This is a genomic window from Rhizobium aethiopicum (genome assembly GCF_014197535.1).
Taxonomy (GTDB): Bacteria; Pseudomonadota; Alphaproteobacteria; order Rhizobiales; family Rhizobiaceae; genus Rhizobium; species Rhizobium aethiopicum_A.
Genome location: NZ_JACIFV010000007.1, coordinates 1 through 56,518 on the forward strand (window position 1 = coordinate 1; position 56,518 = coordinate 56,518).

At 61.6% G+C, this 56,518-nt stretch carries 53 protein-coding genes and 1 pseudogene (1 of these 54 cut by a window edge); 19 read left to right on the forward strand and 35 right to left on the reverse strand.

All coding sequences use genetic code 11. The features are described from left to right. The 5 genes from GGD53_RS12040 to GGD53_RS12060 all read right to left on the reverse strand — a co-directional run. A partial coding sequence (locus tag GGD53_RS12040; protein ID WP_184456179.1) for an aldehyde dehydrogenase family protein occupies nucleotides 1–1,005 on the reverse strand: 1,005 nt, incomplete at its 3' end. Next, nucleotides 1,002–2,522: an NAD(P)/FAD-dependent oxidoreductase gene (locus tag GGD53_RS12045; RefSeq protein ID WP_184456182.1), complete on the reverse strand. Its 1,521-nt coding sequence runs from the start codon at nucleotides 2,520–2,522 to the stop codon at nucleotides 1,002–1,004. The genes GGD53_RS12040 and GGD53_RS12045, both read right to left, overlap by 4 nt. Further along, nucleotides 2,519–2,821, reverse strand: a complete 303-nt coding sequence (locus tag GGD53_RS12050; protein ID WP_184456185.1) for a (2Fe-2S)-binding protein — start codon at nucleotides 2,819–2,821, stop codon at nucleotides 2,519–2,521. Before GGD53_RS12050 ends, GGD53_RS12045 begins: the two co-directional genes overlap by 4 nt. Further along, nucleotides 2,802–3,929, reverse strand: a complete 1,128-nt coding sequence (locus tag GGD53_RS12055; RefSeq protein WP_184456187.1) for an NAD(P)/FAD-dependent oxidoreductase — start codon at nucleotides 3,927–3,929, stop codon at nucleotides 2,802–2,804. The genes GGD53_RS12050 and GGD53_RS12055 overlap by 20 nt, the downstream gene beginning before the upstream one ends. Nucleotides 3,930–3,982: 53 nt before the next feature. Then, nucleotides 3,983–5,305 (reverse strand): NAD(P)/FAD-dependent oxidoreductase, encoded by a 1,323-nt coding sequence (locus tag GGD53_RS12060; protein ID WP_184456189.1) that lies wholly within the window; start codon nucleotides 5,303–5,305, stop codon nucleotides 3,983–3,985. A gap of 449 nt (nucleotides 5,306–5,754) precedes the next feature. Between GGD53_RS12060 and GGD53_RS12065 the strand changes: the two genes are divergently transcribed. Continuing rightward, a complete protein-coding gene (locus GGD53_RS12065; protein WP_184456191.1) occupies nucleotides 5,755–6,459 on the forward strand; it encodes an aspartate/glutamate racemase family protein in 705 nt (234 codons plus the stop codon). A 442-nt stretch (nucleotides 6,460–6,901) separates the two neighbouring features. On the opposite strand, the gene GGD53_RS12070 is transcribed toward GGD53_RS12065, so the two are convergent. From GGD53_RS12070 to ltnD, 10 genes are all read right to left on the reverse strand, one after another. Next, nucleotides 6,902–8,557 carry an ABC transporter ATP-binding protein gene (locus GGD53_RS12070; RefSeq protein ID WP_184456193.1) on the reverse strand — a complete coding sequence of 552 codons (1,656 nt, stop codon included), beginning with the start codon at nucleotides 8,555–8,557 and terminating at the stop codon, nucleotides 6,902–6,904. Then, entirely contained in the window at nucleotides 8,554–9,420 is an 867-nt protein-coding gene (locus GGD53_RS12075; RefSeq protein ID WP_184456195.1) for an ABC transporter permease, read from the reverse strand. Before GGD53_RS12075 ends, GGD53_RS12070 begins: the two co-directional genes overlap by 4 nt. Then, nucleotides 9,417–10,367 carry an ABC transporter permease gene (locus GGD53_RS12080; RefSeq protein ID WP_184456197.1) on the reverse strand — a complete coding sequence of 317 codons (951 nt, stop codon included), beginning with the start codon at nucleotides 10,365–10,367 and terminating at the stop codon, nucleotides 9,417–9,419. The genes GGD53_RS12075 and GGD53_RS12080 overlap by 4 nt, the downstream gene beginning before the upstream one ends. Before the next feature lie 88 nt (nucleotides 10,368–10,455). Beyond that, the gene (locus GGD53_RS12085) at nucleotides 10,456–12,066 is read right to left on the reverse strand and encodes an ABC transporter substrate-binding protein (protein ID WP_184456199.1); all 1,611 of its coding nucleotides are present in this window, start codon (nucleotides 12,064–12,066) and stop codon (nucleotides 10,456–10,458) included. A 63-nt stretch (nucleotides 12,067–12,129) separates the two neighbouring features. Next, nucleotides 12,130–12,843 (reverse strand): HAD-IA family hydrolase, encoded by a 714-nt coding sequence (locus GGD53_RS12090; RefSeq protein ID WP_184456201.1) that lies wholly within the window; start codon nucleotides 12,841–12,843, stop codon nucleotides 12,130–12,132. Nucleotides 12,844–13,063: 220 nt separating this feature from the next. Beyond that, entirely contained in the window at nucleotides 13,064–14,440 is a 1,377-nt protein-coding gene (locus tag GGD53_RS12095) for an aspartate aminotransferase family protein (RefSeq protein WP_184456202.1), read from the reverse strand. 12 nt (nucleotides 14,441–14,452) lie between these two features. Next, nucleotides 14,453–15,289 (reverse strand): GNAT family N-acetyltransferase, encoded by an 837-nt coding sequence (locus GGD53_RS12100; protein WP_184456204.1) that lies wholly within the window; start codon nucleotides 15,287–15,289, stop codon nucleotides 14,453–14,455. 189 nt (nucleotides 15,290–15,478) lie between these two features. Beyond that, on the reverse strand, nucleotides 15,479–16,756 hold the full coding sequence (gene otnK, locus GGD53_RS12105; RefSeq protein WP_184456206.1) for a 3-oxo-tetronate kinase: 1,278 nt from the start codon (nucleotides 16,754–16,756) through the stop codon (nucleotides 15,479–15,481). Between the two features lie 3 nt (nucleotides 16,757–16,759). Then, nucleotides 16,760–17,536, reverse strand: coding sequence for a 2-oxo-tetronate isomerase (otnI, locus tag GGD53_RS12110; protein WP_184456208.1), 777 nt, complete (start codon nucleotides 17,534–17,536; stop codon nucleotides 16,760–16,762). A 15-nt stretch (nucleotides 17,537–17,551) separates the two neighbouring features. Further along, nucleotides 17,552–18,496 carry an L-threonate dehydrogenase gene (gene ltnD / locus GGD53_RS12115; protein ID WP_184456210.1) on the reverse strand — a complete coding sequence of 315 codons (945 nt, stop codon included), beginning with the start codon at nucleotides 18,494–18,496 and terminating at the stop codon, nucleotides 17,552–17,554. 205 nt (nucleotides 18,497–18,701) lie between these two features. Between ltnD and GGD53_RS12120 the strand changes: the two genes are divergently transcribed. From GGD53_RS12120 to GGD53_RS12135, 4 genes are all read left to right on the forward strand, one after another. Beyond that, the gene (locus GGD53_RS12120; protein ID WP_184456592.1) at nucleotides 18,702–19,700 is read left to right on the forward strand and encodes a LacI family DNA-binding transcriptional regulator; all 999 of its coding nucleotides are present in this window, start codon (nucleotides 18,702–18,704) and stop codon (nucleotides 19,698–19,700) included. Between the two features lie 16 nt (nucleotides 19,701–19,716). Next, nucleotides 19,717–20,385 (forward strand): aldolase, encoded by a 669-nt coding sequence (locus GGD53_RS12125; protein ID WP_184456212.1) that lies wholly within the window; start codon nucleotides 19,717–19,719, stop codon nucleotides 20,383–20,385. Nucleotides 20,386–20,529: 144 nt separating this feature from the next. Further along, a complete protein-coding gene (locus tag GGD53_RS12130; protein WP_184456215.1) occupies nucleotides 20,530–21,198 on the forward strand; it encodes a haloacid dehalogenase type II in 669 nt (222 codons plus the stop codon). Nucleotides 21,199–21,211: 13 nt separating this feature from the next. After that, the gene (locus tag GGD53_RS12135; RefSeq protein ID WP_184456217.1) at nucleotides 21,212–22,486 is read left to right on the forward strand and encodes an NAD(P)/FAD-dependent oxidoreductase; all 1,275 of its coding nucleotides are present in this window, start codon (nucleotides 21,212–21,214) and stop codon (nucleotides 22,484–22,486) included. A gap of 151 nt (nucleotides 22,487–22,637) precedes the next feature. On the opposite strand, the gene GGD53_RS12140 is transcribed toward GGD53_RS12135, so the two are convergent. The 6 genes from GGD53_RS12140 to argE all read right to left on the reverse strand — a co-directional run bounded on the left by GGD53_RS12140 (nucleotide 22,638) and on the right by argE (nucleotide 29,298). Further along, nucleotides 22,638–24,095: an NAD-dependent succinate-semialdehyde dehydrogenase gene (locus tag GGD53_RS12140; RefSeq protein ID WP_184456594.1), complete on the reverse strand. Its 1,458-nt coding sequence runs from the start codon at nucleotides 24,093–24,095 to the stop codon at nucleotides 22,638–22,640. Nucleotides 24,096–24,169: 74 nt separating this feature from the next. After that, nucleotides 24,170–25,213, reverse strand: coding sequence for a tartrate dehydrogenase (locus tag GGD53_RS12145; RefSeq protein ID WP_184456219.1), 1,044 nt, complete (start codon nucleotides 25,211–25,213; stop codon nucleotides 24,170–24,172). A gap of 9 nt (nucleotides 25,214–25,222) precedes the next feature. Beyond that, on the reverse strand, nucleotides 25,223–26,686 hold the full coding sequence (locus GGD53_RS12150) for an aldehyde dehydrogenase family protein (protein WP_184456220.1): 1,464 nt from the start codon (nucleotides 26,684–26,686) through the stop codon (nucleotides 25,223–25,225). Between the two features lie 149 nt (nucleotides 26,687–26,835). Then, the gene (locus GGD53_RS12155) at nucleotides 26,836–27,189 is read right to left on the reverse strand and encodes a cupin domain-containing protein (protein ID WP_184456222.1); all 354 of its coding nucleotides are present in this window, start codon (nucleotides 27,187–27,189) and stop codon (nucleotides 26,836–26,838) included. 37 nt (nucleotides 27,190–27,226) lie between these two features. Beyond that, on the reverse strand, nucleotides 27,227–28,150 hold the full coding sequence (locus GGD53_RS12160) for a 2-hydroxyacid dehydrogenase (protein ID WP_184456224.1): 924 nt from the start codon (nucleotides 28,148–28,150) through the stop codon (nucleotides 27,227–27,229). Between the two features lie 23 nt (nucleotides 28,151–28,173). Next, entirely contained in the window at nucleotides 28,174–29,298 is a 1,125-nt protein-coding gene (argE, locus tag GGD53_RS12165; protein ID WP_184456226.1) for an acetylornithine deacetylase, read from the reverse strand. A gap of 261 nt (nucleotides 29,299–29,559) precedes the next feature. Here argE and GGD53_RS12170 point away from each other — a divergent pair, with 261 nt between their 5' ends. Further along, nucleotides 29,560–30,462 (forward strand): GNAT family N-acetyltransferase, encoded by a 903-nt coding sequence (locus GGD53_RS12170; protein WP_184456228.1) that lies wholly within the window; start codon nucleotides 29,560–29,562, stop codon nucleotides 30,460–30,462. 6 nt (nucleotides 30,463–30,468) lie between these two features. Here the strand turns inward: GGD53_RS12170 and GGD53_RS31670 are convergent. Together GGD53_RS31670 and GGD53_RS12175 are read right to left on the reverse strand one after the other, a co-directional pair. Further along, nucleotides 30,469–30,685 (reverse strand): annotated as a pseudogene (locus tag GGD53_RS31670) (hypothetical protein). Between the two features lie 146 nt (nucleotides 30,686–30,831). Further along, complete coding sequence (locus GGD53_RS12175) at nucleotides 30,832–31,143, reverse strand: hypothetical protein (RefSeq protein ID WP_184456596.1); 312 nt, start codon at nucleotides 31,141–31,143, stop codon at nucleotides 30,832–30,834. Between the two features lie 312 nt (nucleotides 31,144–31,455). Between GGD53_RS12175 and GGD53_RS12180 the strand changes: the two genes are divergently transcribed. Beyond that, nucleotides 31,456–32,361, forward strand: a complete 906-nt coding sequence (locus tag GGD53_RS12180) for a LysR substrate-binding domain-containing protein (protein ID WP_184456230.1) — start codon at nucleotides 31,456–31,458, stop codon at nucleotides 32,359–32,361. 56 nt (nucleotides 32,362–32,417) lie between these two features. After that, nucleotides 32,418–33,548: an HPP family protein gene (locus tag GGD53_RS12185; protein WP_184456232.1), complete on the forward strand. Its 1,131-nt coding sequence runs from the start codon at nucleotides 32,418–32,420 to the stop codon at nucleotides 33,546–33,548. 129 nt (nucleotides 33,549–33,677) lie between these two features. Here the strand turns inward: GGD53_RS12185 and GGD53_RS12190 are convergent, their stop codons facing one another. The 3 genes from GGD53_RS12190 to groES all read right to left on the reverse strand — a co-directional run bounded on the left by GGD53_RS12190 (nucleotide 33,678) and on the right by groES (nucleotide 36,080). After that, nucleotides 33,678–33,929, reverse strand: a complete 252-nt coding sequence (locus GGD53_RS12190; protein WP_184456234.1) for a hypothetical protein — start codon at nucleotides 33,927–33,929, stop codon at nucleotides 33,678–33,680. A gap of 57 nt (nucleotides 33,930–33,986) precedes the next feature. Then, entirely contained in the window at nucleotides 33,987–35,615 is a 1,629-nt protein-coding gene (gene groL / locus GGD53_RS12195; protein WP_184456236.1) for a chaperonin GroEL, read from the reverse strand. Between the two features lie 150 nt (nucleotides 35,616–35,765). Continuing rightward, nucleotides 35,766–36,080: a co-chaperone GroES gene (groES, locus tag GGD53_RS12200; protein WP_184456238.1), complete on the reverse strand. Its 315-nt coding sequence runs from the start codon at nucleotides 36,078–36,080 to the stop codon at nucleotides 35,766–35,768. 354 nt (nucleotides 36,081–36,434) lie between these two features. On the opposite strand from groES, the gene GGD53_RS12205 reads away from it, so the two are divergent. From GGD53_RS12205 to GGD53_RS12235, 7 genes are all read left to right on the forward strand, one after another. Beyond that, the gene (locus GGD53_RS12205; RefSeq protein ID WP_184456240.1) at nucleotides 36,435–36,725 is read left to right on the forward strand and encodes a hypothetical protein; all 291 of its coding nucleotides are present in this window, start codon (nucleotides 36,435–36,437) and stop codon (nucleotides 36,723–36,725) included. Between the two features lie 109 nt (nucleotides 36,726–36,834). Further along, entirely contained in the window at nucleotides 36,835–37,191 is a 357-nt protein-coding gene (locus GGD53_RS12210; RefSeq protein WP_184456242.1) for a hypothetical protein, read from the forward strand. A gap of 59 nt (nucleotides 37,192–37,250) precedes the next feature. Further along, nucleotides 37,251–37,583, forward strand: coding sequence for a four-helix bundle copper-binding protein (locus GGD53_RS12215; RefSeq protein WP_184456244.1), 333 nt, complete (start codon nucleotides 37,251–37,253; stop codon nucleotides 37,581–37,583). Between the two features lie 68 nt (nucleotides 37,584–37,651). Next, complete coding sequence (locus GGD53_RS12220; protein ID WP_184456598.1) at nucleotides 37,652–37,978, forward strand: DUF2934 domain-containing protein; 327 nt, start codon at nucleotides 37,652–37,654, stop codon at nucleotides 37,976–37,978. Nucleotides 37,979–37,983: 5 nt separating this feature from the next. Further along, nucleotides 37,984–38,403 (forward strand): HD domain-containing protein, encoded by a 420-nt coding sequence (locus GGD53_RS12225; RefSeq protein WP_184456246.1) that lies wholly within the window; start codon nucleotides 37,984–37,986, stop codon nucleotides 38,401–38,403. Nucleotides 38,404–38,602: 199 nt separating this feature from the next. Continuing rightward, nucleotides 38,603–40,969, forward strand: coding sequence for a PAS-domain containing protein (locus GGD53_RS12230; protein ID WP_432443125.1), 2,367 nt, complete (start codon nucleotides 38,603–38,605; stop codon nucleotides 40,967–40,969). Nucleotides 40,970–41,032: 63 nt separating this feature from the next. Continuing rightward, nucleotides 41,033–41,542, forward strand: coding sequence for an HIT family protein (locus GGD53_RS12235; RefSeq protein WP_184456250.1), 510 nt, complete (start codon nucleotides 41,033–41,035; stop codon nucleotides 41,540–41,542). Between the two features lie 215 nt (nucleotides 41,543–41,757). Here the strand turns inward: GGD53_RS12235 and GGD53_RS12240 are convergent, their stop codons facing one another. From GGD53_RS12240 to GGD53_RS12270, 7 genes are all read right to left on the reverse strand, one after another. Then, entirely contained in the window at nucleotides 41,758–43,608 is a 1,851-nt protein-coding gene (locus GGD53_RS12240) for a DUF2264 domain-containing protein (RefSeq protein ID WP_184456252.1), read from the reverse strand. Nucleotides 43,609–43,682: 74 nt separating this feature from the next. Continuing rightward, nucleotides 43,683–44,957, reverse strand: coding sequence for an ABC transporter substrate-binding protein (locus tag GGD53_RS12245; RefSeq protein ID WP_184456254.1), 1,275 nt, complete (start codon nucleotides 44,955–44,957; stop codon nucleotides 43,683–43,685). Between the two features lie 40 nt (nucleotides 44,958–44,997). Beyond that, nucleotides 44,998–45,723, reverse strand: a complete 726-nt coding sequence (locus GGD53_RS12250) for a YesL family protein (protein WP_184456256.1) — start codon at nucleotides 45,721–45,723, stop codon at nucleotides 44,998–45,000. A gap of 20 nt (nucleotides 45,724–45,743) precedes the next feature. Further along, complete coding sequence (locus tag GGD53_RS12255; protein WP_184456259.1) at nucleotides 45,744–46,853, reverse strand: ABC transporter ATP-binding protein; 1,110 nt, start codon at nucleotides 46,851–46,853, stop codon at nucleotides 45,744–45,746. A gap of 16 nt (nucleotides 46,854–46,869) precedes the next feature. Continuing rightward, the gene (locus GGD53_RS12260) at nucleotides 46,870–48,042 is read right to left on the reverse strand and encodes a glycoside hydrolase family 88 protein (RefSeq protein ID WP_184456261.1); all 1,173 of its coding nucleotides are present in this window, start codon (nucleotides 48,040–48,042) and stop codon (nucleotides 46,870–46,872) included. A 4-nt stretch (nucleotides 48,043–48,046) separates the two neighbouring features. Continuing rightward, nucleotides 48,047–48,883 carry a carbohydrate ABC transporter permease gene (locus GGD53_RS12265; protein WP_184456263.1) on the reverse strand — a complete coding sequence of 279 codons (837 nt, stop codon included), beginning with the start codon at nucleotides 48,881–48,883 and terminating at the stop codon, nucleotides 48,047–48,049. Beyond that, entirely contained in the window at nucleotides 48,880–49,836 is a 957-nt protein-coding gene (locus tag GGD53_RS12270; protein WP_184456265.1) for an ABC transporter permease subunit, read from the reverse strand. The genes GGD53_RS12265 and GGD53_RS12270 overlap by 4 nt, the downstream gene beginning before the upstream one ends. A 222-nt stretch (nucleotides 49,837–50,058) precedes the next feature. Between GGD53_RS12270 and GGD53_RS12275 the strand changes: the two genes are divergently transcribed. Further along, nucleotides 50,059–51,852, forward strand: coding sequence for a heparinase II/III domain-containing protein (locus GGD53_RS12275; RefSeq protein WP_184456267.1), 1,794 nt, complete (start codon nucleotides 50,059–50,061; stop codon nucleotides 51,850–51,852). 52 nt (nucleotides 51,853–51,904) lie between these two features. Further along, nucleotides 51,905–52,753, forward strand: coding sequence for a carbohydrate-binding protein (locus GGD53_RS12280; RefSeq protein ID WP_184456269.1), 849 nt, complete (start codon nucleotides 51,905–51,907; stop codon nucleotides 52,751–52,753). On the opposite strand, the gene GGD53_RS12285 is transcribed toward GGD53_RS12280, so the two are convergent. Further along, nucleotides 52,748–53,758 (reverse strand): GlxA family transcriptional regulator, encoded by a 1,011-nt coding sequence (locus tag GGD53_RS12285; RefSeq protein ID WP_184456271.1) that lies wholly within the window; start codon nucleotides 53,756–53,758, stop codon nucleotides 52,748–52,750. The genes GGD53_RS12280 and GGD53_RS12285 overlap by 6 nt on opposite strands. Further along, a complete protein-coding gene (locus GGD53_RS12290; RefSeq protein WP_184456272.1) occupies nucleotides 53,751–54,320 on the reverse strand; it encodes an isochorismatase family protein in 570 nt (189 codons plus the stop codon). The genes GGD53_RS12285 and GGD53_RS12290 overlap by 8 nt, the downstream gene beginning before the upstream one ends. 183 nt (nucleotides 54,321–54,503) lie before the next feature. Between GGD53_RS12290 and GGD53_RS12295 the strand changes: the two genes are divergently transcribed. Continuing rightward, a complete protein-coding gene (locus GGD53_RS12295; RefSeq protein ID WP_184456274.1) occupies nucleotides 54,504–55,172 on the forward strand; it encodes a response regulator in 669 nt (222 codons plus the stop codon). Continuing rightward, nucleotides 55,162–56,518, forward strand: the 5' portion of a protein-coding gene (locus GGD53_RS12300; protein WP_184456276.1) for a sensor histidine kinase. The gene runs 44 nt beyond the window's last position; the window shows 1,357 of its 1,401 coding nt (coding positions 1–1,357); it begins with the start codon at nucleotides 55,162–55,164; the stop codon falls past the right edge of the window. The genes GGD53_RS12295 and GGD53_RS12300 overlap by 11 nt, the downstream gene beginning before the upstream one ends.

Genomic DNA, 56,518 nt, shown 5'->3' on the forward strand with positions numbered 1-56,518 from the left:
TTCGATCAACGCCTGGATCTTGTCGAATTGGGCGGCGCTTGCGACAGGCCCGAGTTCGGTGCGAGGGTCAGATGGGGGGCCGACAACCAGCGCAGCCGCCTCCCTCGCGGCGATTGAACTTGCTTCGTCCATTCGCTCCGCCGGCACCAGCATTCGTGTTGGTGAGGTACAGGTCTGGCCGGAATTGCCGAAGCACCGGCGGACGCCGGCTGCGACCGCGGCTGACAAGTCGGCGCTGCGCAGGATGATGTTCGGCGACTTGCCGCCGAGCTCCTGATGCACTCGCTTGACGGTTGGTGCCGCCGCCTGCGCCACGGCAATGCCGGCGCGCGTAGACCCGGTGAAGGACACCATATCAACATCCGGGTGGCTGGCCAGCGCCGCACCAACCGTAGGTCCGTCGCCCTGAACGAGGTTGAACACCCCCTTCGGCACGCCGGCCTCATCCATGATCTCGGCGAAGATCACCGCGTTGAAGGGAGCGATCTCCGATGGCTTCAATACCATGGTGCATCCCGTGGCGAGCGCCGGAGCGACCTTGCAGGCGATCTGGTTGATCGGCCAGTTCCACGGCGTGATCATCGCGACGACGCCGATCGGCTCGTGCATGATGCACGTGGTCCCCTGCATGTATTCGAAGGCAAAGGTCTCGAGGGCCTTGATCGTCTGTTCGAAATGGAGAGCGCCGATGCCGGCCTGCTCGGCCCGGGCCATGGCGAGCGGCGCGCCCATTTCCCGCGAGATGACGTCGCCGAGCTCGTCATTGCGGCGCTTCAGGATCGTTACGATGCGCTTCAGCAGTTCGACGCGCTCTTCCTTGGATGTCTGCGAGAACGAGGCAAAGGCTCGCCGTGCGGCCGCGACTGCCTTATCAGCGTCGGGGGCACTGCCGAGTGCGATCGCGCCCATCGGCTGCTCGGTCGAGGGATCGATGACCTCAAGTGTTTTCGAAACCGAGGGCTCGCTCCACTCACCGTCGATATAGAAGCTGTGGGCGTGTTTCATTGGTGGCTCCCATGGTTGATGTCCAGCGCCCCATCTTTGGCGCGTTCCGCAAATCCAGCGACAGCGACAATCGCTGCCTCCGTGTGCGGCAAAGCGGCGAGCTCGCCCAGCGTCACCGGTTTGATGGGCGGCCGCAGCCGATAGTAGCCGGCCTCGCCGGGCGACTGGCCACGGCATTGCGCCAGCAGTTCGACCGCGGTCAGTCCGCACAGCCGCCCCTGACATGGTCCCATTCCGCATCGTGTGAACGCCTTCATTTGGTTCGGGCCCGGCACGCCGAGCGCCGCAACCTCACGCAGCTTGCCGGCTGTAATTTCCTCGCAGCGGCAGACAATGGTGCCGCCGTCTTCCGGCACACGAAACGTCTTGTCCGGCCGGAATCGACGCTCGATGAACGTCCTGCCTCTGAGGGCACGAGCAAGCTTTCGCGCGAGTCGGTTCCGACGCTGTTGGTAGCAGCCTTGGCCGATGCGATTCAGGTTGAGCGCCGCACTTAGGCCCGCGAGCTCTCCCTGCAGAGCTGCGGCAACCGCCCCGACGATTCCCGCCGCATCACCCGCGATCGAAACGCTCTGAACCGAGCTTGCGCCGCAAAGGTCGACGTTCGGGCGGAAGGTGGCCAAGTGCTCGTCCCACCCGTAGTCGCACCCGGCTGCTAGCGCTAGATTGAGGTTCGGCGCAATCCCTTGGTGCAGAAGAAGCAGGTCGCCTTCAATTTGCAGGGATTTATCGCCGCGACGAAGCTTTAAGGCGTTGAATTGCCCGGAACCCACTGCCTCGATCGCCGTCACGCCGCGGATGACATGGGCTCGACGGCGAACGTCCAAGAGGAGCTTCAGGCCCTTGACTGCATAGGGCGAAGTGGCAAAGGCAAACATGTGAGGCAGGGCCAAGCGCCAGTTCTCGACCGGCGTGGTATCGACGACTGCCACCACGGACACGCCAGCCCGGAGAAGTTGGCTTGCCACTAAGTACAGCAGCGGTCCGGTTCCGGCGAGGATGGTCCGTCCGGACGGCACGAGACCTGACGACTTCATCAATACCTGCGCTGCTCCCGCCGTCATGACGCCCGGCATGGTCCACCCTGGGAACGGGAACGGGCGCTCGAGCGCGCCTGTTGCGATGATCACCCGATGGGCGGCGATCGGTCGAGCAATTCCGCCGAGCGAAATCCCGACCTCGAGCGGATGCACGCCGTCGGAGGCTTCTTCGTCAGCAGCCCCGACGCTCCATACAGTCGCACGGGAGGCGTAGCTCAAGTTCTGCTGCCGAAACCGCTCTATGAGCGTCCGTCCGGCAGCGTAGTCCGGCCCCATGCGAGCAAGGTCGGCAACTGATGCATGCTCGACCGACCGATAAATCTGCCCGCCAGGGGATTCATTTTCATCGGCGAGCAATACCGCGAGACCGTGGATCGAGGCTTCGATGGCTGCCGAGAGGCCGGCAGGGCCCGCGCCAACGACGACGAGGTCATAGGCAGGCGCGAGATCGGTGGCAGACTGAATGTTTCTAATCATTCTTCCTGCCCCGGCATGGCGGCGCCGTCCTGTGTCTCGATCCGCATTCCTTCCGCAACGGTGGTCATGCAACCCTGCCGGTTCGGGCGGCCATCGATTTGGACGAGGCACTCGAAGCAGACACCCATCATGCAGTAAGGACCACGGGCGGCGCCGGACACGGGGCTGCGACGCGTGCTGCCATGTCCCGCGGCCAACAGTGCGGCGGCAACGCTATCGCCTTGTCTGGCCATGGTCGACACGCCGTTGAATGTGAATGATATTGAACACTCCTTTCGGTCAGGGAGCCGCCGGAACATGGAACCTCCGGGAATGAAATGCGGAAAGATCGTCAGAAAGCGCGCCTGCTGAAATCTGCCGCGGCAGGACCAGCGCATGATTGGCCGCCAGAGTCACGCCGGAATGGCAGGCACATGCGAACGCACCAGGGAAGCTCTCTGACTGCTCGTAAATGGGGTAACCGTCCGGCGTTACCACACGGAATGCGGCCCAGACCCGCACTGCACTGGCGTCCTTTAGAAGGGGAAATGTGCGCACGGCGCGTTCGGCCAGGACCGCGGTAATCGACCCGCGCGGCCGCTGGTGGTCGATCGTGGCTTCCTTGCTTTCGCCGATCAGCACCGATCCCTCGTCGGTCTGCCGCAGATGCCCGGTGGCATGGCTGAGGAACGGCTTCAGCCGCTCGGTCACAATGATCTGGCCGCGGCTGGGGGAGAGCGGAACGTCCAGCCCGACCATAGGAGCGAGGGCGGTGTTACCGATGCCCGCAGCAAGGACGATCTTGCCGACAGCGAGCCTCCACCCGTCTCCGGCCAATTCGAACGCGCCGGCGCGATGGTGGATCGCAGTCGTCTTTCGATGCGGCAGATAATGAACGCCGCGCTGCTGCGCTGCCCTATGAAAGGCCGCGAACAGCCGCAGCGCGTTTGCGTGACCGTCGAGCGGGCTGAAAATTGCGCCTGCGACCGACTCGCCGACGAGGGGCAGGCGGCGGCGCGTCTCCGCTTGGTCGAGTACCTCATATTCGAGCGGCGGCGTTCCCTCAGCGTCCATGCCGGGTTGGCCGGCGAGCTTCGCCATCGACGCAATCCCGCGTTCCAGTTCCGTTGGCGTGAGCCGAATTGAGAAGCCGCCCGACTGGACAAAGCCGGTGTCAATACCAGTTTCGGCCTTCAGCTCGGCTGCGAGCTGGTGCCAGTTCGCGGTCGAGGTTCGCGACCAGCGGGAGTAGGCAGCGTTCCCAAGCCCCTTGCTTGAGCTCCATACGAGTCCGAAATTAGCCCGGCCAGCCCTGTTTGCCAGATCGCCTTCGTCGACGACTGCAACCCTTTCCCCGCACCTCGATAGACCCCAAGCAATCGATATGCCGACCAGGCCGCCGCCGATGACGATTATGTCGTAATCCATTCTGCTCGCTTCCCTCGGCGCGTCGCCCCAAGGGCCGTTCCCTGGCTCCACGATCAGATTGCTCCGACTTTGACTTTCGAACCATCAAGGAGGCGCGACAGGCGGAACGGGGTGGGGTCAACACATGGTGTATCATTGGCAACCAAGTCGGCGGCGAGACGGCCGACGCCCGGCCCGAGGCCGAAGCCATGGCCAGAGCAGCCCGCGGCCAGATAGAGACCTCTCAAACCGTCGGCCGGCGAGATGACCGGCACCGCGTCCGGCGTGAAATCCACGTACGCCCCCCAACTGTCGGCAATTTCGACGCCCGCCATTGCAGGAAATTGCTCTCTGACTCGGTCAAGAATGGCCGCGATGGTGCGGCGGCTCGGCGCAGGGTCCAGAATGCGGATCTTCTCGAAAGCCGAAGGTGTACTCTTCTTGAAGCTTCCGAGTGCCTCCGGGCCATGGAGGAAGGATTTGCCGATTCCGAACTGCACCGCTTTCAGACGTTTCATAAACATCGGCATAAACCAGCGGGCGTAGCGCAGGCCTTGCGGCGTGATATCGAGCATCGCCCTGCCGCTGATCGCAAGCGTGTAGCTGCCATCCAGCCGGCGGGTCAACGCACACTCCGGCGTATAGATAGCCTCACCGAGATTCGCTGTGGGCCGCGTTCGAAGTGCCGTCTGGCGCACGCTTGCCTGCGGAAACAGAACTCCGTGCTGGCGACAAAACATTGAGGTCCAGGCGCCGCCGGCACAAAGAACCGCTTGTGTGCGAATGGTCCCCTTTTCGGTGATGACCCCGGCGACGGCACCATTAACGATATCAAGGGCCCGTGCAGCGCATTGCTGGTGGATCGTCGCCCCAAGTTTGCGGGCGCCGTTCGCGATCGTTGGCGCGGCGATAGCAGGCTCGCCCTTGCCATCATCGATTGAGTGAACCCCTCCGAGCCAACGACGGCCGTTCGCTGGAATTGCGGTAGCCGCTTCCTTGGCGCTCAGCATCTTGGTGTTGACGTTGAACTGGCGGGCCGTATCACGCCATGCTTCCCATTCCGCCAGTTGCTGCGGATTGTCCGTAGCATAAAGCAGACCGCATCGACGGAAACCGACGTCCTCCCCGATTTTGGACTCAAACTCACCCCACATCCGCAGGGCGACACCGGAGAGAGGCAGCTCGCGCTCATCCCGGTTCTGCTGGCGGCACCAACCCCAATTGCGGCTCGACTGCTCGCAGCCGACATGGCCCTTTTCGACCAGGGCTACAGACAATTCCCGCTCGGCAAGAAAGAAAGCTGCCGTTGTACCAATGATGCCGCCGCCGATGACGACGACATCAGCCTTGGCAGGAAGCTCATGATCGTTCTGTATGCGCTTGACGATTGGAGACATTGGCTTGACCTGAATTTATTTCTGACGGTCGACCTACAGTGCGGTTTGCTGCCCCTCCGTCAGAAGCATCTCGACCTGAAACGACGGTTTGAGCAGGCCTGGAAGCACCCACGGCCTTAGCGTCCGATGGGCAATACATGTCGATGACATCTTCGGCCCGGGGGATCCGATTTGCCGATGATATGGCCGATGGGCGGGGCCAGACTGATCGAAGCTTGGTGCCATGGAATGTCCTCGTACTGAGCTCAGGTGAAGCTACCCGAGGAGGGCAAGCAGCATGCATCGAATGAAAATGTAGGCACGGCGGAAAGTTCCGTGTCCGGCGTCAGGACAGTCAAAACTGCCGAGCTTGATGAGGTAGATTACAGCGGTAGCACGGCAGATGCCGTGATCGCGCTCATTTATCGGTTGCGGACGAGCGCGCACAATCGAAAATTAGAGATTCTGCCATGCCATCGGAAATGAATGAGTCCCCTGCGCTCGCCATGATCCATACGGTCCCCGGGATCATTCCCGCATTCAACGAACTCGTTGGTCTGCATCTGACCGGTTGGCGCTCGTTCAACATGTTAGATGAGAGCCTGCTCGGGAACACCATTCGCGAAGGCGCGCTGTCACCTCAAACTATGCGGCGGCTTGCGACACAAATTTGGTCGGCGGTGGATGCAGGAGCCTCGGCGGTGCTCGTCACCTGCTCGTCGCTCGGTCCTGCAGTGGATGCGGCAATGCCACTCTGCCCTATACCCCTCTTCCGTATAGATGATGGCATGGCGATTGAGGCGATCCATCGCGGGAACCGAGTTGGTGTCCTTGCAACTCTGGCTACAACAATGAACCCCACAACGCGCCTAATTGAACGCCATGCTGAAAGGACAGGTCGTAGGGTTTCTGTGATAGGTCGTCTTTGTGAAGGAGCGTTTGATAAATTGCGACACGGCGACAGGGCGGCGCACGACGCTATGGTACGGGAAGGCCTCGCTTCGCTCGTGGGCAGTGTCGATGTGGTTGTTCTTGCTCAAGCATCAATGGCATATGCTCTAAATGCTACGAGCGAGGCATCGTTGCCAGTCCTTACCAGCCCCGAGCTTGGCGTGCTGCACATATCCCGCGCACTAAAGGCGCGCTCCCGCGTCCAGGAAAGTGCGCACAGTTGATGTCAGCTTTCGGGAGGTTGTCCATCGGAGCCGATGGAACAGACTGATGCTACCACACTTCGATTCGGTGGTCGCCAGCCCGTTTCAACCAACCCTCCCGTAGATTTGCCTGGCAAATCTGCCAGACTTTAGAATCGCCAAACGCACTACGGCCGTGGGCCGGGCACCTCTGGCCGGGATCAAAGGCGATCGGCTCGGACGTACCGAAAGGTACGCCCGTCGCCATCTTTGCCCTGACGAAAACCTGCTCCGGCAGGATGCTTCAAGCTAACGCGGGAAAACCCGGTGTCCGCGGTTTAGCGGTTTTTAGCAGTTCGAACCGACCGTCTCGATGCTTTGCAATCCTGACTCTAAAGCATTGACCAAAGAAGGCTTCGAGCCTCAGGCCGCGCGGCGTCGGCTGAAAAAGGCAGTTTGCCGCAACCGCCGCAGCGGCTGTGGCTCAGCGCCGGCAATAGGTCCGCACAAGTTCCGGATCCTGCTGGAGCCGGTCGAGCCAAGCCGGATCGAGCGTTGGCACCGATGAAAAGAGCAGTTGTGAGTAGGGGTGTTGCGGCGCCTTCACCGTCGAGGAGGTGATTTCCTCGACCTTACGCCCTCCGTACATCACTACGATTTCGTCGCAGATCGCCTCTACCACCGAGAGGTCGTGGCTGATGAAGATGTAGGAGAGGCCGAGTTCGCGTTGCAACTCCTTGAGCAGATCGATGACTGCGGCGGCGACCACCGTGTCGAGCGCCGACGTAATCTCGTCGCAGAGGATCAGCTTCGGATCGGCGGCAAGCGCCCGGGCGAAGTTGACACGCTGCTTCTGCCCGCCCGAGAGTTCGCCGGGCCGGCGATGACGCAGGTTGCGGGGCAGGTGCACCATGTCGAGCAATTGATCGATCCGGGCGCTCCGTGCCTTTCGATCCATGCCGTGGTAAAAGACCAGCGGCCTGGCCAGGATGTCCTCGACAGATTTCGCCGGGTTGAGAGCGGTATCGGCATATTGGAAGACGATCTGCATCTCCCGCAACTCATCACGCGAGCGCTCACGGGCGTTGTGGCGCAGTTCCGTGCCGTCGAAGACGATCTTGCCGACTGCGGCCGGCAGGATGCCGGCGATGGTTCGGGCAAGTGTCGACTTGCCACATCCGGATTCCCCGATGATGCCGAGGTTGCGTCCTCTTTCCACTGTCAGGCTTACGTGCTCGACCGCACGAATAAGCGGAAGGCCGTCAGCCTGGGGCTGCCCGTAACCGGCAACGACGTCCTCGATCTTCAGGAGCGGCGCCGTTGCACCCTCGGCGGCACCTGCAGGGCCGCGCGGTTTCGGCTCGAAGGCGGCGAGCAGCTGCCGGGTATAGGGATGCTTGGCATCATTGAGGATTTCTTCGGTGGTGCCGATCTCCTGGATCTCTCCACCTTTCAACACGACGATCCGGTCGGCGATCTGTGCGACAACGGCAAGGTCGTGCGAGACATAGACGCCTGATATGCCGCCTTTCTTCATGACCGACTTGAAGGCGCGCAGCACTTCGATCTGGGTCGTGACGTCCAGCGCCGTCGTCGGCTCGTCGAAGATGACGAGCGATGGATTGCCGATCAGCGCCATGGCGGCTGCCAGGCGCTGCAGCTGCCCGCCGGAAACCTGGTGCGGATAGCGGCTGCCGATCGTTTCCGGTTCGGACAGGGACAGCGCCCGGAAGAGCTCGATCGCCCGGGCGCGGGCCTCTTCCGGCGACATCAGCTGATGAATTCGCGTAACCTCGATTACCTGATCCATGATCGGCGTGGCCGGGTTGAAGGCGGCGGCGGCCGACTGCGGTACATAGGCGACCTCGGTGCCGCGCAGTTTGGCGCGCTGCTTTTCGCTCAGCCTAACCAAATCCTTGCCGTCGACCGAAACACTGCCGCCGGAGATGCGACAGCCCGGACGAGTATGACCCATGAGGGTCAGCGCGATTGTGGTCTTACCCGAGCCGCTCTCGCCGATCAGCGCGACGATCTCGCCCTCGGCGATGTCGAGTCTGACGCCCTTGATGATCTCGACGCGTCGGCCAGAATCTGTGGTTGCATCGACCTTGAGGTCTCGGATTTCGATGAAATGGCTCATGACTCGCTCCGGTCGCGGATTTTCTGCGGCAGGTTGTCTATCAACAGATTGACGCTGATGGTGAGGCTGGCGATGGCAAGTGAGGGAAACATCACGGCCGGCGCGCCGAACGGCAGGCCGCCGATATTCTCGCGTACGAGTGCTCCCCAATCGGCATAGGGAGGCTGGACGCCGAGGCCGAGGAACGACAGTCCGGACAGCAGCAGAACGATGAAGACGAAACGAATGCCAAGGTCGGCAAGCACCGGCCCGACAATGTTGGGCAGGATCTCCGAGCGAATGAGATACAGGGTGCTTTCACCTCGAATGCGCGCGACCGTAATGAAATCCATCGCATTGATGTTGACGGCGAGTGCGCGCGCGAAGCGGTAGGCGCCTGGAATGTAAATCACCGACAAGGTCATGATCAGCACCGGGACCGAGGAACCGACGGCAGCCACGACCACCAGTCCGAACAGCTTGCTCGGGATGGAGTTGAGAGCGTCGAGGAACCGGCTGAGGATTGTGTCCAGCCAGCCCCCGGCGACCGCTGCGATCATGCCGAGCACTACGCCGTTGAAGCAGGCGATCGTAACCGCCGCGAGCGAGATCCCGACCGTGTACCGCGCGCCCATCAGGATCCGCGAGAGCATGTCGCGGCCGAGATAATCGGAGCCGAGCCAGAGTTCACGGCTCATCGGGCCGAAATAGTCGAGATCGACGATCTCGCCGACCGGATAGGGGATAATCAGCGGCGCAAAGATTGCGACCAGAGCCCACGAGAGGATGATGGCGAGGCCGATCGCGCCGACGATGTTGAAGCGATAGCCGAACCGGGTTCCGGACAGCCGGCCGGAAGCAGTTTCTGAATGGGACATGGTCATCGTAGCCTCGGGTTTGAAAGGATGGCGATGATATCGGCGATGGTGATCAGCAGCAGGTAGCCAAGACAGAAGATCATGGCGCAGCTCTGGATCAGCGGCAGATCGCGGGTGGCGACGGCATCCAGCATCAGCTTGGCGATACCGGGATAGTTGAAAATAGTCTCGACGATGATGACGCCTCCGATTAGGTAGGAAAGCGAAAGCGCAACCGCATTGACGATCGGGCCGAGCGCATTCGGCAGCGCATGTCGAAAGACGATGCGCGGCCGCGAGGCTCCTTTGAGCAATGCCATCTCGACATAGGGCGTATTGAGAGTCTCGATAACAGCCGCGCGCGTCATGCGAATCATCTGGGCCGAGACCACGAAGGTGAGGGTGATCACCGGCATGGCATAGACACGCAGAAGGTCAGCCAGACTGTGGACTTCATTGGCGAAAGATAGTGCCGGCAGCCATTTCAGATAGACGGCGAAGATGAGCGCAGCAGAGGTCGCGACCATGAATTCCGGTACGGAGATGACGCCGATGGTGATCACCGTGACGATCCGGTCGTAAAGAGTGCCGCGCAGCATCGCCGCAGTAATCCCGAGCGTGAGCGCGATCGGCACGGAGAAAAGCGCGGTGACGCCCGCCAACTTCAGCGTGTTGACGAAGCGGCCGGCAATGAGAGCAGCGATCGGCATTTCGTTGGCGTAGGACGTTCCGAGGTCGCCTTGCAGCAGTCCAACCAACCAGCGCAAGAAGCGAAAGAGCGCCGGTTCATCGAGATGCATGGCCTTGCGCAGGCCTTCGACGGCTTCCGGAGTGGCGGCCTGTCCAAGCAGGATTGACGCCGTATCTCCTGGCAGCAGCATTGTCGCGAAGAAGACGGCGAAGGAGACGATCACCAGGGTGACCACAGCGACGAACAATCTGCCCAGTACAAGGGATAAGACCTGGCGGTTCACGGGCGTCTTCCCTCTAAGTTCGAGTTGAGTTGCATCAATGCACATGAAGGAACTGGGGCGCGGCTGCAGCCCCAGTTCCTTTGCTGTGTCAGGCTTCAAGCCATACATACTCGGCGAAAGCATATCCCATCTGGCCGCCGAGGGGGTTGGGTTCCAGGCCCTTGAGTTTTACCGTTGTGGCATCGACATTCGAGAGATAGGCCGGAATGATAGTACCAGCTTCTTGAGCGACCATGCCCTGCATCTCGTTGTAGATTGCCCTGCGCTTGTCCTGATCGAGAGAGCCGCGCGCCTCGATCAGCATTTTGTCGAACTTCTCAGATTTGTAATGGCTTTCGTTCCACGGAGCGTCCGAGGTGTAAAGCAGGGAGAAGAGGATATCTGGGGTCGGCCGCGGGTTGATATTGCCGAAATGGATCGGTGCCTTGAGCCAGTAATTGTCCCAGTAACCATCGGCCGGCACTCTCTGGACATCGAGCTTCATGCCGATTTCGGCACCGGCCGCCTGGATGATCATGGCCATGTCGATTGAAGAGTTTGCCGCATCGGAGGCGATGATCGGAATGGATTGTCCGAGGACGCCTGCCTTCTGGAAGTGGAACTTCGCTTTTTCAGGGTCGAAGTCCCGGGCCTTCAGCTCTGTATTGCGGTAGAAGTTTACCGGGGAGACGGGTTGGTCATTGCCGACCTCGCCGAGACCGCGCAACGCCGATTTGACGATCTGTTCACGGTTGACCAGATATTTCATTCCCTCGACGAAATCCCGCTTGTTGCCGGGCGCCATGTCCAGTCGCATGTTGAGATTGGTATAGTTGCCGGAGGTTGTCTTCGACAATGTGAAGCCGTCGCCCTGTGCCTCGACGAGGCGCATGGAACGGGGATTTATCGCGGAGGCGAGATGAATATCGCCCGCAAGCAATGCGTTGACGCGGGCGTTGTCGTCGCTGATGGCGAAATATTCGAACGAGTCGACGTTCGGACCCGATTTCCAGTAGTTCTTATTGTTGATTCCGACCGAGCGAACGCCCGGTTCGAACACTTCCTTGACGAAAGCGCCGGTGCCGTTGGCCTTCGTAAAGTCGGTCGTACCGTCGGCGACGATCATGAAGTGATGCATGGACAGGATGGTCGGCAGGTCGGCATTCGCGCTGGCGAGAGTGATCTCGACGGTCTGCTTGTCGACCGCTTTGAAGCCGGTCATCTGGGCGGCGATCTTGGCGACCTTCGAGCCGACCGAGGGATCGAGATGACGTTTCAGCGAGAAGACCACGTCATCGGCCGTTAGCGGCTTGCCGTCGTGGAAGGTGACGCCCTTCTTCAGCTTGACCGTCCAGGTCTTGGCATCCTTGGATTCGATCGCCTCTGCGAGCTCCATCTGCGGCGTACCGCTCTTATCGAGGAAGGTCAGGCGGTTATAGAAGGAACAGCAGCGGACATAATCGGTAGAGAGCGACGCCTTTGCAGGATCGAGGGTATCGGCGGTCGAGGACGACCAGCCGGCCGCCTTGAGCGCTCCGCCGGAAACGGGCGTGGCAGCGAGCGCCTTGCCGGCGCGGCCGAGCACAAGCCCGCCGGCGGACATGGCAACGCCACCCGCAAGCATCATATGCAGCAGCTCGCGACGAGTTGCGCCACGGCGGATGGCGGTTTCGATCATGGCGTCGTCGGATCTGGTCCAATTGGTGATCTTGTCGTTCATCTCATTCCCCTTTTCTCTGTGACGGGGCTGCCTTGCTAGGCGAGCCCGGTCCGGTGTCAAAAGTCATGCGCGCGCGGCGGCCGCGGCATCTGCGAGGCCTGCCATCGACGTGAAATGATAGTCGGGTGCAGTGAACTCGGCCGGCTCGATCGTGCCGCCGTAGCCCTTCTGGGCATGCCGTCGCTCGATCCAGCAATTGGTCAGGCCGAGTTTCCTGGAAACCCCGATATCGTGATACTGGCTCTGGGCGACATGCAGGATGTCATCTTTTGAATGTCCTTCCGAGGCGACGTAGTCGAATACCTTCTCGAAGAATGCGGGATCGGGCTTCTCCGTGCCAGTATCGTCGGCGGTGAAGGCCGCGTGGAAGGGATTGCCGAGCTCCTTCTCGAAGAATTCAAATGCCCAGCGGCGGGCGTTGGTCATCGCCACGAGGCGGTAATCTTTCGCGAGCTCTGCCAGTGCCGCGGCGCTGTCTGCGAAACCTTTCCAGCTCTTCGCCGAGTCCCGCAAACGTTCGCCGTATTTGCGATCGTTGGGCAGACCGAGCTTCGGCGCGATCGCCAGGTAGACGCGCACGAGGTCGTCGGGAAAGAGGTCGGCGTCGTCGGAGTAGCGGGCCTCGCGATAGAGGCTAAGCGCTCGCTCGCCATCGATTTCACTTCCTGTTTCGGCGGCGATCTCGGCAAGGCAGGCTTTGAGGCCGCCCTCGAAGTCGATAAGCGTGCCGACGACATCGAAGGTCATGTACTTGAATTCGGGAAGGCTCTTGTTCACGTGAATTCCCCAGTGTTCGGCTCCGATGGGAGCGCGGCTTCTCAAAGAAGAATTTTCTGTTCCGCCGGCGGGCTTATTGTCCCGCTCTTGTATGGAAGACCGCATCCGCTGGGATCCCGGTCTTTGTTCGTTTCAGTTTGTCACCTGCACCGCGCCGGATTCGCCGAATAAACCACATGAGGCGGCACAAAATACCGAATCTGACCCTTCCGCAGTATTCTCAAGTCCGCAGCGCCCGACGCACATCCGGGTCCTCCAGCGTCTCGTCCAGCGTCAAACGCGTGCGATCGACGATCGCATCGATTTCGGTTTCGGTGCAGCATAGCGGCGGCGCGTAGCCAAGCACGCCGTTGGCGAACGCGCGGATGACGAGGCCGTTTTCCCAGGCGCGATCGAAGATGCGGCGCGCCGGCTCGGCGGATGCCGGCAGCGGCGTCCTGTTGACTTTGTCGACCACGAGTTCGATGGCAGCGAGCATGCCGCGCCCGCGGACATCGCCGACGAGCGGGTGGTCCCTCAGCGATTCCAGTCCCTGCATCAGCCGCTTCCCGGCCTTGACGCCATTATCGAGAAGGCCGTTTTCGTAGAGCTTCAAGACTTCGAGGCCGACGGCGGCGCTGACAGGGTGGGCCGAATAGGTAAAGCCATGACCAATCGCGGTGGCGCCTGCCCCGTCGGCGATCGTCTCATAGACGTGATCGGCCATGAAGACGGCGCCCATTGGGACGTAGCCGGAGGTGAGGCCTTTGGCGGTCGTCATAAGATCAGGCACGACCTCTTCCTCACTGCAGGCAAAAAGAGGCCCGGTCCGACCAAAGCCGGTGATCACCTCATCGGCGACAAAAAGGATGTCGTGCTCGCGGCAGAATTCCCGCATTGCCCTAAGCCACCCTTTCGGCGGCACAAGCACGCCGCCAGAACCCTGGATCGGTTCGACGTAGAAGGCGGCGACGCGGTCCGGCCCGATCGCTTCGATCTTGCTTTTCAGTGCCGTGAGCGAAGCCTCGATGATCGCCTGGGGGCTATCGCCAACAGGGTTGCGGTAGGCGTAATGGGACGGAATTTTATGCTGCCAATCGAAAGGAAGACCGAAGCCGGCATGGAAGGCAGGCAAGGCGGTCAGGCCCGCCCCCACCGTCGAGGAACCGTGATAACCCTGTTCGACCGAAATGAACTGATCGCGTTCGGGCCGTCCTCGGGCATTCCAGTAGTAGCGAATGAAGCGAACCGTGCTGTCCACCGCGTCGGAGCCGCCGAGCGTGAAGTAGACATGGTTGAGGTCGCCCGGCGCCCGGTCGGCAAGCTCGGAGGCGAGCCGGATTGCAGGCTCGGAGCCGAGGCCGAAATAGGCCGTTGCATAGGGAAGCTCCCGCATCTGCCTGGCCGCCGCCTCGACGATGCTGTCGTGGCCGTAACCCGCATTGACGCACCAGAGGCCGGCGAAACCGTCAATCAATTGTTTGCCCGAGGCGTCGGTGACCGTTGCTCCCTTGGCTGAGGTGAGCACGCGCACGCCGTGTTTTTCATGGCTGCGGTAAGATGCCACCGGATGAATGAGATGGGCACGATCGAGTTCGATGAGCGAGTTGCTGTACATGGGATCTCCAGATCAGCCGAGGGCCTGGTTGGCAAGGGCAAAGATGGTGGCGGTCCGGGCGGCGAGGTCGCCGGCCGATGGCTTTCTCATGGCGATGCCACCACCGACATGGGCGAGCCCGTGTGTGGCGAGCCATGGGGAGAGTCCGGCTTCGGCAGTCGTGTCCACCCTGAGGAACCTTCCCGGACGACCGGCGATGTGATGTTCGATGAGTTTCCTGGCGTCCTCGATATCCGCGGCGACCACGGGTCCGATCACCTCGCCGCGCCCGAAGGGACGAACGCAGGCGAAGCCCGAAATGTCGCCGTCGCGGCGAATGACGGCGAATTCGCCGATCCTTGCGAGATAGGAGAGTAGCCCTTCGCGGTCGGCGCCGAAGGCAAGGCGGTCGAGCGTCATGATGGCCGGGAGATCGCCGGTGGTGGCGGCGCTCGTGCCGGCCGGTGCGTCGATTTCTCCCGCGAGGCCTTGGTGCTGCGCCACGGTCCCGGTTTCATGAAAGCCGAGCTTCTGGTAGAGCGACAGGCCCGCCGTTGTCGCGACCAGCCGCAGCTGCCGGTCGCCTGCGATTCGCAACGCGGCATCCATCAGCCGGCGGCCGAGGCCACGGCCGCGCATCGCTTCGTCGACGATGACCATGTTGATGGTCGCGCAATCCTCCTTGTAAGGTGTGACGAGCACGGTGCCGACGACCCTGTCGTTTTCGATTGCGACCACGCCTTCGCTCAACGCGAGCGCTATCTGCCAGTCCTGCGGCCGATGCGGCCAGCCAGCCTGCCTGGAGAGCGCAACGGCTGCTTCCAGATGATCTGGGGTAAATGCAGCGATTTCGATCTGATGTGTTTGCATCGGGCCGTCCTTCATGTCGTGCCCGCAAGTCTGCCGGAGCCCCGGCGGGCAGATCATCTGAAGGCCGCGGTTCAGGCAGTATCTTATAGCATTACGCCAAGGGGCTGCCGCATCTTATGCTAGAGCCGAACGATATCCACGCTATCCAAACCGGCTCGGGGCCAAAATGGCTCGGCTCGTCGGGGCAGGTCAGTGCATCATTGCCAGCGCTGCCGCAAAGAAGTCGTCGCCACCGAAGTTTCCTGATTTCAATGCCAGAAGCATGTCGCCCTGCCGATTGCCGACGGTACGCAGCACCGGCACGCCCGGAGCAATCTCGGGGCCGATCAGAAATGCCGGGATGGCAAGCCTGTCGACGGCTGCTCCGGAAGTTTCGCCGCCGGCGACCACCAGGCGCCGCACGCCTCTTTCAACCAGTTCAGCCGCGATGAGCGAGGTCGCCGTCTCGATCGCGTGGCCGGAGGCCTCCCGCCCATATTGCGATTGCAGCCGGGAGACCGTTTCCGGCTCCGCGCTCGCGGCGATTATGACGGGGCCGGCGGAGATGCGGTCTCCGGCCCAGGAAATAGCGGCGGCGATCTCATCCGGACCAGACATTAGCCGCTCCGGATCAAGCCGCAGCACAGGCATCGACCGTTCGGCGACCTCGAGCTGGCGTAGCGTTGCCTTCGAACAGCTGCCGGCAACGATCGCCGAAAACCCGCCGACAGGGCGAATAATGTCTTCAGCTGTTGCGCCGCCGGATATGCGGCCGGAACGGACGAGCGCCCGGGCAAGGCCGAGGCCAAGGCCGGAGGCACCGGTCGCTACCGGCATTTCGAGCGCGATCTCGCCGAGCGTTTCGAGATCCGTTTCGAAAATCGCGTCGGCGATAGCCAAGGTCACGCCTGTCGTGCGCAACGCATCGAGCCTCGCCCTGGCGGCGGCAGGGCCGGCCGCGATGGCTGCCAGATCGACCAAGCCGACGGCGCCTCGCGATTGCCGAGTAAGAACCCGCACGAGATTGGAGTCGTGCATCGGGTTGAGAGGGTGATCCTTGAGCGGGCTTTCGTTCAATGGTTGGCCCCCGACGAAGAGGTGGCCGAGATAGACGGTACGTCCCGCTTCCGGAAAGGCCGGCGAAACCAGCACGCTGCCGCCGCCCGCAGCATCGCGCAAAGCCTCGGTGACAGGACCGATATTGCCGGCATCGGTGGAGTCGAAGGTCGAGCAGATTTTGTAAAGCACATGGCCGGCGCCCCGCTGGCGCAGCCATCGCTCAGCTTCCGTGGCAGCTGTTACGGCCTCCGAGGCTGTGACCGAGCGGATTTTCAGGGAGACGACAACGGCATCCACGTCGGGCAGTGCCAGCGATGGATCAGGGATGCCGACCGTCTGCACCGTGCGCAGGCCATTCTTTGTCAGCGTGTTGGCGAGGTCCGATGCGCCCGTGTAGTCGTCAGCGATGGATCCGAGTGAAATAGCCATCGTCTAGCTCCGTGCAAAAGGTTTAAACCAGCCCAGGCCGTCCAGCGTGCGGCCCCGCGGAATATATTCGCAGCCGATGAAGCCATCATAACCCAGCCGGTCGATTTCGCTGAACAGATAGGGATAGTTCAGCTCCTCCCCATCCGGCTCGTTGCGTGACGGCACGCTGGCGATCTGGATATGGCCGGTGATCGGCAGCAGGCGCCGCAGCGCCATGACGACGTCGCCATGGATGATCTGCCGATGATAGATGTCGAACTGCAGCTTCAGGTTCGGCAGGCCGCATTCGGCGATCAACCGCTCGGCAATGCCGAAATCGTTGAGGAAGTATCCCCGCATGTTGCGCCCGTTGATCGGCTCAAGCAGAAGGTCGATGCCCTTTTCCCCGAGCCGGCCGGCGGTGTAGGCGACGGAACGCCGGTAGGAGGAAGAGGCGTCCTGATCACGAGGATCGGCGATGCCAGCCATCAGGTGCAACCGTCTGACGCCGGTCGCTGCCGCATAATCCAATGCCCGCTCGACACAAGTCTTCAGCTCATCGAACCGTCCGGGAAGGGCCGCGAGGCCGCGTTCGCCGGCGCCCCAGTCACCTGGCGGCAGGTTGAACAGCGCCTGCTGCAGATTGTTGCGGGCGAGCCGTTCGGCGATGGCCTCCGGTGCGGCTTCATAGGGAAAGAGATATTCGACGGCGGCAAAGCCGGCATCGGCTGCAGCGTCGAAGCGGTCGAGAAATGCCCATTCGTTGAACATCATCGTCAGGTTGGCGGCAAAAACCGGCATGTCTAGCGTTCCTTTTTACAGGCTCTGCGGCTTTTCGTTGGAACCGGGCAATTCAGCGCCGGAAAGTTTGGCATAGAGCCGCGCGAGCGAGGAGTCGTCGTCCCGGCCCATGCCGGCGCCTGCAGCGGCCAGATACATCTGCAGGGCCGCTGCCGCGAGCGGGGCCGGGTAGCGCTCGGAGCGCGCCATATCCTGGACGATGCCGAGATCCTTGACGAAAATCTCGATGCTGCTGAGCGGCGTATAGTCTCCAGTCAGCACATGCGGCACGCGGTTTTCGAACATCCACGAATTGCCGGCCGAAGCGGTGATCACCTCATAGACCTTGTCGAGGTCGAGGCCCTGCTTGGCCGCAAAGCTTATGGCCTCACATGCGGCTGCGATATGCACGCCGGCGAGAAGCTGGTTGATCATCTTGAAGGCGGCGCCCGTACCGGCCGCGTCGCCGAGCTCGTAGACCTTGCCGGCCATGGCGTCGAGACCAGGCCGCGCCGCATCGAAAGCCTGCCTGGAGCCGGACGCCATGATCGTCAGCTCGCCAAGCGCCGCCTTGGCCGCGCCGCCCGATATCGGCGCATCGAGATAGTGCAGACCGAGGGTCTCGGCCCGCCCCGCCAGATCGCGCGCGACGGCGGGGTCCATCGTCGCCGACGAAATGAAGACAGCGCCGGCCTTCATCGTAGCCGCAATCCCGTGAGGCCCGAACAGCACGGCTTCTGTCTGCGCGCCGTTGACCACCACGGAGACGACGATGTCGGCATTCTTGGCGGCGTCGGCGGGGGATGACGCGCCACGTCCGCCTTCGGCGACGAAGCGGTCTACTGCCGCCGGCGTTATGTCATATCCGACGACGTCGAGACCTGCGCGCCTCATGGACAGGGCCATTCCCATTCCCATCGAACCAAGGCCGATGACGGCCGCAGTGACGGTAAGGCCCGAGTTGTCAGCAAGCGGTGTCATGGGTACATCCTCCGGTCGCGCCTCTTTTGGCAGCGCTGCCATTCTTCTAAATCATAACCGGGACGCTGCCAATGGTAAATTGGCAGCGCTGCCAAAAATATGTTGCTTCTTGCCGGAAGTGGTGAAAAATGGAAATGCCGGCGACGGCGCCCCGGCGTTCGGTGGCGCGCCTGAAAGCCTGCTGATATCGGATACAAAATTGACCATGGAATTCAAACATCAGGCGACGGTGACCCTTGCAGAGGTCGCGCAAGCGGCCGGCGTCGGCGAGAGCACGGTGTCGCGCGTGCTGCGCAACCACGGTTCGTTTTCCGGCAGAACGCGGGAGCGAGTGATGGCTGCCGTCGAGCGGCTGGGTTATGTCCCGAACCGGATCGCCGGAACGCTTGCCTCAACCGGTTCCCGTCTTGTCGCCTTCGTCATACCCTCACTGTCCAATATCGTATTTTCCGACGTGCTGCGTGGAGCGAGCGCCGTTCTGGAAGAAAACCACTATCAGGCGGTTTTTTCGGTGACGGACTATGATCCGGGCAAGGAGGAGGCGCTCGCAACCGCGATGCTTGCCTGGCGGCCGGCGGCGGTGATGCTGGCGGGGTACGAGCACACCGACGGCACGGCGAAGATGTTGCGCGCCAGTGGATGCCGGGTTGTGGAACTGCTTGACCTGGACGGCGATGCTCTCGATATCGCCGTCGGCTTCTCGAACCGCGCGGCCGGGCGGGAGAGCGCCGCCTTCCTGATCAGGCGGGGCTATCGGCGGATCGGCTATGTCGGTCACGACCTGGACCGCGACACCCGCGCCGGCAAGCGTTTTTCGAGTTTCTGTGACACTCTCGACGCCAACGGAACTCCGCTCATAGCTCGCGAAATCGTGGCGGGCGCTTCGTCAGTGGAAAACGGCAAGCAGGGGCTGGAGCGACTGCTGGCACGAGCAACCGACCTCGATGCGGTCTACTTTTCCAACGACGACATGGCGCTCGGGGGTTATTTTCACTGTCTCGCCCAAGGGATCGCCATCCCCTCGCAGCTCGCCATTTTCGGCTACAACGGCCTCGATATCGGCCGGGCAATACCGCAACCCTTATCGACCATCCGGACACCGCGTGTGGCGACGGGGCAGATCGCCGCGCAGCTGGTCGTCGCCAACGCGCCGCCGCAAGCCATCGATCTCGGTTTTGAACTGATCGAAGGGGCAACTGCGTAACATTGGAGGAACCGCCATGTCCGACGCGCGCCTGCGTGAGGAAATCTGCCGATACGGTCGCTCGTTGTTCGAGCGCGGGCTGACGCCCGGTTCGTCCGGCAACATATCGTTGCGGCTGGAGGACGGCGGCTGGTTGGTGACGCCGACCAACGCCTCGCTCGGTTTTCTCGACCCGGCCCGGATATCCAGGCTCGACGCGGAGGGGCGGTTGCTGTCCGGCGACAAGCCGACCAAGGAAATCCCGCTTCACACCGCCCTCTACGAGACACGCGGCAGCGCCCGCGCCATCGTTCATCTTCACTCCACCCATGCGGTGGCGCTGACCATGCTGCCGGAGATCGATCCGCGCGCGGCCCTGCCGCCGATGACACCATATTATCTCATGCGCGCCGGCGAGACCGCTTTGGTGCCGTATTATCGCCCCGGGGATCCCGCTGTGGCCGATGCAATCCGGGGGCTGGCCGGCAAATATTCATCGGTGCTTCTCGCCAATCATGGACCTGTTGTCGCCGGTGACAGCCTGGAGGCGGCGGTCTTCGCGACCGAGGAACTGGAGGAAACGGCGAAGCTCTATCTGCTGTTGCGCAACCTCAATCCCCGGTTCCTCAGCCCGGCTCAGGTGGCCGATCTCGTCAATACCTTCGGCCTCGATCTTCCGTCGCATCATGACCACGATCACGATTGAACCCGAGAGCACGCAACCTTCTGCCAAACGCCGCTTTCTATACGATAGATTCTGCTTCCGATGCCGCCAATTCAGGTAAGCCGCGGATAAAGCGGTGCCTATGATTGTGAAACATCCCGGTTCCAATCATTCAAGGATACGCAGATGACGAAGTTCCGCCCGAAATACATCACCTTCGACTGCTACGGCACGCTGACCAACTTCCAGATGGCGGAAGCGGCACGCGATCTCTACGGCGACCAGCTCGACGAACCGCGCATGGCGGAGTTCGTCAGGAATTTCGCCGCCTATCGTCTCGACGAGATCATGGGCGCCTGGAAGCCCTATGCGGACGTGGTGCACAATTCGCTCGAGCGGACTTGCAAGCGTAACGGCGTCACATTTCGCGACGAAGCAGCGCAAATGGTTTACGAGCGCGTTCCGACCTGGGGGCCACATCGCGACGTACCCGAGGGCCTTGCCAGAGTTGCCAAGGAAATTCCTTTGGTCATCCTGTCAAACGCCATGAACGCCCAGATCATGTCGAATGTCGAAAAGCTCGGTGCGCCCTTCCACGCGGTCTATACCGCTCAGCAGGCCAATGCTTACAAGCCGCGTTTCCAGGCTTTCGAGTATATGTTCGACATGCTCGGCTGCGGACCGCAGGACGTGCTGCATTGCTCGTCATCGTTCCGCTACGATCTGATGTCGGCCCACGATCTCGGCATCAAGAACAAGGTCTGGGTCAATCGTGGTCATGAGCCGGCCAATCCCTATTACGGCTATGTCGAAATCCCCGATATCTCCGGTTTGCCTGGTGTGGTCGGCCTCTGACGGAGACAAGTGGATGCAGTTCCAATCCTACTGGCACGACACGGCCCGCCCTTTTGCCGATGCGGCTCAAGGTCCTGTCGAAGGACATTATGATGTCGCCGTCATCGGCGCCGGTTTTACCGCGCTTGCGGCAGCGCGCCAGCTTGCAAAAGCCGGCGTCAAGGTCGTCGTGCTGGAGGCCGAACGCGTGGGCTGGGGGGCATCGGGACGCAATGGCGGCCACCTTAACAACGGACTAGCCCACAGCTTCCTGTCCGCCAAGTCAGCGCTCGGCGCGGAGAGGGCTATCGCGCTTTACCGGGCATTCGACGAGTCCATCGACACGATCGAGACGATCGTCGCCGAAGAGGGCATCGACTGCAATTTCCGTCGCGCCGGGAAGTTGAAGCTTGCCTCCAAGCCGCAGCATTTCGATGTCATTGCCCGCAACTTCGAGGCGGTGCATAGAGAGGTCGATCCGGAGACGGCGCTTCTTTCGGCGCATGACTTGAAGAGTGAGGTCGGCTCGCCCTTCCATGGCGCCATGCTCTCGAAGAAGAGCGCGATGATGCATATGGGCCGCTATGTTGCCGGGCTTGCCACCGCGGCCGTCGGCCACGGCGGCGTCATTTTCGAAAAGGCTGCCGTGACCGGCCACAGGCAAGGCAACAGCCGCCACAGCCTGGAGACGGCGCGGGGCACCGTCACCGCCGACCATGTGCTCGTCGCGACAGGCGCCTACACGCCTTCGCTCTTCGGCTATTTCCGCCGCCGGATCATTTCCGTCGGCAGCTTCCTGCTCGCCACGCGTCCGCTGAGCGACGCCGAAATCGCAGCGACGATGCCGGGAAACCGGACCTGTGTCACTTCGATGAATATCGGCAACTATTTCCGGCTCTCGCCTGACAAGCGGCTGATCTTCGGCGGGCGCGCACGCTTTTCCGCCACCTCGGATCAGCGGTCGGATGCAAAGAGCGGCGATATTCTGCGCGCCAGCCTGGCTGAAATCTTCCCGCAGCTTGCCGGCATCGAGATCGATTATTGCTGGGGCGGGCTCGTCGACATGACGAAAGACCGTTATCCCCGCGCCGGCTATGTTGACGGCGTTTGGTACGCAATGGGCTATTCCGGCCACGGCGCCCAGCTCTCCACCCATCTCGGCATGATCATCGCCGATGCCATCATGGGCAAGGCGGATCGCAATCCGGTAAAAGGCCTCGAATGGCCTGCCGTTCCCGGTCATTTCGGCAAGCCGTGGTTCCTGCCGGTCGTCGGGCTCTATTACAAGACACTTGATCGCTTCATGTAAACGCGGCATGGCGAGAGCGGTTCAGCCGGTCGGGCGTGTATGGCAAGCCCTTGCGGCGGTGCGAAACCAGCAGAATCCAAGATCTAAGCTTGGGACATCGTTTAGGAAGGGCACCGGAATGATCTTCCGGCGCCCTTTGCTTTTTTGACGGTCAGGAGAGCCCGCCAATATGGAAGCTCTTCATTTCCAGATATTCCTCAATGCCGCATTGGGCGCCCTCACGCCCGAGGCCGGATTGCTTGACGCCGCCGAACGGAGCGACCTCGGTCGAGATGGCGCCGGTGTTCAGACCGATCATGCCGAATTCGAGCGCCTCGCCGACGCGCCAGGACCGTTTCAGGCTCTCGGTGTAGAAATAGGCGGCGAGGCCGTAGGGGGTGGAATTTGCAATGCGGATCGCCTCTTCCTCGGTGTCGAACCGAAACAGCGGAGCAACCGGTCCGAATGTCTCTTCGCTGGCAAGCTGCATGTCGGTGGTCGCGCCGCCAAGCACCATCGGAGCCGCATATTGATCGCCGCCCGGCATAGAGCCGGCGGTGGCGAGGATCTTGGCTCCCTTTTCCACCGCATCGTCCACGTGACGCTTGATCTTCTCGATCGCTGCCTGGTTGATCATTGGCCCGATATCCGTTCCGGCCTCCGTGCCTGCCCCGACCTTCATGGCCGAGACCCGCGCGCCGAGCTTGGTGGCAAAGTCATCGTAGACGCCGGACTGGACGAGAAGACGGTTGGCGCAGACGCAGGTCTGCCCGCCATTGCGGAATTTCGAGGCGATAGCGCCCTCTACGGCGAGATCGAGATCGGCATCGTCGAACACGATGAAAGGCGCGTTGCCTCCGAGTTCGAGACTGAGCCGCTTGATGCTGTCAGCGGCACCCCGCATCAACAGCGAACCCACGCGGGTCGAGCCGGTGAAAGAGATCTTGCGGACGGTCTGGTTCGTCATCAGTTCGTCGCCGATTGCGGCCGGCATGCCGGTGACGATGTTGATCACCCCCTTGGGGATGCCGGCGCGCTCCGCCAGTACGGCGAGCGCCAGTGCCGAGAAGGGGGTCAGCTCCGATGGCTTGATGACGACCGTGCAACCGGCCGCAAGCGCAGGCCCCACTTTGCGGGTGATCATCGCGTTGGGAAAATTCCACGGCGTGATGATCGCCGATACGCCGACGGGCTCCTTGAGAACAACGATCCGCCGGTCCGCGATAGGCGAGGGGATGGTCGTTCCGCCAATGCGGCGCGCTTCCTCGGAAAACCATTTGATGAATGAGGCGCCGTAGCGGATTTCGCCCCGGGCTTCCGTCAGCGGCTTTCCCTGTTCCGTGGTCAGGATCAGGGCCAGGTCCTCGATATTATCGAGCATAAGGTCGTGCCAGGCCTCGAGCAGGGCGGCGCGCTCGGCATGGGTCTTTGCCCGCCATGGACCAAAAGCTTTTTCTGCCGCCACGATAGCGGCCCGTGTGTCGGCTCCGTCCATGTCGGGCACGCTGCCCAGCACGTGCTGCGTCGCCGGATCGATTACCTCGATCGTGCGCCCAGCTGCGCCCCCGCACCATTCTCCGTCGATGAGCCCCTGCTGGCGCAGCAGGCTTCCATCCCTCAATCCGTTCATCTTGTCCTCTTTCATCAAAGCGTCCTCTCCACAATTCCGGGCGCAAAACCGCGGCGCAATTTGTGCGACGTGCTCTAGTCGAGTGCCGAAAGCACCGATGCCGTGATCGCCTCGGTCTTGTCCTTGCTGGGAACAGCGCCGATGCCGCGCGCCGTGGTCGCCTCGATGGCGGCCATTACCCTTCCGGCGGCATCCGCTTCTCCGAGATGCTCCAGCATCATTGCGCCCGACCAGATGGCGGCGACCGGATTGGCAATTCCGAGATGAGCGATATCGGGCGCGGAGCCGTGGACCGGTTCGAACATGGACGGCGCCGAACGGTCAGGATTGATGTTGGCGGATGCCGCAAAGCCGAGCCCACCCTGGATGGCGGCGCCAAGATCGGTCAGAATGTCGCCGAACAGGTTGGAGGCGACCACGACATCGAGGCTCTCAGGCGCCATCACCATGCGGGCGGTCATGGCGTCGATATGGTAGCTCGTCACCTCGACATCGGGATATTCCGCCGAGAGCTTGCGGGTAATCTCGTCCCAAAAGGCCATCGAATATTTCTGCGCGTTTGACTTGGTCACCGAGGCGAGCTTGCCGCGCCGCGCTCGTGCTTGCTCGAAACCGAAACGCAGGATGCGTTCGACCCCTTTGCGGGTGAAGATGGAAGTTTCGACTGCCACCTCGCTGTCCGTGCCCTGATGAACGCGGCCGCCGGCGCCGGAATATTCGCCCTCGGTGTTTTCGCGGATGCACAGGATATCGAAGCCCTCGGACCGCAGCGGTCCCTGCACGCCGGGTAGCAGCTTGTGCGGGCGGATGTTGGCATATTGCACGAAAGCCTTGCGGATGGGCAGCAGGAGCCCATGCAGCGAGACGGAATCTGGCACCTTGATAGGCCAGCCGACGGCGCCGAGCAGGATGGCGTCGAAGGACCTCAGCGTCTCGATCCCGTCGGCGGGCATCATGCTACCGTTTTCCAGATAATAATCGCAGGACCAGGGATAGCGGGTCGCTTCAAGAGAAAACCCGCTCGATCCGGCTGTCTTTTCGAGCACGGCCCAGGCCGCGTCGGTCACGTCGCGGCCGATGCCGTCTCCTGGCAGAAGGGCAATCCTGTAGGTCTTCATCTGAGCTCCTTAAAGGCTGATGAGCACGCTCTTGCTCTTGCGGTTGGCGTGATAGGCTTCGCGACCGAGATCCTTGCCGATGCCGGACTGCTTGTAGCCGCCGGTCGGCAGGATATGGTCGCGTGATCGGCCATAACGGTTGACCCAGACGGTGCCGGCCTGCAGGCGGCGGGTGAGGCGGATCGCGCGCGAGAGATCGCGGGTGAAGAGGCCGGCGGCCAGCCCATAGGATGGGTGGTCGGCCAGCCCTAGCGCCTCCTCCTCATCCTCGAAGGTCTGGATGGTCAGGACCGGTCCGAAGATTTCTTCGAGAACCGCGGGCGATGTTGCCGTCACGCCTGAAATCAGCGTCGGTGCGTAGAAATAACCCTCACGGTCGAGCTGGCCCCCACCTGTAAGGCATTCGGCGCCGTTGTCGATGGCGGCGCGGATGATGCCGTCCATGCGGGCGATCTGCCGCTCTGAGATAACGGGTGAATAATCGGTGGTTTCCTCCCAGGTCGGTCCAGGGCGGATTGCCGCCAGTCTGGCGACGAGGGCCGCTACGAGCGCGTCCGCCACCTTCGCCTCGACGATGAGGCGCGATCCGCAAACGCAGGCCTGACCGGCGTTGGACAAAATGCTGGCGGAGATGGCGCCTGCCGCAAGATCGAGATCGGCATCCGCGAAGACCAGCTGCGGGCTCTTGCCGCCGAGCTCCAGCGTCATCGGCTTCACGCCCGTACGGGCGATATTGGCCATGATAGCCGCGCCGGCCGTCGTCGAGCCGGTGAAGCTGACTTTGGAAATCCCCGGGTGCCCGGTGATGGCGGTGCCGGTGATCGGCCCGTCACCCAGCACGACGTTGACGAGACCCGCGGGCAGGCCGGCCCGCACCGAAAGCTCGGCAAGATAGAGTGTCGAAAACGGCGTCATCTCCGACGGCTTCAGCACCACGGCATTACCCGCCGCCAGTGCCGGAGCAAGCTTCCAGCCTGCCATCGACAGAGGGAAATTCCAGGGCGTGATGGCGCCGACGACGCCATAGGGTTCCGTCACGATCATGCCGAAATTCGCGTCGTCGGTCGGGACGAGATCGCCGCCTTCCTTGTCGGCGAATTCGGCAAAAAAGCGGATCTGCTCGGCGGTGACGGCGATATCGCCGGCGACGAGATGGCCGACGGGGCGGGTTGAGGACAGAGCCTCAAGCCTGGCGAGTGTCTCCGCCTCGGCTTCGATCAGATCCGCCCAGCGCTGCAACGCCTTGGTGCGCTCGCGCGGCCGCGCGCCGCCCCAATTGCTTCTATCTAACGCCTCCCTTGCCGTCTCCACGGCTTGGTCCACAAGGGCCGCGTCGGCAAGCGGACAGCCGGCATAGGCCTTGCCGTCGGATGGCCGATTCATATCGATGACGGCTTCGGCCGGAACCAGCCGGCCGCCGATGAAATGCCCCATGGGCAGGGAAATCGAGTTCGGATCGAAGCTGAGTGTCATTGCGTGTCCTCGGCATGAACTTGCTTAAGCCTAGCCTGGGAAACCGAGCAGCATGCATCGACCGGGATTGCTGCAGCGGATGAAAATTGCGTTTTCCGCGCCGCCGCCAGTCAAATCTACGGCCGGTGATCACGCCGGGCCGCTCGCCGTCACGCCACGGTCACGTAGATCTTGCGAACCGTCTCGATCGTCTTCCACACGCCGACGAAGCCCGGCTTCATGACGAAGCTGTCACCGGCCTTGTAGACCACCGGTTCTCCGCCGTCCGGCGTAAGTTCGACCAGGCCGGAAAGGATATGGCAGAACTCGAATGTCTCGCCCTTGATCGAACGCGTCTCACCGGGCGTTGCCTCCCATACGCCGGTATGAACCGTGTCCGCGCGAGCGACATCCTGCGCCCAGGTCTTGAAGCTGGGATTGCCCGAGATCAGACGCTCGGGGAGGGGGCTGGATTCGCGCGGCGCATGCGATGGATTGGCGTCGATTGTCTTGAGCAGGGACATGGCTTTCCTTCCGAGGTGCAGATGGTTGGTGAGATGATCAGTAGCCGCGGCTGCGATCGACCAGCCCGATCGGGTCGAGGCCCGCCCTGTGTCGTTTAATGTTGCCGATCACGGTGGCCGCCGCGGTTTCAGCTTGCGTGACGCTCGCAATATGCGGCGTCAGCAGAATTTTTGGATGATTCCAGAGGGCGTGGTCCGCAGGCAGCGGCTCCGGATTGGTAACATCGACGACAGCGCCGGAGAGACGTCCGGCGTCGAGTGCAGCGACAAGCGCCTGATGATCGAGCTGAGCGCCGCGACCCACATGAACGAGTGCGGCCCCAGCAGGAAGCCTGGCAAAGAGCTCAGCATTCAGGAAGCCGCGCGTCTCCTCGGTCAGCGGCAGCATGCAGATGAGAATATCGGTGGTGGCAAGCAGGGTCTCGAGCCCCTCGCCGCCGCTGAGGCACCGAACGCCGTCGATCGCGCGCGGAGTGCGGCTCCAGCCGGACAGCGGAAAGCCGAAACGATGCAAACTCTCAAGCGCCGCGCTTCCGAGCATGCCGAGCCCGAGCACGCCGATGCGGCGTTCCGTCGCCTGAACGGGTGCGATCGGTTGCCAGATCCCGCGTCGCTGCTGGTCGAGATAGGCCGGCAGATCGCGATGGAGCGCGAGCACGGCGAGCGTCACATATTCCTGCATCATTCTGACGATGCCGTCTTCGACCATGCGTACCACCTTGACCTGCGTAGGCACGGCGTCGATGCGGAACTGATCGATGCCGGCGCCGATCGAAAACAGGATTTCAAGATTGTTGTAACGGGCGAGATCATCCGGCACGGTCCAGGTGATGAGGTAGCGCACAGCCTCCGGTTCGACCGATGCCGGATCCATGGCGAAGCTTATGTCGGGCAGCTCGCGCGCGAAGGCCTCGGCGAATATGGCGCCGCGCTTCGCATCGGAATTGAAGAGAAAGGTCATGGTAACGGCTCCTTGATCTGACGTCAGGCGATGCAATGTCGGGCGAGTGCCTCGATCATCGCCTGGCAGGCCAGGAGTTCGCTTGCGAGGATGAATTCGTCCGGTCGGTGAGCACGGGCGATATCGCCCGGTCCGCAGATGATCGCATCCATGCCGGCGCGCTGGAAAAGGCCGGCCTCGGTGCCGTAGCTGACGGCGGCGAGCGGCTCGGTACCGGTGAGTTCGCTAAGCAAATGCGCAAGTGGCGCATCGGCGGCAAGCGACAGCGCCGGATAGGCGCTAAGCTCGCGCCATTCCGACTGAAAGCCGCGTTGCGGCAGCGCGTCGGCCATCGCTCGCAGCGGCGCCAGCAGCGTGGCCGGGTCGATTCCAGAAATAGCCCTGGCCTCGAACTCGGCCTCGCAGCTATCGGGAATGATGTTGACCGCTTGGCCGCCCTTCAGCGTGCCGACCTGGAGCGAGGAATAGGGCGGTTCGAACACAGGATCGAACGGACCCTGCGTCAGCCGTTCGGCTTCGGCGCTGGCGCAAGCCAAGATCTCGGTAATGGCATGGATTGCATTCAGCCCCTGGTCCGGGCGCGAGGAGTGGCCGGATCGGCCCCTGACCGTCAGCCGGGCGGCCGCCTTCCCCTTGTGGGCGCGGATCGCCCGCATGCCGCTCGGCTCGCCAATGATCACGCCGAGCGGACGTGCACAGAGCTCAGGCAGGCGGGCGATCATATGCGGGACGCCGCGACAGCCTGCCTCCTCATCGTAGGAAAAAGCGAGGTGGATGGGCCGCCGGAGTCGTGCCGCCGCGAGGGCGGGGACGGCGGCAAGCACGACGGCGAGAAAGCCCTTCATGTCGGTGGTTCCACGACCGTAGAGGCGGCCCGTCTCGGCGCGGAGACGGAACGGATCGCTGCTCCACCCGCCTTCCGCCGCGGGAACGACGTCCATATGGCCGGAGAGGATGTATCCAGGCGTCTCCCTTGGGCCGATCGTTACGAAGAGGTTCGACCGGTCGCCCTCGGGGCCGGCAATCTCCGTGGCGACAATACCGTGGCTTTGCAGGTAATGCCTGATCCACCCAACGATCTCGCCGTTCGGCGTGCCGACGACCGAGGGAAAGCCGACCAATCTTTCGAGGATTTCAACTGCCTGCATGAGCGTCCTCGCATCGCGGGATATAGAATTGCACCGGCCCACTCGCGGGCAACGGCGCAGCCGGCGGTCGGGGTCTGGTCAATGACTGTAGGGGCCCGGCCAGGCTTTATTTGCCGAAACTGCATCGGATTTGGACGATTGTTGTGTTTGCACGGGCTTCGCCAGTGAATTGTATCGCGCGATCCGTCCTAATCTCGACGAAGGAACTTCCGGGCGCAGCTTTCCCTATGGGTGGCCGGACAACACCGCAGGAGGGCGGGAGTGAGTGCACTGACATCCGAATCCAGGTTGGTCGATAGTTTCGAGACGCGCATAACCGGGATCGACAGCGTCGACCTCGACAAGCTGCATGCGCTGTCGATGTCCGTCGCCTGGCCGCATCGCCGTGAAGACTGGCAATTCCTGCGCGAATTCGGGCAAGGCATTGCGGCCATCGATGAAATCGGCCGCATCCTCGGCTCCGCGATGTGGTTTCCCTATGATGACCGGTTCGCCACGATCGGTATGGTCATCACCTCGCCGCGCCTGCAGGCCAATGGCGCCGGGCAATGGCTGATGGGCCACGCGCTCGACCAGGTCGCCGGACGAAATCTTGGGCTGAACGCGACGCGGGCGGCGCGTCGCCTTTATTTGTCGTTGGATTTTGTCCGTGAAGCGCCCGTCTTTCAATGCCAGGGTGAAGCGATAGCGCCACCGGATGTGGAGTTGCCGCCCGGTGCCGCAATACGGCCTGTGGAAGCTGAAGATCTGGAGGCGATCGCCGAACTGGATCGCGTGGCCTTCGGCACGGACCGCACGCCGCTTCTGGCAAGGCTCATGACAAATTCGAAGGGCGTCGTGCTCGTTCGCGGCGGCCGGATCGAGGCCTTCTCGCTTTGCCGAAGGTTCGGGCGCGGCCATGTCGTCGGCCCGGTGGTGGCGGTCAGTGATGCTGACGCGATTGCCGTCGTCCATACGCATGTGCTCGAGCATGCGGGGTCATTCCTGCGCCTCGATACACGCGAGAAAGTCGGGATATTTGCCGATTTTCTCTCCCGCTGCGGCCTTGCTGTCTTTGACTTCGTGACAACCATGTCGCTGGGCGACCCTTGGCTCCCAATTCCGGCAGGTCATGTGGGGCATCGGCCGAAAACCTATGCGCTGGTCAGCCAGGCGCTCGGCTGACGGGAATTAAGCGCCGGGATAAGTGGGCATGGCGGCCGAAGCCTTGATACGTTCGGCTTCGGGTCGGAAGGAACGATATTGCCACAGGCCTTCCCGCCGTTTCCCGCCGGTATACGGTCTCGAGCCAGAACACCGTGTCATCGATCGGCAGGACAGGATGCCAGGCATACCACTCCGACCAGATCCTCTCTCGCTGCTCGATACTCATCGCTCCTCTCCCCATTCTTGAAGCGATCCGCTTCGAAAAATATTCAGCAGGAGAGAATTATATTACGAAACTATTCTGTCACGAGGATCGTTTTTGGTGCCGCGCGAAGTTGCTCAGCCAATCGTCTCACCGCAGCTGGCGCGCACAAGACGGCCGGATAATCAGCCAATCGAGCGCAGCCCGAGATAGGCGGCCAGGCTAACGGCAGAAAGCGCGATGGTCAGCCTGGGGCGGGCGTCGTCGAACATCGCCGCCAGCATAAGGCAGAGCATCAGCACGACGGATTTGGCCCAGAGATTTTGGTCGGAGATGGTGAAGGCGACTGCCGCAAGAAAGACGGCGCTTGCGACGACCGTCACGGGAGCGGATTTCTCAGCGAGATCGCCGCCGGCAAAATACGGCAGAAGAAAACGCCGCATGCTCAGGCCTGAAGCGACGCTTAGAAGAAGGCAGGTCAAAACAAGGTGCAGCATATGGTCGGCGCCGGTCGTTCTACAGATCAGCATAGAGACGCAATCTCCATGCCAGCCGCAAAACGCCCGATAGCCGGGGCGATGCAGCGGTTTGCGTGGCTATTTCGGCGGCGTCTCGATCTTTTTTTCGGCAATCACTTGGCTGTCTGGCCTGCGGATGCGCGGACATTTTTAATGAGAAGGTCGAGCCCGGGAGCCTTCACGCTGCCTCGATTCCGGTTTTTCGCCTGTGTCTAAACCCGCTTGAGCTCGGGTAATGATTTTTATATAGAGAACAATGACTCGCTTTAATTCCGGAAAAGAGATTTTTCATTGGACCTTTCGTCAATCGAGATATTCCTCGCCGTTGCCAGCGATCGCAGCGTTACCAAGGCCGCAAAGGCAGTCGGTCGAGTGCCGTCCAACGTGACGACGCGCATCCAGCAATTGGAGGAAGACCTTGGCGCTTGCCTGTTCAGCCGTGACGGCAAGAAGATGACGCTGACACGGGAGGGCGAAACCTTTCTCGCCTATGCCAACCGGCTGATGGCGCTGGCGCTCGAAGCGCGTCAGGCCGTGCGGCCTCTTGCCCCATCCGGAACATTGCGGGTCGGCACGATGGAGAGCACGGCGGCAAGCCGGCTGCCGGCGGCGTTGACGCAATTCAACCAGATGTGGCCCGACGTGTCGCTGCATCTGACGATGGGCGCGTCACGCGATCTCGCCCGCAATGTTCTGGCCGATGTGCTGGATTGCGCGCTGATTGCCCGCCCGCCGAAGACGATGCGCGAGGAGGATCTGGATTTCGATGCCGAACTCGAGGCGCTGGAGATGGAGACGGTCTTCGTCGAAGATTTGTTGATCGTGCTGCCATCCGGCCATCCCGCCATCAAATCCGCGGCCGACCTGCGTGTCGGATCGCTGGCAGCTTTGGAACCTGGCTGCACCTATCGCCGGATTGCCGAAAACTGGGCGCGCAAAACGAGCGCCCTATCGACGAGCGAGCTCGGTTCCTATCATGCGATCCTGGCGAGCGTTGCGACCGGGAATACGGCGGGTGTGATGCCAAGGTCCGTTCTCGATCTCATGCATTGGCCGACTGCCGTTCAGACCCATCAGCTCGGGCCGGTCGAAACGCTGCTGGTTTACCGCAAGGACGATTGCCCCAGCGCCTTCAGTGCCTTTCATGAGGTGCTTGGCGCAACCAAAGGCAGAGATGTCAGGCTGGCGGCGAACTAGCTCCTGCCTCTCCTCCTTCACCCCTCAAATTATCCTCACTCATCATTGGTCTTCGCATGCAGTTTCCCGTTTCACCGAAAGTGGGGCCGAGCCTTATCCGCCGCTTTCGCCTGTTTTCGCCGATCCTGGCCGGCGCGACGTTAAGAGAACGATTGATCGCGTGTTTCGGCGCGTTGCTGGGCATCGGACTCACCGGCGTCATCAGCGGCTATCTGTTCGGCCAGGGGCCACATCTTCCGCTGATCGTCGCACCGATGGGGGCGTCGGCGGTGCTGCTTTTCGCGGTGCCGGCAAGCCCGTTGGCGCAGCCATGGGCGATCATCGGCGGCAACACAATTTCCGCCTTGATGGGCATCATCGCCGCCTATTTCATTCGTGATCCGATCATCGCCACGGGCGTTGGCGTTTCGCTGGCCATCGGGGCGATGTCGTTCACGCGATGCCTTCACCCGCCGGGAGGGGCTGCGGCACTGACCGCGGTGCTCGGCGGTCCTGTCGTCGCCGGCTGGGGATTCCTCTTTCCCTTCGTGCCGGTCGCTTTGAACTCCTGCATTCTCGTCGGGCTCGGGCTGCTGTTCCACAAACTTTCCAGACGGAACTATCCGCACGTCGTTCCGAAGCCGGCGGAGAACACCCATCAGACGATCGATCCGCCATCCGCCGCGCGGGTGGGATTTCGCGAGGAGGATGTTGATGCCGCCCTCGAGGCGCTCGACGAAACCTTCGATATCGATCGGGCGGACCTCGGAAGACTGCTGCAACAGGTCGAACTGCAGGCGGCTATCCGATCAAACGACAAGATCAGCTGCGCCGATATCATGTCGCGTGACGTGATCGCCATCGGCGAGACGTCCGAGCCGGACGCCGCGCGGCATCTTCTTTTGAAGCACAATATCCGCACCCTGCCGGTGAAAGATCGGGAAGGCCGTCTGATCGGCACTGTCGGCTTGCGTGAATTGTTTGCGGGCGGCGATACGATTGCCCACGCGATCTCCAAACCGGCGGTGGCAAGAGCTTCGGATGCGGCCCTGTCGCTGCTGCCGGTTCTGACGGACGGGCGCACCCATGCCGTCATCATTGTCGACGACGACCACCGGATCCTCGGCCTGATATCGCAGACGGACCTTTTGAGCGCCGTGGCGCGGCTGCTGCCGAACGACGGCAACACGATCGCGGCCGTGGCGTGAAACGTGCGCTGCCGCTGGCCCGCCACGGCCGACGAAGGCGATATGCCTTCGTCGTCGGCCTCCGATATAACCTCTGTTACGACCTGAACGGAGCGGGATGCGCTCGTCATCGACTTCGCGCCGGCGCCGTCACCGAGCAGTCGGCGGGCGTCCGTCCGTCTCAAACAGGCCGCGGGCCGCCTCGACCATCGACTGCAGATGATTGGGGTCGCGCACGCCCTGCCGGTAGAGCTCGATGATGATACCCGCCATTCGTTGGGCTTCTTCGCTGTCTCTTGCTACTGCGTAATCGGCGCTGAGTTTGTCGAAGACGCGCTGGCAGGTTTCGAGATCGCGGGAGTCCAGCGGCACCTGCGATCGGTTTAGGATCGTTTGAACCATCTTCATTCCCTCGGAAAAGGCCCGCCCGGCGTATCCAGGCGGGCTTGCGACCCTGTCTTAAAAGTCCATACCGGCGCCGGGCGGCATCGCCGGAGGAGCATCCTTCTTCGGCTTCTCGGCGATCATCGCTTCCGTCGTCACCAGCAGGCCGGCGATGGAGGATGCGTCCTGCAGCGCGGTGCGAACGACCTTCGCCGGATCGATGACGCCCTGCGCGTAGAGATCGCCGAATTCGCCGGTCTGAGCGTTCCAGCCATAGGAAAATTCGCTCTTCTCGCGCAGCTTGCCGACAACGACCGAGCCTTCCGCGCCAGCGTTTTCGGCGATCTGGCGAGCCGGGGCCTCGAGCGCACGGCGGACGATTTCGACGCCGACCCGCTGGTCGTCATTGGCGGTCTTGATATTGGCGAGTGCCTTGACCGAGCGCAGCAGCGCCACGCCGCCGCCCGGCAGGATGCCTTCCTCGACCGCTGCCCGGGTTGCATGCAGCGCATCGTCGACGCGATCCTTCTTCTCCTTCACCTCGACCTCCGTCGAGCCGCCAACGCGGATGACGGCAACGCCGCCAGCGAGCTTGGCAAGACGTTCCTGCAGCTTCTCGCGGTCGTAGTCGGAGGTGGTTTCTTCGATCTGGGCCTTGATCTGGGCGATGCGGCCTGAAATCTCCTCCTTCGAACCGACGCCGTCGATGATGGTCGTGTTTTCCTTCTCGACCGTGATCTTTTTTGCCCGGCCGAGCATATTGAGCGTCACATTCTCAAGCTTGATGCCGAGATCTTCGGCGATGACGGTGCCCGCGGTCAGGATGGCGATGTCTTCAAGCATGGCCTTGCGACGGTCACCGAAGCCGGGTGCCTTGACGGCAGCGATCTTCAAGCCGCCGCGCAGCTTGTTGACGACGAGGGTCGCAAGGGCTTCGCCTTCGACGTCTTCAGCGATGATGAGAAGCGGCTTGCCCGACTGAACGACAGCTTCGAGGATCGGCAGCATCGACTGCAGGTTCGACAGCTTCTTCTCATGAATGAGAATATAGGGGTCCTCGAACTCGACCCGCATCTTGTCGGCATTGGTGACGAAGTAGGGGCTGAGATAACCGCGGTCGAACTGCATGCCTTCGACGACCTCGAGTTCGGTCTCGGCCGTCTTGGCCTCTTCAACGGTGATGACGCCGTCGTTGCCGACCTTTTGCACGGCCTCCGCCAGGAAGCGGCCGATTTCGGGATCACCATTGGCGGAAATCGTGCCGACCTGGGCAATTTCGGCATTATTGGATATCTTGCGGGCGTTGGCCTTCAGTTCTTCGACGATAGCGCTGACGGCGAGATCGATGCCGCGCTTCAAGTCCATCGGGTTCATGCCTGACGTCACTGCCTTGGCGCCCTCCTTGACGATTGCCTGGGCGAGCACCGTCGCAGTCGTGGTGCCGTCGCCGGCGATGTCGCTGGTCTTCGAAGCGACTTCGCGGACCATCTGGGCTCCCATGTTTTCGAACTTGTCTTCGAGCTCGACTTCCTTGGCGACCGAGACGCCGTCCTTGGTGATGCGCGGCGCGCCGAACGACTTGTCGATCACGACGTTACGGCCTTTCGGACCCAGCGTCACCTTTACGGCATTGGCCAGGATGTCGACACCGCGCAGCATCTTTTCGCGGGCTTCGACGCTGAACTTGACTTCTTTAGCAGCCATGTCCTCACTCCTTCATCGGCAGCTAGCGCATGTCGCCAAGTGTACAGCGGTTTTGCGAGAACGACATGCGTAGAAATTAAGATCTAAAGCGCAAGGAGCGAATCTCAGAGATTGCAACGCGCTTTAACGTTGACTTCCGACGTGATGGACTCAGGCGGCCTCTTTCTGCTCGCCCTGATCGTCGATGATACCCATCACGTCGCTTTCCTTCATGATCAGCAGGTCTTCGCCGTCGATCTTGATCTCCGTGCCGGACCACTTGCCGAACAGGATGCGATCGCCGGCCTTGACGTCGAGCGCCTGGATCTGGCCGGCATCGTTGCGGGCGCCGGAGCCGACGGCGATGACTTCGCCTTCCTGCGGCTTTTCCTTGGCGGTATCGGGAATGATGATGCCGCCCTTGGTCTTTTCCTCGGAAGCGACGCGGCGGACGAGAATGCGGTCATGAAGCGGTCGGAACGACATGTCTTCCTCCATAGACAAACAATAACGAACGGTGTTGGCGCTCGCCGCACCTGATTGACGAGGTCCGGACGGGTGCAAAGTCGCGCGCCTTGCGCGAATGATCTGGTTCGAGCGTTTTTCGATTTCAAGAGGAACAGGAGAAAAATTAGCACTCTCTGTCGGCGACTGCTAGCAGTTCTCCCGGGAACAGAAGACCCGCTCCTGCGTTCGACATAATGACGATGGTCGTCCCCTCGTCTCGAAGGCGAGTTCAAACTGCAACTGGCTTGAATCCGGATGTCGGCGTTCCTAGCTCTCAGGCGATCGAGGCTCGATGAGCTCGATCACCGTCCCACGTCTTTAGGAGTGAGTGACATGGAAGAGAAGACCAATATAATCAAAGACCTCAGTATCGAGGAACGCGAGGAGATCTTCGTCGATATCGCTCGCACGCTGGAGGATACAGCGCGCGAGGCGCTTGTCGAAGGCAATACGCAATTTGCCGTACTGTCCAACAACATGGCCGAAGCAATCCGCGTCAATGCCGACGAACTCGCCCGGGACGATCCCGAGAATGCCGAGCGGGTGTTGCTGCAGGCAACCGCGATGATCACGCAGTTCGAGGCCGTGCACCCCTATCGCATGGTGAGCATGGCCGTTCACTGATTTTGCCGGCAGCACGGTTCGGCTCGACCGACCGCTCGAATCAATCGCCAGCATGCGGAACTCTCGCGGCCGGCGGAGGTTATTGGATCACAGCATCGAAAGGTGATCCATGACCACTTCCCCAACCAACATGTCACCCGAGAGCGGAACCGACGATGCGCGCTCTTTCGACACGCAGCAAGCCGAGGCCGATCGCCAGGCGGCATTGGAAGCCGCCCGGCGCAATATGCGTTCGACGTTGGATCGCGATGGGGGCACCGAGACCCCAAGCCTGAAACTTGCGAGGGAGTATCTGAGTCTCGGCGGGAGGCGCAGGTCCAAGATCGACGACAACATTACCACTGTTCGCCAGTGGGATGAGGATCCCCCGGCGGCGGAACGCTTCTGGAAAGAGCGGGTGGAAACACTTTCAAAGGCTGAGCGCAAGCAGGTGGAGGATTTTCTTCCCACCATCAACACGCCTTGAAAGGCAGCCGGCGGCTCGTTGTCGCACGATGTGTTCGAACGCTCCGGAGGAGGAAGAGCATGCATGAGATCAATCCGGCAATGCAGGAATGCATCGACAATTGCCTGCGCTGCTATAGCGTTTGTCTTCGCACGGCCATGAGCCACTGCCTCGAGGCAGGTGGAAAACATACCGAACCCGCGCATTTCAGATTGATGATGGCCTGCGCCGAAATCTGCCGCACCTCAGCGCATTTCATGCTGATCGGCACGGATCACCACAAACATACCTGCCGTGAATGTGCCGAGATCTGCACGGAATGCGCGGCCGACTGCGAAAGAGTGGGCAATATGCAGGAATGTGTGGATGCGTGCCGAAGCTGCGCAGAAAGCTGCCGGGAGATGGCGGCCTAGGGCGCGATCGTTCAGGCGGGCCGGAGCCAAACGCGAGCTGGAAGGTCAGGTCGAAACTGGAGAAGATCATGGCCATGGACAAACACGAGCAGATACGGCGGCGCGCCTATGAAATCTGGGAAGCCGAAGGCCGCCCTGAAGGTTCGGACCTGCGTCATTGGATGCAAGCTTGCGACGAGCTGGCTGGCGAAGACGAGCATGAGACGCTGCAAGACCTGCTGGACCAAGACGACAGAGATGATGCGGCCTTGCTTCAAGGAGCCGGGGAAAGCGGTGATCTCGATCCGCCGCGAGCCGGCCTTGGTCAAGTTGCCGGCGCGACGACGCCCGATATCGAGATAACAACGGGAGAGAAGCCTTCCCGGCGAAAAATCAGAAGGACCGAAGGACCGTAACCGCCATGCAGCATCTCGACCATGCCATGCAAATCGCCTTAGAGGCGCATGAAGGGCAGGTGGACAAGACCGGCCGGCCATTTTTCGAGCATTGCCAGCGGATCGCGCTTCTCGTGTCGGGCGACGAGGCGCGAACGGTCGCCTATCTTCACGACGTCGCCGAAAAAGGCAGCGGCTGGACGCTCGACAGGTTAAGGGAGGAAGGCTTCCCGTCGGCGATCATCTCTGCGGTGGATGCCTTGACGCGGCGGCCCGAGGAGCCTGATGACGAATTCGTCAGACGCGCCGCATCGAATCCGCTGGCCCTGCCAGTCAAACAAGCCGACCTTGAAGACAATCTCCGACAGGCCGAACAAGCCGGCAAGAAAACCGAAAAATACCAGCGCGGTCTGGATCTCCTGCGCGACATCCGGAACGAAGGCTAGGTCTGTTCGGGCGGCGCCGGCGAAATCTCGAAGAATGTCCTGCCGCGGGTCCTCTGGCATCACCTGATATTTTTCCGCATCGCCTGCAACCATTCTTCAACCATAGAACGCGGAGCACCTTAATGCCGACCTGCGGTGAGGGGCGTGTTAACCGGTACGACTTATAGTCGCGTCCATGTGGATGAACGGGGGAACGGTCGTGTCCGGCGAACTGCACACAATCTTGGCAATGGATGGCACGTTGGCAGGCCTGCAGGGTGTCGGCGACGCCCTTGAGCGACATGGTATCGTGCTGCGCGTTCACCTCGACCGAGCTGAGTTTCACGATTGCGCCGCCAAACGACCGCTGCCGGCGCTCATTCTGCTGGACGCCCTGTCGCCGGAAGGAGGTGGTCTCGAAGACTGCCGGCGTCTCAAGGCAAACCCCATAACGTGTGATATTCCGGTCATCATCCTGGTCTCGCCGGAGGACGAGGAGAGCCGCATCGGAGGGCTTGCCGCCGGTGCGGTCGATTGCGTTTCCAACCTTGTCTCCGCTGCCGAGCTCCTCGCCCGCATTAAGCGACATATCGAGCTCGGCGCAGCCCACGCGCGCCTGCAGCGGCGCAACGAGCAACTCGATACGGCGCTTGTCAGCATGGGACAAGGCGTCTGCCTGTTCGACGAGGCCGGCCGGCTGCTCCTTTCAAACAACCGTTATGCCGAAGTCTACGGACTTGATCCCTCCGTCATCCATCCGGGACAGTCACTCGAAGACATCCTCAACCTGAGACAGGGGGTCGGCGCCGTTCCCGCCACCTCGACCTCGGAATATCTCGCCTGGGCCGAAGCGACCAATAGGGGCGATACGCCTCGGGATTGGACCAAGGAACTCAAGTCGGGCCAGATCATCCGCGGCTATCATCAGCGCACGTCGGACGGCGGCTGGGTATCGACCCACGAGGATATCACGCAGGCCTGGCAGGCTGAAAAGGCTCTTGCGAAGGCGCATGTCCAGGCAGAACGCGCCGAGCAGGAGGCGCGGGCGGCGCATGCACGTCTTCTGGCGGCTTTCGAAGTCGTCCCGGAAGGTCTCGTCTTGTTCGACGAGGAAGACCGCTTCGCCCTGTGGAACCAGAGATACGAGCAGCTTTACGCCGAAAGCGGCGATATGCTCGTGAAAGGCATGCGCTTCGAAGACCGCCTCCGTGCAGGCCTCGAACGCGGCCAATATCCGGAAGCGGTCGGGCGCGAGGAGGAATGGCTGGCGGAGAGGCTGTCCCATCATGCAAAGCCCACCAGCAAACACGAGCAGCGCCTCCCCGGAAACCGCTGGATACGGATCGAAGAACGCCGGATCTCCGAAGGCGGTAGCGTCGGCATACGTGTCGACATTACCGACCTCAAGATGCAGGAGGCGTCGTTCAGGTTGCTGTTCGAAGGCAACCCGATGCCGATGTGGGTTTACGATCATGAAACGTTGAGATTTCTCCACGTAAACCAGGCCGCCATCGATCACTACGGTTATCGTCTGGAGCAATTCCTGACGATGCGACTATCCGACATCGAGGCGCAGGAATCCAATCCGCCGCAGGCCGTCGTTTTCGATCTCGAGGATACTGCTTCGTCCCGCTCTGCCCGGCATCTCAAGGGCGATGGCACGGCCATCGAGGTCACCGTCTATTCCACCTGCCTGAACTACAAGGACCAGGCGGCTTCGCTGATGGCTGTCGTCGACATCACCGAGGCCAAGCGCGCCGAAAAGGCTTTGCTGCAGCACCGTGACACGCTTGAAGAGATGGTGCGCTCCCGCACGGTCGAACTGGCGCGGCAGACAGAAGAGCTCGAACGAATGCTCGAACAGGAAAAGCAGATCAACGAGTTGCAGCGGCAGTTCGTTTCGATGGCATCGCATGAATTCCGCACCCCGCTTGCAGTGATCGACGGCGCGGCGCAACGGCTCATTCGGCGCAAGGAGGCAGCGACGCCGGAGTTTCTTTGCGAAAAAGCCGATCAGATCCGCAGCTCGGTTTCGCGCATGCTCGAACTGATGGAAAGTATCCTTGCTGCCGGGCGGTTGGACCACGGCAGGATCACCATCGTGCATAAGCCGTGCTCGATTGCCGAAATCATCGGAACTTGCAGCGCGCGTCAGGAAGGCATCCGGCGGTCCCATCGCTTTTTGCTCGATCTCGATCGACTTCCTTCGATCATTTACGGCGATCATCCCGCTCTCGACCAGGTCTTCAGCAACCTCTTTTCGAATGCCGTGAAATATGCGCCGGATTCTCCAAACGTCCACGTCACAGGATGGCAGGAAGGAGAAAGTGTCTATGTCATCGTGCGCGACGAAGGCATCGGCATTGATGCCGATGATCTCCCGAAAATGTTCCAGCGTTATTTTCGCGCCAGGAGCTCCACAGGCATCGCCGGCACTGGCATCGGCCTTAATCTCGTCAAGCAGATTATCGAGCTTCACGGAGGATCAATAGAGGTGGCAAGCAGCCGCGGAAATGGCACGACGTTTACACTTCGGATTCCGATCGGCGCGGAGATACCAGACCAATTGCGTGTCGCTGCCGGATAGGCAGACAGCATCTTCTTCGTCGAGCCGTTGAGCCGCTCGGCACCGGGAGATGGGAGATTCAGAATGATCGATCGCCAACCCTTCGATCTCAAGGCCTATGTGCGCGACATTGCGATGAGGCCATGCTTTATCTGCGGCTTGATCGAGAATGATCCGGCTTGCTTTCATCATCGTATTTTCGAAGACGATGAGACGATTATCTTCCTGAGCAAATATCCGACATTGCCCGGTTATTGCCTTGTCTGCCCGAGGGAGCATAGGAAGGATTTGGCGCACGATATGTCGACAGATGAGTATCTTCGACTGCAGGAGAAGGTGCACCTTCTGTCTCGGGCGCTGAAAAGCATCTTCGACGCCGAGCGAATTTACGTGCTTTCGCTTGGTAGCCACCAGGCCAACAGCCACTTACATTTTCATGTCGTTCCTTTGCCTGCAGGCGTGCCCCTTGAGAAGCAGCAATATCATGCGTTGATGGCAGAGCATGGCGTTCTGCAGATACCCGATAGTGAGATGGCGGAACTGGCGCGGCGGATTGCCGAAGCCTACCATAGCGTGCGGACTAATCGCGGTTAGGCGTCACGGGGCGACTGGCCCGAAGATGGTAATGGTTTCGCGGCGGCTCCGCCATCTTTCGCTCGGCCGTTGCCAGAAGCAGATCTCGCGTTTTCGCCAGGCGACTAGCTCGTACTGCCCATTGCGTCATGAGGAGGAGCGCGTCGCCCGGGTCGGAGTCGCTCCAGACGTTCGCCACCAAGCACGACGAGGTGATGCAGCGGCGGTATTCGCAGCTACATCGAGAGAGTAAAGGCCGGCACAGATACGCCTTCCGCACGGAAGTGCCGCTCCAGCTCACCGAGATCCGGCGGAGCCGGCGGGTTCTCGAGTGCCATCGTCCAATTTTCGTGAATGGGCAATGCTATCGCCGCAGTCACAAGCAAGGTGCTACCCGGACCGATTTCGCCGCGCAGTTGCGGCAGCAGCGTTTTGGCGTGAATGAGGTTGGTATTCGGGATCGGAGTCATCGCATGGCCGGTTCTCAGATGAAGCGAGAGATCGACGATGGCGCTGACGTCTGTCTGGCCGTACCAGATAGCACGGCCTTGCTCATGCTCGGATCGGTCGGCGTTGAAATCGGCGCGTTCGATCGCAAAGCCGCCCTCGATGGTGCTGAGCGCACGCGGCGTCGCGATGCGGTGGATGCGGATGTGCCAGGGGTTGGCGGGAAGCAGCCAGGTTTCGATGGTGACGTCGTTCCAGGGCCGCCAGCGCGAATAGAGCCGGTCGCCCGCAATCTGTGCCTCGTCCATGGTTTCGCGCATGCGGAAATGAACGCCGTCGTCGGAGAGGCCGAGCATGCCGTCGAAGCTTGCGGCCGAAAAATTCCGGTCGTCGGCTTCGATGTTGAAGGCGTAGCGGGTGGAATAGGCGAATTTCGAATATTTCTCGTTTGCGTCGCGCATCTTGTCGTGCTGCTGACCGGAAGAGAGCACGACCACATTTCCCGGCGTGTGCATGGCGACCATGCCGGCCGGCTTCAACGCTATCGGCGCGGGGAATTCCGGCTGCGACGTCTCTTCGGCCGTCCAGAACGGATGATCCTGGGGAAGGGCGAGCGGCAGGAAGAATTTCAGCGCCCAATAGGGCGAGCCGGGAGAGTTGTAGCTCTCGCTCATCAAGAGGTTCGGATAGCCATAGCCGATCGAGAGCACGCCGTCGCGATCGGCGATCGGCATCGCCGACCACCAGCGGATATGGCGCATGTAATAGCCCTTGATCTCCGCCCAAGGGAGGGCCGCCACCCCGGCGAAGGCGAGCGCGCCCCAGAAGCCGCCGGCGGCGAAGCGGTAGGTCTGGCTGCGGCCGAAGGCGAGTGCTGCGCCATCAGGGCCGAACCAGTGGCGGATATCCCCGGCGAAGATCTCGGCGCGATTGCGGAACCGGTTCTTTCGCGCCTCGTCGCCGCGCGCCAATACCGTGTAGATCAGGCCATAGAAATGCATGGCGAAGGGAATGTAGTGGTCGACCCGCCGCACCGGCCCGTCACGATACCAGCCGTCGCCGAGGTCGAAGGCTTCCAGCTCGTCGAGATAGGCGACGGTTTTGCCGTGATCGAACGCCACGCCGACGCGCTCAAGTCCGAGATCAATCAGGACGCGGAAGAATTTCCAGTTGTTGTCGATGAATTCCAGTTCGCGCGCCGCAAGAAGATAGGCGGCGACGGTCCTTTTCTCGCCATCGCTCAGCGGTTCCCAGATGTGTTCGGGCACCAGCGCCAGCGCAAAACCGACGGCGGCGAGCTCGACCAGCCGCTGATTGCGGTCGGCCAGATCGCCCCAATATTCGGGATGCGCAGGATTGGTCCCATTCGCCAGTCCGCGCCGATAGAGGTTCCAATGCGGGAAGTGGCCGCCGCCCGCAGCGAGCGGAACGATGCCCCAGAGCGGCCGTGCAAATCCTTCGAGATCTGCTGCCGCCCGGTCGAAAATCGCGCCGGTAGCGCTGAGGCGCACACGGGCGCCGCCTTCGGAGAAATAGGGCAGAAGCGGTTTGAAGAGATCGATGACGGCCTTGCTCAGATCGTCGCGCGTCTTCAGCGGATTGCCGGAAAGCGGATTGGCCTTGGTGGGATCGTAGATCATCGTCAGCTCGAATTTTTAAAACAGAATCGGCCGCGGGCGAAATGCTCACCCGCGGCCGCGATGTCGTATGGCGCTTACTTGATGGCCTTCACGCCTTCGATCATTTCTTTCAAGCCGTCGTCGACAGAAGTGTTATCGGTCATGATCGCGTCGTGGGCGCGGTTGAGCACCACCTCGATCTTGGCGGCGTTCGGATTGACCGCCATCTCCAGGTAGGTCTTCGACGGTATCAGCGCTTCCTTGCTGGCTGCGTCCTCAGGAAAACCAGGCGTCGCTGCGATCTTTGCACTGATGTCGGCGGTCTTGAGCGCGGGGAAGGTGCCTGTCGAGGCGATAACGGCTGCCCCTTCCGGGCCGGTGACGAACTTGATGAAGTCGAGCGCGGCTTCCTTGTGTTCGGAATTGGCATTGACCGCCAGGCCCGAGATCTGCGCAGCCGTCGTGCCGGCGGCGACGCCGTCCGGATGCGGGAACTTCACGATGCCCCAGTTCTTGCTCTTCGATTCACCCGATTTCACCTTGGTGATCTGGGTGCCGACGAACCAGGTTCCCATCGGCAGCATGCCAATCGTGCCGTTGAAGAAGAGCGCCGAATAATGCGTGTTCGACGTCTTCAGGAAGGAGTAGGACGGGATGGCGCCATCCTTCTGCAGGGCGAGCGCTCGCTCGTACCACGGCTTCAGAAAAGCGTAATCGCCATCGACGAGCGTGTGTTTTCCGTCGAGGATGCCGGGCAGCTGGACGGTTGAGCGCCAGGTATGCAGAAGCGCGCCATAGGTCTTGTTGGTGCCCATGCCGCCGGCAAGCTTCTCGGCCGTTGCGTCGAACTGCGCCCAGGTCATGTCATTGGTGGGGTAGGGAACGCTGGCCTTATCGAAAATGTCCTTGTTGTAATAGACGATCCAGAAGTCCGATCGGAACGGAATGGAATAGATCTTGCCGTCGATGGTCAGTTCCTCGATCAGGCCGCCATAGGGCGCCGGATCGATCTTCTGATCCTTCATGAAGCCGCTGAGATCGGCGATGTTGCCGGCGCGCACCAGGTTAGTGTAGCCGGGCACGTCCTTGACGGTAACGATGTCGATGTCCTTGGATCCGCCGGTCAGCTGCGTCGAGATCATCTGCTGGTAGTCCTGCGAGCCGAGGTCCATCGGCTCGAACTTCACATTGGGGTGCTTGGCCTGATAGGCCTCGATGAGCGGCTTGTAATAGGCTGTCTTGTCCCAGTCCCACAAAGCCCATTTCAGCGTTACGGCGTCTTGTGCAAGTGCGGCGCCGGCCGTTGTTGCGGCCAAGGTGAAGCCCGCCACGGCGAGTTTCACCGTCCTCCCGAATTTATCCAAATACATTTCTGTTCTCCTTCCCTGGATCGTCTCTGGATCGATTGTTTTATGATGCGTTTGGTGCATGCGGTTTGCGGTGCGGCTGCGGTGTCTCCGGCTGGTCCAGAACCATCACCGCCGCCCGATGAACGCCGAATGCGACGGCGAACATTCCGAGTGAAAAATTGAAGGTCGCCGGCATGAACACGGAAACCGGATAGAAGAGGATATGCGCCAGCCACAGGGCAGCGTTGAAGGCCAGTGCCATGATCGCCGGAAGCGGACGGACGACGGAAGCGAGCGCGGCGAGACGAAGGAGCCGCAGAGCCGGCAGGTCGCGCATCACCATCAGCACGATGAAATGGCAGGCAGTGACCGCAAGGAAGGCGGTGGCGACAAGCGCCACGGCGAGCGGTGCGGCAAGAATCAAGTTGTCCCGCGCTCCGGTGCCATAGGTGAGGATCACATAGATGCAGATCGCAAAGGCCCAGGCCAGCGCCAGACCCCAGGCGGTGGCGCGCCAGAAATAATGCAGGAACGCTTCCGTGAAATCCCTGAGGAGATAGGTGTTGCGATCCTCCACCAGAGCCACCGAAACCCGCGCCATGGCGGCGAGTGCCGCCGGCAGCGTCACGACGAGGAGCGAGGCCAAGAGGAACAGGATGTTGAGCTTGACCATCTCCCACCATTCGCGGGCGAGGGTCTCGATGAACAGGGCAAGGCCGGTCTTCGCAGGCGCATCCTTCGGAATGCCCGGCCCCTCCTTCGTCCACATGTCCCGCAGCCACTGCATCGCCGTCTCCCGCTGGCGCCTCAGTAAAGAATCGAGCGTTCGGTTTCCTTGTCGAACAGCTGGGCATTGCTCATGTCCGCCACCAGCGTCGCCTCGTCGCCGATCGCAGGCCGGAAGCGCGGCGATACGCGAGCGATGAGATTGCGTCCGCCGGCGACCATGTTCAGATGCACTTCCGAGCCCATCGGTTCGGCAAGCTCCACCACCGCCTTGAGCGGCGCCAGGTTTTCGGGCGGAATGTCGGCCGGCGGCAGTTCGTGGAAGTTCTCCGGACGGATGCCGAGCACCAGCTCGCGGCCCTCGTAAGGGGCGATCCTGCGCTTGTCGAAATGATCGGGCAGCGGCAGTTCCCGGCCATCGAAGACGGCGATGAAGCCGTCGCCCCGGCGCCGAATGGTCGAGGGCAGCATGTTCATCTGCGGCGCGCCGATGAAGCCGGCGACGAACATGTTGACGGGACGGTCGTAAAGGTTCTGCGGCGTATCGACCTGCTGGATGTGCCCGTCCTTCATAACGACGATCCGGTCCGCCATGGTCATGGCTTCCACCTGGTCGTGGGTGACATAGATGAAGGTGGCGTCGAGGCGCTTATGCAGCTTGGTGATTTCGGAGCGCATCGTCCCGCGCAGCTTGGCGTCGAGGTTGGAAAGCGGTTCGTCGAGCAGGAAAACCGCCGGATTGCGCACCATGGCGCGGCCGAGCGCCACGCGCTGGCGCTGCCCGCCCGAAAGCGCTTTCGGCTTGCGATTCAGGAGATGGGTGATGTCGAGGATCTTGGCGGCATCCTGGACCTGCCTGTCGATGAAATCGCGTGAAACCTTGCGCAGCTGCAGGCCGAAGGCCATGTTTTTGAAGACGGTCATATGCGGGTAGAGCGCATAATTCTGGAAGACCATGGCGATATCCCGGTCCTTGGAGGGGACGTCGTTCATGACGTCGCCGCCGATCCGGAGCTCTCCGCCGGAGATTTCCTCGAGGCCGGCGATCATCCTCAGCGTCGTCGATTTGCCGCAGCCGGACGGGCCGACCAAAATGATGAACTCCTTATCGGCGATCTCCAGATCGATATCGTGGACGACGGTGAGTGCGCCGTAGGATTTGTTCAGCTCTTTAAGCGAAATGCTGGCCATCGGGTTTCTCCTCACGTCACCAATAGGAAGACCAGCGGCGCGAAAGGCGCGTCAAAGCTTCCATGTAATAATAATCTCCCCAGGAGACGCATTCATCGACGCCTTCGCCGCGGCAGGTGTTGAAGGGCGATTTCTTCGAATAGGTGGCGTGCAGCACCAGGCCGTTGGAGACGGTGGGGTCTCTGACCGCATAGTGGTCGGCAAGGCTCTTCATCATGCGCCGCGCCAGTGTTCGGTAGCGCTCGGCGGCTTCGGGTTCGACGAGCTCGGCCATTTCAAGCAGGCCGCAGGCGGTAATCGAGGCCGAGGAACTGTCGCGCGGCTCGCCGTCGCCATCGGAAAAGACGAGATCCCAATAGGGCACCATGTCGGCCGGCAGCCGGTTGAGATAGAAGGCGAGCAGCCGGTCGAAGGTTTTTCGATATTCATCGATCCGCTCGTAGCGATAGGAGACCGCCATGCCCGCAATGCCCCAGGCCTGTCCGCGCGCCCAGGCGCTGTCGTCCCGGTAGCCCTGCTTGGTCGCGCCGCGCACAGGCGCTCCGGTGACCGGATCCATGTAGAAGGTGTGAAAGGTGGAATCGTCAGGGCGAACCGAATTGGCGAGCGTGGTGCGGGCATGAATGAGCGCGATCTCGCGGTATTTCGGATCGCCGGTCTCGCGGCTGGCCCAATAGAGGAGCGGCAGGTTCAAGAGGCAGTCGATGATATAGCGATATTCTTCTGCCTTGCCCTTGTGGCCCCAGGCCTGGATGAACTGGCCGATCGGCTGGAAGCGTTCGATCAGTTGGTCGGCAGCGAGGATCGCAGCCTTGCGGCCGTCTTCGTCTCCGACCAGCTTCCAGGCGGCGATGCAGGACGGCGAATAGAGAAAGCCCATGTCGTGGTGGTCGGTCTCGATCCGATTGACGATCCGATGCAGGAAGGACTGCACCTGGATCTGCGCCGCATGCCGGAAAACCGGATCGCCGCTATGTTCGAAGGCGAGCCACAGCTCTCCGGGCCAAAAGCCGGCGGTCCATTGGGTGTTCGCCACCGCCGGATAAAAATTTCCGACACTCGAATGGTTCTGCGAGGCGTAGGTGAACTCGGGAAGGTTGCGGCGAATCTGTGCAACGGCAAGATCGAGCGCGGCTTTTACCTCTGCGTCGGTGATCGGCTGCGGGGCGACGGATGACACGGCGTTCATGGATTTAACCCTTCAGTCCCGTCGAGGCGATGCCTTCGACGAAGAAGCGCTGGAGAGAGAGGAAGACGACGAGAACCGGAATGAGCGCGACGACGGAGGCCGCCATGATCAGTCCGTATTCGGCCGAATATTGCGAGATGAACATGCGCAGGCCGATCTGGACGGTCTTCAGCTCGGTCTTGGTGAGATAGATCATCGGCCCGAGGAAATCGTTCCAGGTGCTGACGAAAGTGAAGATCGTCAGCGTCGAGAGGGCGGGCTTCGACAGCGGCAGCATGATGCGTGCCCAGATCTGATATTCGTTCATGCCGTCGATACGGGCGGCCTCGCAGAGTTCGGTCGGGATCGACATGTAGAACTGCCGCATCAGGAAGACGCCGAAGGCGGTGAAGGCCTGCAGGCAGATCAGCGCCAGATGCGTGTTGTTGAGGCCGAACTCGCGCATCAGCAGGAACTGCGGCACCATATAGACCTGCCAGGGCATGGCGATGGTGGCGATATAGCCGAGGAACAGCGTGTTCTTGTAGGGGAAGTTCAGCTTGGCGAAGGCGTAGGCCGCAAAGCTTGAGGTCAGAAGCTGCAGCAGCGTGACGATGATCGTCAGCTTCGAGGTGTTGTAGATGAAGAGCGCAAGCGGGATCTTCGTCCAGATGTCGACGTAGTTCTGCCATTGCGGCTGTGACGGTATCCACTCGATCGGGAAGGCGAAGACGTCGCGGCTGAGCTTCAAGGATGCCGAGAGCATCCAGGCGAAGGGCATCAGCATGACAATCGTCACGGTGATAACGATGGCATAGAGCAAGACCGTTTTGGCGGTCACCTTGCGTCCTGCGATCCTCATGCCTCGTCCTCCCTCTGACGGCGGAACTGGAAGACCGTGACGGCGAGCACGAGGAAGAACAGAACGAGCGCCACCATGCTGGAATAGCCGAGATCCCAAGAAATGAAGGCCTCGTTATAGATGTGGTAGACAAGAACCAGCGTCGAGGTGCCGGGGCCGCCCTGGGTGATCATGTAGATCTGGTCGAACACCTTGAAGGACTGGATCGTCAGCATGACGGTCACGAAGAAGGTCGTCGGCCCGAGCTGCGGCACGGTCACATGGATGAACTTCTGCCAGGAATTGGCGCCGTCGAGATCGGCGGCCTCGTAGAGTTCGGAATTGATGCCCTGCAGCCCGGCCAGGTAGATGACCATGTAATAGCCCATGTTCTTCCAGATGCCGAAGAGGATCACCGTGACCATCGCCCAATGGCGGTCGGCGGCCCATCCCGGCATGTTCTTCGGGTCGAGGCCGAGCGTATAGAGGATCATGTTCACCGGCCCCATCTCGGGGTTGAAGATCATGTTCCACACGACCGCGACGGCGACCAGCGAGGCGACGTAGGGAAAGAACATCGCGGTGCGGAAAAAATCGCGCCCTACGATCTTCTGATTGAGGAGAACGGCGAGGCCGAGCGCGCAGAGCAGCGTCGCCGGAACGGAGGCCACCGTATAGATGATCGTGTTCCAGAAGGCGGCGATGAAGGCCTTGTCCTCGAAGAGCCGCCAGAAATTGTCTAGCCCCGCGAAGGTGATCGTGTTCGAGCCGTCCCAATGCATGAATGCGAGCGCGAAAGCGAAAAGGATCGGCCCGAGCGTGAAGACGGCGAAGCCGAGGAAATTCGGCGCGATGAAAGAGTAAGCGACGAGCGCGCTGCGGATCTTGCGCTGCCGTTTGGACAAGACCGCGACCTTCCGGTCAGAAGTTGCCGGGGCGCCATCCGTTGCGATGATCGAATTCGATATGGACACCGATGCCTTCCTCCTGCGCGGATCTTCTGCGGCTGACGGCTTGTGGATTTCCTCTTCCGGCCACCGCCATTCTCCCTCCGGCCAACGGCATAACACATATCTGGCACTGGTCAAACAAGTTCTGAATAGATCATACAAATTTTATAGCAGACGCTGGAAACATATGATAGGTGAGCATGAGGGCCACACGCTCGTGGCGGCAGTTTCAGCGTGGTGAGGAACATGTTCAGCGAGATTTCAGGAGATCTGCCGGACAGCCTGGGCGACTTCACGCCCGGAGCGGTTTCTTCCGATCGAGAGAGATGGAGCGCGGTGCCGCAGGCGATGCGCGAGGCGGTTGTTCGCGATGCCGAAGCTACAGTCGCGCGCGCATGGCCTCTAATCACCGCTTCGGATTATCGCGAATACACGACGAGCGGCAATCGCTCGCGTTTTGAGGAGCTTTATTTCACCCGGCGGCGGATGCTCAATGATGTCGTGCTGGGCGAACTCGTCGAAGGTAATGGACGGTTCCTGCCAAAGATCATTGACGGCATCTTCCTGATCACGGAGGAGAGCGGCTGGCAGCTTCCGGCGCATAACGCCTATGAACGTGGTGGCCCGCGCCTGCCGCTTCCCGATAATTCGCAGCCCGTTGTCGACCTCTTCGCCGCCGAAACCGCAGCCCTGCTCGCAACGATTGTCGCCCTGCTGGGCGAGGCGCTCGACGGCGTCAGCCCTGAGATCACCGCACGCGTGGCGCGCGAGATCGAGGGCCGCATTCTCTTGCCCTATCTCGGTCGGCACTTCTGGTGGATGGGCCGTGGCAATGAGAGGATGAACAACTGGACAGCGTGGATTACTCAAAATGTCCTGTTGGCGACCTTCTCGCTGAACACCGATCAGGCGACGCGTCGGGCGGTTGTCGAGAAGGCGCTCGCTAGCCTCGACGCTTTCCTCAAGGACTATGCAGAGGATGGAGCCTGTGAGGAGGGCGTACTCTACTATCGCCACGCCGGCCTCTGCCTGCATGGCGCGTTGACGGTTCTGGACGCCGCGGCGCCGGGCCTTTTTGCCGGGATCTGGCAGCAGCCGAAGATCCGCAATATGGCCGAATATATCGCCAACATGCATGTGGCCGGCCGCTACTATTTCAACTTCGCGGATTCCTCCGCCGTCGTCGAGCCCTGCAGCGCACGGGAATATTTGTTCGGCAATGCGGTCGGTTCGCAGATGCTGGCGGACTTCGCCGCAGCCGACAGGGCTGCCGTCGAACACTCGCATTTGCCCGGGGAATGGAACCTCTGGTATCGCGTGCAGGAACTGCTGGCCGGCCCGCAGATCCCGATCATCGAGCCGCGTGCGCTGTCGCGCCGGGACATTTTTTATCCAGGCATCGGCCTGTTTGTCGCTCGCGACGATCGGTTCTCGCTTGCGGTCAAGGGCGGCAACAATGGCGAGGGCCATAATCACAACGACGTCGGCAGCGTGACCCTCTACAAGGACGGGCGCCCCTTCCTGATCGATGTCGGCGTCGAGACCTACACGGCAAAGACCTTTTCGCCGCGGCGCTACGAGATCTGGACGATGCAGTCGGCCTATCACAACCTGCCGACATTCGACGGCGTCATGCAGTCCGCCGGCGAAACTTTCGGCGCGCAGGACGTCGAAGCTGAATTCGGTGAGAATCTGGCGCGCATATCCCTCGACATCTCTGGCGCCTATCCGGTGGAAGCGCAGCTGCGCAGCTATCGGCGTGCCGTCTCCTTGGTCCGCGGACGCCATGTCGAGATCGTCGATACCTATGACGGCGACAAAGCGGCGGTTCTGTCGCTCATGACATGCCTGCCGCCGACGATCACGCGGGACAGGATCGATCTTGCCGATCTCGGCAGCATTTTCGTCGACGGGGCCGGGCAGATCGAAATCGATGCGATCGAGGTGAATGATCTCAGGCTGAGATCGGCCTGGCCCGAGAAGCTCTATCGGCTGCGCGTTCCGTTTGCCGGGAAGCTCATGAAATTGCGTATGAATTAAATAGTTAGAGCCTGATGCTGTCAGAAAGCATCAGGCTCTGAGGAGGACTAACATGGAATTGACGCTGAAGATCGTGGATGCCGATGGGTTCGTATTGGCAAGCGCCACCGGGCAGGATGAGACCTTCCTGGTCTATCGCCAAAGCTATCGCGAGGGCGAGCAGGTGATTGTCGAGGTCTCCAGGCCCGGACATGTCTTTCTCGCGCTGGACAGTGCGATTCAGCCCAGCCTGGTCTATATGAAGCAATGCTCCTATGCGCTTGCGGTGCCTTTCGGCGACAAGCGCAAATCTTATTCCCCGAATGCGTTCAGTGGCGATATCCACCGGCTGTCCGTGCGCTGCGCGCGCCCCGAGGAGATCGCCCATCGGCGCAATCTTGCGCTCAATCCCTGGGACGATCACGCCAATCGAGCGCTATTTCCGCATGCGCGCGCCAATGTCGAAACCCGAGGCGAAGCGGTCTTTGCCGCCAGAAACGCCATCGATGGCGAAAAGGCCAATGACGATCATGGCTTCTGGCCCTATACGAGCTGGGGTATCAATCGCGATCCGCAAGCGGCGCTGACGGTGGAGTTCGGCAGGCCGGTCCGCGTCGACGAAATTGTCTTCTACCTTCGCGCGGACTTCCCGCATGATTCCTGGTGGGAAGAGGTGAGCGTCACCTTCTCGAGCGGCAAGACCTCTCGTTTTCCGCTCGTTAAATCCGGCGCGGCGCAGGGCTTTTCCATCGAGCCCTGCATCATCGAATGGATCGAGCTGCACGGCCTCATCAAGGCTGAGGACATCTCACCCTTTCCGGCGCTGACGCAGATCGAGATCTGGGGTACGGATGTAGCCGGCGCTGCAACCCTCGGCGTCGAAGATGAGTTCGGGCGCGCGCCCCTTTCTCTTACTCTATGAGCCCACGGCCGGTTTCGTCCGGGCCGCGCTCGGCGGGCTGTCATGCAGGCGGTTCCAGGCGCGGCGCAGTTGCCGGGCCGAGCCGAAGCCGGCGCGCATTGCCACGGCCTCCATATCCAGCCTTGAGCCGGCGAGCATCTCGCGGGCGAGCGCCACGCGCATGCGGTTGACGAAATCCGTGACGCTCATGCCGGTGTGTTCGTTGAACAGCCGTGAGAGGTTTCGCGGGCTGGCGCCGCTGAGGCGCGCGAGCGAGGTGACCGACCAGTCGCGGGAAGGATCGGCGGCGACTGCATCCTGGACGCGATGGATAGCCGGGTGGATATGGTTGCGGCCTTCGAGCCAGGGCGAAAGCTGCGGATCCGAGCCGCCGCGCCTGAGATAGACGACGAGATATCGCGCCACCGCAAGCGCGCAGGCATGTCCCGCGGCTTCGGCAACGATGTGCAGCATGAGGTCGATGCCGGCGGTGATACCGGCGCTCGTGAGGCGCTCCCCATCCTCGACGTAGAGCCGATTGTCCCGGATGCGCGCGGTGGGCGCAAGCCTTGCCAGGTCCTCCATACAGCCATGATGGGTGGTGCATTCGCGGCCGTCGAGCATTCCGGCCTCGGCGGCCAGCAAGGCGCCCGAGCAGATCGAGGCCAGCCGAACGCCCGGGCGAATGGCCCGCTTCAGCCAGGCGACGATCGCGGCCTGGGCGGCGCGGTCCTCTTCGTCCCACGGACGATTGTTCTCCATCGGCGCGTCGGCGCTACCGGCGATGACGACAAGCGCCTGATCGGGCAAGCGCTCCGGCAAGGCGGCGACACCAGTCACCGCAAGGCCGATCGAACTGCCGACCGTTGCCGACGGACCGATATAGGTGACGCTGAAGCGCACCGTCTTCTGTTCGAGGTTCGCCTTGCGCAGCACTTCGATCGGCCCGGCGACATCGAGCAGCAGCACGCGCGGCGGCACGACGACGTAGACGGGAATATCGAAGGGCTGCGCTGTATCAGTCATGCCGCGAGTTGCTCTCCGCGCCCGCCAGCGCCTGTTCGACGGTTGCGATCCGGGCGAAACGGCCCGACAGGACCAGTTCCGTCCGGCCGCGGATTTCCCCAGCGCTCCATGTGCGTCCCGATGCGTCGGTCATCGGGAAGGTCAGGGTCGCTTCGCCGACGTAGTCGACTTGATAGCCGAGATCCGAGGCATGACGGGTCGTGGTCTCGCAGCACTGTTCGGTGCGGATGCCGGAGACGATGATGCGGCGAACGCCATTCCTGGTCAGCCACACGTCGAGGCCCGAACCGACGAGTGCACTATGACGGTTCTTCCTGAAGATCGCTTCGGGAGCGATCCTGAGCGGGGCGAGCGTTCTGACGAAGCCTGAGCTTTCCGAAAACGGCCCGCTTCCATCGACATGAAAGATCTGGATGACGGGTATTCCGCGGGCTTCTGCGCCGTCGATCAGAGCCTGCTGGCGTTCGATATAGGCGGGTGCGAGGCCTTCATCCCAATAATCGCGCTGCCGGAAGGATTCCTGGGCGTCTATGACGAGAAGAATGGTTTCATGGTCGGACATTTCTTGCTCCTTAGCGGTTGATCATGAAGCCATATTCGACGATATGAAGACAGAGGAAAATGCACCTGCCGGACAAATAGCGGACAATTCGCGCCAATAGTTGTCGAGTGCGGCCCCACGCCGGGAGCGACAACGCGATAGGCACGCTTCCGCCAAGCCCTCTGCACATGCTAAGGGGGATGGATGAGACTGCTTGTGGTGGAGGACAACAAGGATCTGGCGGCCTGGCTGGGCAAAGCCCTGCGGCAGGCGCAATATACTATCGACGTTGCCTATGACGGCGAGGACGCCGAGCATCTGCTCAAGGTGGCGGAATATTCGGCGATGATCCTCGACCTTTCGCTGCCCAAGCTTGACGGGCTGACGCTTTTGAAGCGGCTGAGACAGTCCGGCAGCAAGCTGCCGGTCATCATCCTGACCGCGAATGCAAGCCTTGACGGCCGCGTAGCCGGGCTCGATAGCGGCGCTGACGATTATCTCGCCAAGCCATTCGAAATCGCCGAGCTCGAGGCGAGGATCCGCGCCGTCGTGCGCCGCGGGCAGGACCGGGCATCCTCGGAGATCACCGTCGGGAACCTGCGTTTTTCCGGGGGTACGCGGCAATTTTTCGTCGAAGGCGAACCGCTGCAACTGACGCCGCGGGAATATGCCGTTCTCGAACAACTCGTCATGAAGCTCGGCACCACGGTCTCGAAAGCCGCTCTCTCCGAAAGCGTCTTCGGTTTCGACGACGAGGCCGATCCGAGCGCCATCGAAATTTACGTCCACAGGCTCCGCAAGAAGCTCGAAAACAGTTCGGTTCAGATCGCGACGCTGCGCGGGCTCGGCTATCTCCTCAGACATGTCCAATAGCGTCGTGACAAAGGCTGGCGGAACGATCGCGCGGCTCAGCCAAAGCCTGAGGGTGCAACTGCTCTGTTGGGTGCTGCTGACGCTCTTCGGCGCGATCGCCTTCAATCTCTACGACAGTTTCTGGTCGGCCGACGCGACGGCAAAGCTGGTGACGGATCGAACGCTTCTCGCCTCAGCCCGCGTCATCGCCGAGGCGGTACGCGTCGATGAGGGCGGCAATGTTCAGCTGGATGTGCCGCCGGCCGCGCTCGAGATGTTCGATACCGGCTTCGGCGACCGCGTCTTTTATCAGGTCATCACCGCCTGGGGCAATCTGGTGAGCGGCTTTCCCGATCTGCCGCTGCCGACCGTCCAGCGCGCCGGCGAGGATCGCGCCTTCCACGGCGCCGATGTGCGCGTCCTGATGCTCGATCACCCGGTTGTCGGTCTTCCCAACGACGGCACGATCTCCGTGACTGTCGCCGTGACCCATAACAGCCAGTATGCGATGCGACGGCAGCTGTGGCTTTCGGATTTTTCCAAGCAGTTCGTCCTTGTCTTCGTCGCAAGCCTGGTGACGATCCTCGGGCTTCAGCGCGGCCTCGCGCCTGCTCTGAGGTTGCGGGACGCCGTGCGCCGGCGTAAGCGCAACCGTCTTGATCCGCTGTCACCCGAGATGGTGCAGAGTGAATTGCGTCCGCTCGTCCATGCGCTGAACGATTACATGGAGCGCGTCCAGAACCAGATGGCCGTACAGCGGCGGTTCGTGTCGAATGCGGCGCATCAGTTGAGGACGCCGCTGGCGCTGATTTCGACGCAGGCGAGCGTGGCATCCCGGGAGGATGATACAGCCCGCCGCGACGAGGCGCTGGCTGCGCTGCGCACCAGCACCCGGCAGATTTCGCGTCTCGCCAGCCAGTTGCTGACCTTATCGCGGGCCGAGCCCGGCAGCCGACGCCCGCGCAGCGACGCGACGGACCTCAGCAAGGCTGCCCGCGAGATCCTGGAGACCTATGCCGAAGAGGCGCTCAAGCGCAACATCGACGTGGGCCTGGAGGCGGACCAGCCGGTTGTCGTCGAGGGCGACGGGACGATGCTGCGCGAGATGCTGGTCAACCTCATCGACAACGCGATCCGTTATAGCAAAGCCGATGGACGGGTGACCGTCGCCGTCGGGCAGGCGGATGGCAGTGCTGTGATTACCGTCGAGGACAATGGGCCGGGCATTCCCGAAGGGGAGCGCGAGCAGGTTTTTGAACGGTTTTACCGGATCATGGGAACCGAAAGCGAAGGGAGCGGCCTCGGGCTTGCGATTGTCCGCGAGGTCGTCGAAGGGGCTGGAGGTTCGGTCTCGCTCGGTGATGCTG

What these genes read in the sequence shown, in the direction of transcription:
- ltnD (WP_184456210.1), bottom strand. Translation starts at nt 18,496, where the DNA reads ATGACACCGCTTGCTGACAACTCGGGCCTTACCGTCACTGCGGCCGTC.
- GGD53_RS12275 (WP_184456267.1), top strand. Translation starts at nt 50,059, where the DNA reads ATGTTCAGCGAGATTTCAGGAGATCTGCCGGACAGCCTGGGCGACTTC.
- GGD53_RS12085 (WP_184456199.1), bottom strand. Translation starts at nt 12,066, where the DNA reads ATGAACGACAAGATCACCAATTGGACCAGATCCGACGACGCCATGATC.
- GGD53_RS12175 (WP_184456596.1), bottom strand. Translation starts at nt 31,143, where the DNA reads ATGCTGCACCTTGTTTTGACCTGCCTTCTTCTAAGCGTCGCTTCAGGC.
- GGD53_RS12240 (WP_184456252.1), bottom strand. Translation starts at nt 43,608, where the DNA reads ATGATCTACGATCCCACCAAGGCCAATCCGCTTTCCGGCAATCCGCTG.
- GGD53_RS12280 (WP_184456269.1), top strand. Translation starts at nt 51,905, where the DNA reads ATGGAATTGACGCTGAAGATCGTGGATGCCGATGGGTTCGTATTGGCA.
- GGD53_RS12220 (WP_184456598.1), top strand. Translation starts at nt 37,652, where the DNA reads ATGGCCATGGACAAACACGAGCAGATACGGCGGCGCGCCTATGAAATC.
- GGD53_RS12290 (WP_184456272.1), bottom strand. Translation starts at nt 54,320, where the DNA reads ATGTCCGACCATGAAACCATTCTTCTCGTCATAGACGCCCAGGAATCC.
- GGD53_RS12155 (WP_184456222.1), bottom strand. Translation starts at nt 27,189, where the DNA reads ATGTCCCTGCTCAAGACAATCGACGCCAATCCATCGCATGCGCCGCGC.
- groL (WP_184456236.1), bottom strand. Translation starts at nt 35,615, where the DNA reads ATGGCTGCTAAAGAAGTCAAGTTCAGCGTCGAAGCCCGCGAAAAGATG.
- argE (WP_184456226.1), bottom strand. Translation starts at nt 29,298, where the DNA reads ATGCAGGCAGTTGAAATCCTCGAAAGATTGGTCGGCTTTCCCTCGGTC.
- GGD53_RS12245 (WP_184456254.1), bottom strand. Translation starts at nt 44,957, where the DNA reads ATGTATTTGGATAAATTCGGGAGGACGGTGAAACTCGCCGTGGCGGGC.
- GGD53_RS12140 (WP_184456594.1), bottom strand. Translation starts at nt 24,095, where the DNA reads ATGAACGGATTGAGGGATGGAAGCCTGCTGCGCCAGCAGGGGCTCATC.
- GGD53_RS12255 (WP_184456259.1), bottom strand. Translation starts at nt 46,853, where the DNA reads ATGGCCAGCATTTCGCTTAAAGAGCTGAACAAATCCTACGGCGCACTC.
- GGD53_RS12260 (WP_184456261.1), bottom strand. Translation starts at nt 48,042, where the DNA reads ATGAACGCCGTGTCATCCGTCGCCCCGCAGCCGATCACCGACGCAGAG.
- GGD53_RS12265 (WP_184456263.1), bottom strand. Translation starts at nt 48,883, where the DNA reads ATGAGGATCGCAGGACGCAAGGTGACCGCCAAAACGGTCTTGCTCTAT.
- GGD53_RS12055 (WP_184456187.1), bottom strand. Translation starts at nt 3,929, where the DNA reads ATGGATTACGACATAATCGTCATCGGCGGCGGCCTGGTCGGCATATCG.
- GGD53_RS12135 (WP_184456217.1), top strand. Translation starts at nt 21,212, where the DNA reads ATGCAGTTCCAATCCTACTGGCACGACACGGCCCGCCCTTTTGCCGAT.
- GGD53_RS12205 (WP_184456240.1), top strand. Translation starts at nt 36,435, where the DNA reads ATGGAAGAGAAGACCAATATAATCAAAGACCTCAGTATCGAGGAACGC.
- GGD53_RS12190 (WP_184456234.1), bottom strand. Translation starts at nt 33,929, where the DNA reads ATGGTTCAAACGATCCTAAACCGATCGCAGGTGCCGCTGGACTCCCGC.
- GGD53_RS12075 (WP_184456195.1), bottom strand. Translation starts at nt 9,420, where the DNA reads ATGACCATGTCCCATTCAGAAACTGCTTCCGGCCGGCTGTCCGGAACC.
- GGD53_RS12215 (WP_184456244.1), top strand. Translation starts at nt 37,251, where the DNA reads ATGCATGAGATCAATCCGGCAATGCAGGAATGCATCGACAATTGCCTG.
- GGD53_RS12045 (WP_184456182.1), bottom strand. Translation starts at nt 2,522, where the DNA reads ATGATTAGAAACATTCAGTCTGCCACCGATCTCGCGCCTGCCTATGAC.
- GGD53_RS12050 (WP_184456185.1), bottom strand. Translation starts at nt 2,821, where the DNA reads ATGTTCCGGCGGCTCCCTGACCGAAAGGAGTGTTCAATATCATTCACA.
- GGD53_RS12070 (WP_184456193.1), bottom strand. Translation starts at nt 8,557, where the DNA reads ATGAGCCATTTCATCGAAATCCGAGACCTCAAGGTCGATGCAACCACA.
- GGD53_RS12125 (WP_184456212.1), top strand. Translation starts at nt 19,717, where the DNA reads ATGTCCGACGCGCGCCTGCGTGAGGAAATCTGCCGATACGGTCGCTCG.
- otnI (WP_184456208.1), bottom strand. Translation starts at nt 17,536, where the DNA reads ATGCCGGTTTTTGCCGCCAACCTGACGATGATGTTCAACGAATGGGCA.
- GGD53_RS12250 (WP_184456256.1), bottom strand. Translation starts at nt 45,723, where the DNA reads ATGCAGTGGCTGCGGGACATGTGGACGAAGGAGGGGCCGGGCATTCCG.
- GGD53_RS12235 (WP_184456250.1), top strand. Translation starts at nt 41,033, where the DNA reads ATGATCGATCGCCAACCCTTCGATCTCAAGGCCTATGTGCGCGACATT.
- GGD53_RS12100 (WP_184456204.1), bottom strand. Translation starts at nt 15,289, where the DNA reads ATGCAAACACATCAGATCGAAATCGCTGCATTTACCCCAGATCATCTG.
- GGD53_RS12095 (WP_184456202.1), bottom strand. Translation starts at nt 14,440, where the DNA reads ATGTACAGCAACTCGCTCATCGAACTCGATCGTGCCCATCTCATTCAT.
- otnK (WP_184456206.1), bottom strand. Translation starts at nt 16,756, where the DNA reads ATGGCTATTTCACTCGGATCCATCGCTGACGACTACACGGGCGCATCG.
- GGD53_RS12150 (WP_184456220.1), bottom strand. Translation starts at nt 26,686, where the DNA reads ATGACACTCAGCTTCGATCCGAACTCGATTTCCCTGCCCATGGGGCAT.
- GGD53_RS12120 (WP_184456592.1), top strand. Translation starts at nt 18,702, where the DNA reads ATGGAATTCAAACATCAGGCGACGGTGACCCTTGCAGAGGTCGCGCAA.
- GGD53_RS12185 (WP_184456232.1), top strand. Translation starts at nt 32,418, where the DNA reads ATGCAGTTTCCCGTTTCACCGAAAGTGGGGCCGAGCCTTATCCGCCGC.
- groES (WP_184456238.1), bottom strand. Translation starts at nt 36,080, where the DNA reads ATGTCGTTCCGACCGCTTCATGACCGCATTCTCGTCCGCCGCGTCGCT.
- GGD53_RS12065 (WP_184456191.1), top strand. Translation starts at nt 5,755, where the DNA reads ATGCCATCGGAAATGAATGAGTCCCCTGCGCTCGCCATGATCCATACG.
- GGD53_RS12130 (WP_184456215.1), top strand. Translation starts at nt 20,530, where the DNA reads ATGACGAAGTTCCGCCCGAAATACATCACCTTCGACTGCTACGGCACG.
- GGD53_RS12285 (WP_184456271.1), bottom strand. Translation starts at nt 53,758, where the DNA reads ATGACTGATACAGCGCAGCCCTTCGATATTCCCGTCTACGTCGTCGTG.
- GGD53_RS12060 (WP_184456189.1), bottom strand. Translation starts at nt 5,305, where the DNA reads ATGTCTCCAATCGTCAAGCGCATACAGAACGATCATGAGCTTCCTGCC.
- GGD53_RS12210 (WP_184456242.1), top strand. Translation starts at nt 36,835, where the DNA reads ATGACCACTTCCCCAACCAACATGTCACCCGAGAGCGGAACCGACGAT.
- GGD53_RS12295 (WP_184456274.1), top strand. Translation starts at nt 54,504, where the DNA reads ATGAGACTGCTTGTGGTGGAGGACAACAAGGATCTGGCGGCCTGGCTG.
- GGD53_RS12160 (WP_184456224.1), bottom strand. Translation starts at nt 28,150, where the DNA reads ATGACCTTTCTCTTCAATTCCGATGCGAAGCGCGGCGCCATATTCGCC.
- GGD53_RS12225 (WP_184456246.1), top strand. Translation starts at nt 37,984, where the DNA reads ATGCAGCATCTCGACCATGCCATGCAAATCGCCTTAGAGGCGCATGAA.
- GGD53_RS12145 (WP_184456219.1), bottom strand. Translation starts at nt 25,213, where the DNA reads ATGAAGACCTACAGGATTGCCCTTCTGCCAGGAGACGGCATCGGCCGC.